Here is a 57318-nt window from a genome sequence, read left to right on the forward strand (position 1 = left end):
GACTGACGTGGAGGGGGTGGACTATGCTGAGATCAGCCCCTCCCCCGCCCCCTCCCGCAAGCGGAAGGGGAGCGCAGGTGGCAATGGCATGCGCATGCGTGGCGTCAGCCTGTCTCGCATGCGGGGCAGGAACGGAAGCCGGGCGATCCTGAATAGTTGCGTCTTGGTGCGCCCGCTCAGGCGGCGGCAGCGCGCGCCGCTCGGCCCGCCGCACGCGGTCGAGCGACCAGTGGGGCAGGAAGAGCGCAGCGACCCGTTGCATCGCAGGCCTCCACCAAGAGTTGGAACGATTCCCCCCCACGCTGCCGCGCCAGCGACAGCTCCCAGCGCGGCCGTCCGACCCCCTCCACCGGCAGCGGTGCCGAAGGCGCGCAGCCGATCCGCCAGCGCGTCACCGCGGCGGACGGCGCGCCCAAGGGATCGCTCCCCTCGCGCGCATGGCGCTTGAGCAGCAAGGCGATCGTGCGGCCCCCCTCGGCCACCAGTTGCAGCCGCCGCGTCGCCGGCATGGCCAGCCGCTTCACTTCGCCGATCACCGCGCCGAGGCCGCGATGGCGCAGCCCCTCTTCCATGATCGCGAGCAGTTCGTCGTCGTCGCGCGCCTCGGCATAGATCACCCGCTTGGGATCGAGCCCGACCTGCGACAGCCCGGGGGCAAACAGGTCGCGCCGCCGCACCACCCACAGCACCGGGCCCCAGCAGCGCGCGGCGACTCCGCCCAGGAACATGGTGGCGGCGCAATCGTCGGTCAGGTCGGGCGTGGCGCCGGCAATCTCGTGCAGCGCATCGAGCCGCAGCCCCCCGTCCGCCAGCTTCGAATCGAGCCGCTCCAGCCCGAACGGCAGCACCGGGCGCCGACGGAATCCGGTGCCGTCGATGGCGCTAAGCATTGCGCGCAACTGGTCGAGAGTGGCAGGATCGGGCACGGCGACTCGCTCGGGGGTTGATGACAGGTCCGACTCGTTCGTTCCTATTTTGTTCCAATCGGTGCGGGAGTCAATCGGACTCGGTGTCCCAAATTTTTAGGCCAGCCCTGCTGCCCCATCTCGACAGGCGCGTTGAAATTTTATAACAGCCTTGCGCAATTCGAGTTCGTGCGTTGTCCGTGGCGACACGGCCGTATCTGATGGAGAGACCATGACGGTGGACGCCCCGCGCGCCAACCTGCCGCCGCTATCGCTGCATGTGCCCGAGCCGCGCTTTCGCCCCGGTGACGAGGCCGATTTCAGCGACCTTGTCGTGCCCCCCGCCGGCGCCGCGCGCCGCCCGGACACCGCCGAGCCGGCCGATCGATTCCACGAACTCGCCTATGGCCTGATCCGCGTCCTCGATGACGCCGGCAACGCCGTGGGCCCCTGGGATCCGCGGCTCGATGCGGAAGCCAAGCGCAAGATGCTGCGCAGCATGGCGCTCACCCGCGCCTTCGACGAACGCATGTTCCGCGCCCAGCGCCAGGGGAAGACCAGCTTCTACATGAAGTCCACCGGCGAGGAGGCGGTGTCGGTCTCCGCCGCGCTGGCGATGGCCGGCGACGACATGTGCTTCCCCAGCTATCGCCAGCAGGGCATCCTGATCACCCGCGGCTATCCGCTGGTCGAGATGATGAACCAGATCTACTCCAACCGAGGCGATCCGCTGCAGGGCCGCCAGCTGCCGATCATGTATTCGTCGAAGGAGACCGGCTTCTTCTCGATCTCCGGCAACCTCGCCACGCAATATCCGCAGGCGGTGGGCTGGGCGATGGCGAGTGCGGCGCGCGGCGATACCCGCATCGCCGCCACCTGGTGCGGCGAGGGCTCTACCGCGGAAGGCGACTTCCACTCGGCGCTGACCTTCGCGACCGTCTACCGCGCCCCGGTGATCTTCAACGTCGTCAACAACCAGTGGGCGATCTCGAGCTTCTCCGGCTTTGCCGGCGCCGAGGCGACCACCTTCGCCGCCCGCGCGATCGGCTATGGTATCGCCGGGCTGCGCGTCGACGGCAATGATGCGCTGGCGGTCTATGCGGCGACGGAGTGGGCGGCCGAGCGCGCGCGGACCAACCAGGGCCCGACGCTGATCGAACATTTCACCTACCGCGCCGAGGGCCATTCCACTTCGGACGATCCCAGCGCCTATCGCTCGGCCGGCGAGCCCAATGCCTGGCCGCTCGGCGATCCGATCCGGCGGCTGAAGGACCATCTGATCGGCCTCGGGGAATGGGACGAGGAACGCCATGCGGCGATGGACCTCGAGCTCGCCGAGACGGTGAAGCGCGCGCAGAAGGAAGCCGAGAAGAACGGCATCCTCGGCCACGGCATGCATCAGCCGTTCGAGACGATGTTCGAGGGCGTCTTCGAGGAGATACCCTGGCATTTGAAGGAACAGAGCGACCAGATGATCGCCGAGCGCAAGGCGGCCGGGATATGAGCGACACTCCCCGGATGAACATGATCCAGGCGATCAATTCCGCCATGGACGTGATGATGGAACGCGATGACCAGGTCGTCGTGATGGGCGAGGATGTCGGCTATTTCGGCGGCGTGTTCCGCGCGACCGCCGGGCTCCAGGCCAAGTACGGCAAGACCCGCGCCTTCGACACGCCGATCACCGAGATCGGCATCATCGGCGTGGCGATCGGCATGGGCGCCTATGGCCTGCGCCCCGTGCCCGAGATCCAGTTCGCCGATTACATCTACCCGGCGCTCGACCAGCTCGTCTCCGAAGCCGCACGCCTCCGCTACCGCTCCAACGGCGACTTCACCGCGCCGATCACGGTGCGCTCGCCCTATGGCGGCGGCATCTTCGGCGGGCAGACGCACAGCCAGTCGCCCGAGGGCATCTTCACCCATGTCTCAGGCATCAAGACGGTGATCCCGTCCACCCCCTATGACGCCAAGGGCCTGCTGATCGCCGCGATCGAGGACAATGATCCCGTCCTCTTCCTCGAGCCCAAGCGCATCTATAACGGCCCGTTCGACGGCCATTATGATCGCCCGGCCAAGAACTGGACCGCGCATCCGGCGAGCGAGGTGCCCGAAGGCTATTACCGCGTCGAACTCGGCAAGGCCGCGACCGTGCGCGAGGGCGAGGCGGTGACGATCCTCTGCTACGGCACGATGGTCCACGTCGTCGCCGCGACGATCGAGGAACTTGGCGTCGATGCCGAGATCCTCGACCTGCGCACCTTGGTGCCGCTCGACATCGAGGCGATCGAAGCCTCGGTCAAGAAGACCGGACGCTGCATGATCGTCCACGAGGCGACGCGCACCTCCGGCTTCGGCGCCGAGCTTTCGGCGCTGGTGCAGGAGCGCTGCTTCTACCATCTCGAAGCGCCGATCGCCCGCGTCACCGGCTTCGACACGCCCTATCCCCACAGCCTCGAATGGGCCTATTTCCCGGGTCCCGTGCGGATCCGCGAGGCGCTCAACAAACTCCTCAAGGACTGACGCCCATGGCTCGTTTTACCTTTCGTCTGCCGGACATCGGCGAAGGCATTGCCGAGGCCGAGATCGTCGCCTGGCACGTGAAGATCGGCGACCGGATCGAAGAGGACCAGCAGGTCGCCGACATGATGACCGACAAGGCCACGGTGGAGATGGAATCGCCCGTCTCCGGCGTGGTGGTCGAGCTCGCCGGCGAAGTGGGCGACCAGGTGCCGATCGGCTCGGCGCTGATGGTGATCGAGGTCGAGGGCGAGGCTGGGGCCGAAACGGAGACGCCGGTCGAGGAGCAGGTCGGGGCCGAGAATCCTGGTGTTGAGGAAGCGACCGAGGCTGAAGCCAGCGCTACCCTCCCGCTTGCGGGAGGGGTCGGGGGTGGGCCCTCGCTCTCCATCAGCGATGCACCCGGGGAGGCCGGGGGCCCACCCCCCAGCCCCCTCCCGCACGCGGGAGGGGGAGCGCAGGAGACCAAGATCCTCGCCTCCCCCGCCGTGCGCGCCCGCGCGGCGGACCTCGGCATCGACCTCGCGCAGGTGAAGCCCGCCGAGGGCGACCGCCTCCGCCACGCCGATCTCGACGCGTTCCTGCGGTATGGCGGCGGCCAGGGCTATCACGCGCCCCACGCCAGCCGCGCCCGCGAGGATCAGCCGGTGAAGGTGATCGGCATGCGCCGCCGCATCGCCGAGAACATGGCCGCATCGAAGCGCGCGATCCCCCACTTCACCTATGTCGACGAGATCGACGTCACCGCGCTGGAGGCGATGCGCGGCGACCTCAACGCCAACCGCGGCCAGCGGCCGAAGCTGACCATGCTGCCGTTCCTGATCGTCGCCTTGTGCCGCACCCTCCCCGACTTCCCGATGCTCAACGCCCGCTATGACGACGAGGCCGGGGTGGTCACTCGCCATGGCCGCGTCCATCTCGGCATGGCGACGCAGACCGATGCCGGGCTGATGGTGCCGGTGATCCGCGACGCGCAGGACCGGAATGTCTGGCAGCTGGCGAGCGAGATCACCCGCCTCGCCGAGGCCGCACGCACCGGCAAGGCGACGTCGCAGGAGCTGAGCGGCTCCACCCTCACCGTCACTTCGCTCGGGCCGCTCGGCGGCATCGCGACGACGCCGGTGATCAACCGGCCGGAAGTGGCGATCATCGGCCCCAACAAGATCGTCGAGCGCCCCGTCTTCCACGGCGACGACATCGTCCGCGCCAAGCTGATGAACCTCTCGATCAGCTGCGACCACCGCGTCGTCGACGGCTGGGATGCGGCAAGCTTCGTCCAGGCAGTGAAGAAGCTGCTGGAGACGCCGGTCCTGCTATTCGCAGACTAGCCGTCGATTCCGATGCTGCGCCCTTGCAGTGCAGCATCGGAATCATTGGACAAACCTCCCTCCGCCGCCATGATGGTAGCGTTAACGAGTCGGGAATCGACAAGCTGGGGAGGTTTGCATGAAACGATTTTACGCGCCCGTCTTCGCCGCAGCACTCGCGGTCGCCGCACCGGGCATGGCGCTGGCCCAGAATGACAAGATGAACGCTATCGCGATCCCGGCACAGCCGGGTGCGATCGAGCTCGGCACCGGCCCGCTGCCGGACGCGAAGGCCAGCGAATCCTGGCACAGCCAATATGGCAGCGTTTTCGCCCGCAATGTCACCGTTGCCACGCTTACCCCGTTCCTGCCCGATCCCGCCAAGGCAAACGGTACGGCTGTTGTCGTAGCGCCCGGCGGCGGCTTCGTGACGCTGTCGATGGAGAATGAAGGCTGGGATGTCGCCAAGGCGCTTGCCGCGCGCGGTGTCGCTGCCTTCGTGCTGAAATATCGGCTGAACCAGTCGCCGCAGGACCTCGCGGCCTATGAAAACTTCATGCGCGATCGATTCTCCGGCGCGCGACCGGCGCGGCCCGATCCCGCGGCGATGATGGCAGGCATCGCCACACAGGTGGCCGATGCCCGCGCCGCCTTTGCGCTGATCCGCCGCCGTGCCGGGGAATGGCATGTGAACCCCGATCGGATCGGCATGATCGGCTTTTCCGCCGGTGCGATGCTCACCATCGCCACGGCGATGACCGGGCAAGACGCCAAGCCGGCCTTTATCGGCAACGTCTATGGTCCGCTCGCCTCCATGCCTGTCCCCGCTGATGCACCACCGATGTTCGTGGCCATTGCTGCGGACGATCCATTTTTCGGCAATGGCGGGTTCGGCCTGATCGAAAGCTGGCGCAACGCCAAGCGGCCGGTGGAATTCCATCTGTTCGAACAGGGCGGCCACGGCTTCGGCATGTATCCGAAGAAGACCACCAGCACCGGGTGGTTCGATGCGTTCGCCCGCTGGATGACGATGCACGACTGGATGAAGCCAGCCGCCTGATGCGAGGGAGCTTGGTCGCAGGCGACGCGTTGATGCGGCGCAAGGGCCTATCGCCCCGAAGGGAGACGAGCATGACCGACGCGACCAACACCACCCCCGTATCGAACCGCAAGACGGCGCTGACCGACGATATCCGCGCCCATTTCTCAGGCAACGGCCCGATCGTCGATAAGGCAAAAGGCTTTGCCAAGGCACGTCCCTGGACCAGCGCAGCCTTTGTCGGCATCGCGGCACTTGCCGTGCTGAACGGCCTGCGCGGCGTCCGCGCCTGACGCACCTGCCCCCGGCCGGCCGCAAAAGCGCGCCGGCCGGGGCATATCCCGCCGAAATGGATGGCACACGCTGCCGCAGGAGTAGGCCAGCGCGCTATTGCACCGGCCCTATTCCCGCTTTCCCGTCGCCTAACTTTTCTTCCTGAACTCCTACTGGAAAGCTCGGTAAACCGCGGGCCGAACCAGGTAAAAAGGGGTTAATCATGCGTACCTTCCGCAACGCGCTGCTGATCGCGGCTTCCGGTGCTGCACTCGCCGCCGGACAGGCTCAGGCCCAGGAGAGCGACGCTGCCGCCGATGCTCCGGACGAAATCGTCGTCACCGGCACGCGCACCGAAGGCCGCTCGCGGCTCGACACCGCATCTCCCGTCGATGTGCTGAGCAACCAGACCCTGACGCGGCAGGGCACGACCGAACTGGGCGCAGCGCTGGCGGCAGTGGCGCCGTCGATCGACTTCCCTCGCCCCTCGGCCACCGACGGCACCGATGCGATCCGCCCCGCAACGCTGCGCGGCCTTTCGCCCGATCAGGTGCTGGTGTTGGTGAACGGCGTGCGCGTGAACAGCTCGGCGCTGCTCAACATCAACGGCTCGGTCGGACGTGGGTCTGCTGCGGTCGATCTCAACACCATCCCGACGGCAGCGCTGGAGCGGATCGAAGTGCTGCGCGACGGCGCGTCGGCGCAATATGGATCGGACGCGATCGCGGGCGTAATCAACCTGCGGCTGCGCGAGGCCCGATCGGGTGGCGGCGCCTCGGCGACCTACGGCATCTATCACACCGATATCGATACGGCGCGCGGCAGCCGCAGCAGCACGGGCGAACCGGTGTTCACCGCCTCCGCCTGGCAGGGGATCGGCTTCGGCAACGATGGCTTCGTCACGGTCACCGGCGAATATGTGAACCGGAAGCCCACCAACCGCGCCGATTTCGATCCGCGCGTCACGCCCAGCCGCGTCACCGGCCGCTTCGGCGATCCGCAGGTGGAGCAATATACCGGCACCGTAAACGCAGGCACCGGCATCGGCGGAGGCTGGAGCCTGTACGGCTGGGGTAGCTACCAGGATCGCGACACCCGCAGCGCGGCCTTCCCGCGGCTGGCGAGCGCGACCACGGCACTGGTCGGCTATCCGGACGGCTTTCTGCCGATCATCAATACGAAGTCGACCAATGCGGTCGGCGCCGTCGGCATCAAGGGCGATGTGGGCGTCTGGGGCGTCGACCTTCATGTCGGCTATGGACGCAACAAGATCGCGTACCGGACGCAGAATTCCGCCAACTACGCCTATGGGGCCGCGAGCCCGAAGAACTTCTATGACGGCGCACTGATCTTCGACCAATGGGTGGCCGGCCTCGACGTGCGGCGCACCTTCGACGTGCTGCAGTCGCTCAACCTTGCCTTCGGTGCGGAAGGACGGCGCGAAGGCTATAAGATCACGCCGGGCGAGCCCGCCTCCTATGATGCGCCGGAGCCGCGCAACGGCCTTGCCGCCGGTGCCCAGGGCTTTGGCGGGTTCGCGCCCGTCAACGCGATCGAGCGATCGCGCCGTAGCGTTTCCGGCTATGTCGACCTGGAGGCACAGGTGACGGAGGCGTTCCTGATCGACGTGGCGGTACGCGGCGAGCATTACTCGGACTTCGGCGATACGGCCAACGGCAAGGTTTCGGCCCGTTATGACGTGGCGCCGTGGTTTGCGCTGCGCGGCACGGTTTCCACGGGTTTCCGCGCACCGAGCCTGCAGCAGCAATATTTCACCTCGGTCGCGCAGGTAATCCAGAACGGCACGCCGATCCTCACCGGCACCTTCCCGTCCACCGCGCCGGTGGCCGCTGCGCTGGGCGGCAAGCCGCTCCAGCCGGAAAAGTCGACCAACTTCTCCGTTGGAACGGTGATCCGCGCCGGCGGCTTCGACCTGAGCGTCGATGCCTATGAGATCCGGCTGCGCGACCAGCTGGGCCTGTCCGAAAACATCCAGTCGACCTTCAGCCCGCAAGTGGCGGCGATCCTGGCGCCGTTCAACGTGCCTTCGGCCCGCTTCTTCATCAACGGCCTGCGTTCTCGCACGCGCGGCATCGACGCCGTGGCGCATTATCGGCTGGGCAACGCGGCCGATGCCGCCGGCGCCTTCGACTTCACGCTGGCCGGCAATGTCAACGAGATCGTCGTAACCCGCGTGCCGACCAACACCGCGACGGTGAACCCGGCGCCGGTGCTGTTCGCCCGTAGCCGCGTTCTAACGATCGAGCAGGGTACGCCGGGCGAGAAGGTAACCGGCACGGTCGACTGGACCAAGGACGCGATCGGCCTCACGCTGCGTGGTACCTATTATGGCGACGTCAACCAGCCGGGCACCACCCCCGCGGCCGACATCCACACCGGCCAGCACCTAATCACCGATCTGGAACTGCGCTATCAGCCGCGCAAGGGCGCACAGATCGCGATCGGCACGAGCAACCTGTTCGACGTATATCCCGATCGGACGATTCCAGCGAACAACTCGACAGGCGTGGTGGGCTTTCCCTACTACTCGCCGTTCGGCTTCAACGGGCGTTATCTGTACGCCCGCCTCGGCGTGAACTGGTGAGCCGGAGGGCGGGGGCCGATCACTCGGCCTCCGTCATCACCGCCTGAGTGAGCCATTCGGCCAGGGAAGCGGCGACGGCCTCCGGCGCCTCCACCGGCATCATGTGCCCCGCGCCCGGCACGATGGTGAGGGCGGCGTGCGGTGCCAGATCGTGCATCGCGGCATGCTGCGCGGGGGGGGACCAGCGATCGTGATCGGCAGACATTAACAGCACCGGCCCGGCATAGCCCGCCAGCACCGATCCGGCATCGGCGCGGCCGAGCAGCGCCTCGATCTGCCCCAAATAGGCGGCAAGCGCATAGCCGGTCACCATCTGCCGCAGTGACGGCATCAGCGCCGCCACCCGATCGGGCGCGGCGCCCATCATCGGCGGCAGCCAGGCTTCGGCCAGCGCCGCCATCCCCTGCGACCGAGCTATATCGATCATGCGCTGGCGCCCGTCACGCTCACCAGGCGCGGGCGGATGCACGCCCGTGTTGGCAAGCACCAGTCCCGCAATTCGCTCCGGCGCCTGGCGCACCGCCTCCAGCGCGACACGTCCGCCCATCGAATGGCCGATCAGCACCAGCGGCCCGTCCGTATCGTGCAAGACTGTCTCCGCCATCGTCGTCAGCGACTCATGGCCCGGGAATGCGAAGATCCGAGTCGGCAGCGCCGCCGGCAGCCGCTCGACCACCGGCTCCCACACGCGCGCGTCGCTCAGCAGCCCGCACAGAAAGGCCAGGGTCGGGGACGATTTGCGTGTCATGCTCTCTCCTGCATCTGATTGGATCCAATCTATGGCAGAAAAGCGTGTCGCACTACCCGCGAATGAACAGGTTGCGCAACCAGGCAGGCCCGCTTTTGGCGGCGGCGCGCCAATCCCCCGCCTCCGGTTCCGCCTCGGCTGGATCGTAGCGGCGCGGATCGAACAGCTTGATCCGCGCGCCGCGATAGGTGGCCAAATCGAACGTCACCAACGTCAGCCCCTGTTCCAGCGCAGTGGCGGCGATCAGGGCAGCGCGGTCGCCCGCAATCGCCACCTGCCCCCGCCGCCGCGCGATGGCACGGTCGATCGCCAGAATATGTCCGTCGAAGGCGGGAACGAGCTGCGCATCGATCCAGCGCCGCAACGCCGCCGCCGCTTCCTTCGACTGCGCCCCCTGCACGACGGCCAGCGCCTCGATTTCGGCGAGCGTCAATGCGGAGACGAACAGTTGCTCGCGCGGAACCCCTGCGGCCCAGGCAGCCAGCCGCGGATCGCCCTGCCCGCCCTTCGCCTTGCGCAGGTCAAGCACCACCGGCGTATCGAGCAGATACATCTACCAGCGTCCGCCGGCCGGATCGACGTCGAACGGATCGGGCGCGGCCAACGCATCGACGATGCTGTCACGCTGGCCGGCGAAGGTGCGAAAGGTGGCGATGCTCATCAGCACATGTGTGGGCCGCCCGCGATCGGTGATGAACACCGGTTCCGTCCGAGCGAATCGCTTGGCCGCGCTGACGTCCTGGTTGAACTCGCGGCTGCTGATCACCTTCATTGCCGCCTCCAGCAGGCATTTTGATAGCGCTAATATGTAGGTACGTACCTAGCTTGTGGAGCCTCGGCAACACTAGGCCGTCGCCGCCGGGAAAAGTGCGGCACCAGTATCGATCGCCCCTTGCCCCCGTCCGCGCGGCAGGCTCCCTAGGGGTTCGCGATGGCGCAGCAGATGCCAGCGCACGAGGGGATCCGACCGAATGAACGAGCTGCTGACCGGCGCCTGGCACGCGCTTACCGACGTCCTCAACCCGCACGGCCCGGCGGTGCACGCCGCCAAAAGCTACGCACCCGGCGACTTCAGCATCCATTTCTTCCTGCAGCTCGCGATCATCCTGCTGGCCTGTCGCGTGGTCGGCTGGCTGGGGCAGAAATTCCTCCGGCAGCCGCAGGTGGTGGGCGAGATGATTGCCGGGGTGGTGCTCGGGCCGTCGCTGTTCGGACTGATCTTCCCCGATCTCCAGCTGGCGATCTTCCCTAAAGAAACGCGTAACATCCTCTATGCCGGCGCACAGCTGGGCGTGGGGCTGTACATGTTCATGGTCGGCCTGACGCTGCGGCTGGATCATTTCCAGTCCAAGGCGAAAAGCGCGGCCGGCGTCTCGGCCGCCGGGATCGCCGCGCCGTTCCTTCTCGCTGCGCTGATCACGCCTAGCCTGCTCACCGTGCCGGGGCTGTTCACGCCCGGGATCAGCCAGGCCAATGCGACGCTGTTCATGGGCGCCTGCATCGCGCTCACCGCCTTCCCGATGCTTGCCCGGATCATCAACGAGCGGGGCCTCGCCAACTCGGCGCTCGGCACGCTTTCGCTTACTGCCGGCGCGTTCGACGATGCCGCGTCGTGGTGCGTGCTGGCCGTGGTGCTGGCGACGTTCGGCGCCGGCGCCGGCGTTGCGGTACTCGCGATCGGCGGGGCACTGCTCTACACCGGCTTCATGCTGCTGCTCGGCCGCCGGCTGCTCGCCCCGCTTGGCCGCATCGTTGAGCAGCGCGGCGAGATGACGACGCCGATCCTGGCCGTCACGATGATGCTGTTCTGCCTCTCCGCCTTCGTGATGGACGCGATCGGCATCCATGCGATCTTCGGCGGCTTTCTGATGGGCGTTTGCATGCCACGCGGCCTGTTCGTCGAGGAGCTGAAGCGCAAGGTGGAGCCGCTGGCGGTGGTGCTGCTGCTGCCGATGTTCTTCACCTATTCGGGGCTGAACACGCGGATGGACATGGTGAACTCGCCGTCGCTGCTGCTGATCGCGCTGGGCATTCTGGCGGTATCGGTGCTCGCCAAGTTCGGAGCCTGCTGGGCCGCGGCACGGATCGCCGGCGAGGACAATCGCACCGCCTTGGGCATCGGCGCCTTGATGAACTCGCGTGGGCTGATGGAACTGATCATCATCAATATCGGGCTGCAAAAGGGCATCATCGGCCCGACGCTGTTCTCGATGCTGGTGCTGATGGCCATCATCACCACGGTGATGGCGACGCCGCTGTTCGAAGCCGTCTATGGCCGCAAGGCGCGCGAAAGCGGTGAGCTCGACGCGCTGGAGAGCGAGCTGGCGACGGCCTGAACCGTCTGCCGCCGCTCAGCCGCGCAGCTGGCCGATCAACTCGCGATGGCCGGGCAGATCGGCAACCGCCTGCTCGCCGAAGCGGCGGATCTGGGCAAAGCGCCGCATCGCCACCGCATCGTTCGGAAAGGCGCCGCGCGCGGGCGAAAGATCGGTGACGAAGTCCATGCCGTAGAGGATGTACTGATAGTTGAAATAGGCGAAGCTTTCGTGGTCGATCACGAAATCGAAGCGGCTGGGCGGGCGATGGCGCCATGCATCGAGCAACCCGGCGAGGCTGGCGGGGATGCTCGCCGGATCGGCGTTGTCGCGCCAGAACGGCTCTTCGCGCCGGCTGAGGCAATAGTGCAGCTTCAGGAAATCCACGATCCGCTCGTACCGTGCGGTCATCCGGGCGTTGAACCGGTGCGCCGCCAAATCCATGGGTCCGGCAAAGGGAAACAGCTCGGCAATCATCGCCACGGCGGTTTCGATCAGCAGGACGCCGGTGGCCTCCAGCGGCTCCAGAAATCCCGCCGAAAGACCCACCGCCACACAATTGCCCGCCCACTGCGCGGGGCGGAAGCCCGGCTCGAACGGAATGAGCCGCGCGGTATAGCGATCATGGCCGATATGCGCGCGCAACACCGCGGCCGCCGCTTCGTCGCTCATGTGCGCAGACGAATAGACGCAACCGATGCCGCGTGTGGCCTGCAGCCCGATATCCCACGTCCATCCCGCGCCATGGGCCGCGGCGATCGTTACCGGCTGTACCGGCCCTTCGGGCGCATCGGCGGCGATTTTGCAGGCCAGGGCGCGATCGGTGAACAGCACGTCGCGCGCTGAACGGAACGGGCTGCCCAGCGCCCTGCCGATCAGCGCCGCATCGAAGCCCGAACAGTCGACATAAAGGTCCGCTTCAAGCGCCCCATGCTCGCGGGTGAGGACGTGCGCGATCCCGCCCTTGCCGTCAGGCTCCACCCCGATCAGCCGACCTTCAAGATGGCCCACGCCCAGTTCGATGGCGCGCGCCTGAAGCAGAACGGCAAGCCGGGTGGCATCGAAATGATAGGCGTAGGGAAGCGGCCCGCCAAACGCATCCTCCTCCGCTCGCTTGGGTGCCCGCCCTTGCTCGACGACTCGGTTCTGGATGGTCATCGCCGCGGCGAAGGCCGGCCGCGTCGCTTCGGGCTGGAGCAGCCAATAGGGTACCAGCCCCGGCCCTTCGGCATCCAGCGGCGCTTCGAACGGGTGGAGGAAGTGATGACGGGTGCCATCGGGTAGCGGCGCATGCAGCCAGTCGTCGAAGCGTATGCCCTGCTTGAACGTGGCGGAAGTGGCGCGGACGAAGTCGCGCTCCTCGATGCCGATGAATGCCAGCGTCGCTCGAAGGGTGGGGAACGCCCCTTCTCCCACGCCGATGATACCAAGTTCCGGTGATTCGAGGACCGTGATCTCGAACGCAGCCTGCTGCGCAAGATCGAGGTACCGGGCCAGATAGGCGGCGGTGAGCCAGCCTGCCGTTCCGCCTCCCACGATCAGAATGCGCCGCTTGCCTTGCATGCTCCTTTGCTACGGCGCGACGCGGGCTACGGCAATGCGCGGCGGCGAGCGATCAGCGCCGACGCGCAACCCAGCGCCACCAGCGCCACGGCGGCCCCCAGGATCAGGTCGATCAGATAATGGGTTCCTTCGACCGGCGTCGCCAGCAGCATCGCACCGGTGATCGCGATCAGAAGCCAGCGCAGGGGTCCGCAGCGCCAAGCAGTAGCGATATACAGCGTGGCGGATGCCGCATGGAAGCTGGGCGCCGACACCAGGCCGCGCAGCTGGCCGAGATCGACCTGGTGCACCTCCCCCCGGCGGAGCGGCGGGATCAGATCCGGCTGCCAAAGCTCGCTGAGGGGCATGTAGGGGATCGGCCCTTTCCACAGTGCGGACAGCGGTCCCACCGCCGGCATCTGGCTGAACAGTGCCAGGGTGAAGATCGCCGCGATCCAGAAGGCCGCGAGGAACCGATGAGCCTCCCGCCGCTGCCCGGTGCAGGCGAACCAGCCGAGCAGCAGCGCCGGCGTCAGATAGATGCACTGATAGGCGGCCATGCCGAGCAACTGCAGCGCGCGATGATCGGCGACGAGGCGATACCAGGCAAGCCAATCGAAGCGCAGCGCCAGATCGATCCGGTGGAGCGTCGCATCGGCGAAGCCTTCGCTCAACGCCGCGATGGGATAGCTGCACACCGCCCCGGTCAGCGCCATCGCGGTGAAGAGCGCGCAATATTCCGTCCAGTCGGCAAGCGCCCGGCTCCAGCGCCGCCCGTCGCGCGCGCAGGCGACGCGGATCAGCGGCACCAGCGCCAGCATGGCATAATAAGGGATGTTGCTACGCGCGAAGGGATTGATCGTTAGCCCTGCGGCCCAGAGCAGCAGGACACAGGCAGCGACGCTGGCGAGCACGGCACCGCGTATCTGCCTCGCGGAAAAGCCGATGGCAGCGTGCGGATCGGCAGAAACGATGGTGATCGGGAACGCGACGGGGGCATTGAAGGCGGCGGCACGGAAAGGATCAGTCAAGTATGAGCTCTTCGATAACGGGGGTCGGGCATCGACCCGCAAAGCCGAGGCTGCACCGCGCGTCGCTGGCGGAACTAGCGCGGGAGCACCCCCGCGGCTAGCCCGCCCGGCCGCCCGGAACCGTTTTGCCCCAGGGCCGCGTAACCATTTGACAGCGAATTGATGATAGCCCCGGGCCATGGTGTTGGGGACGCCCCTTCCAAATCCTGCATGGCCGACTCGCCTCGCGTCCGACCGGCGCGGGACGGTGGCGGTGATCGGCGCGCTGGCGCTGACCACGCTGCTGGGCATCGGCGCGCTTACGGTCGACCTGGGCAGGGGCTATAGCCAGAGAATCGTGAACCAGCGCACCGCCGATGCCGCCGCGATCGGCGCAGCGCTCGCTTATCGCGCCGCGGCGTCTAACGAAGCCGTGCTGCAGCCGACCGCGCAGGATCTCGCCATCGCCAACGGTCTGGCCGACGCCACCGTGACCGCAACCGTGGTGCAGGACGTGCCTGCCAGCGGCAGCCGCGCGGTAAAGGTGACGATTTCCACCCCGGTGCCGATTGCCGTCGCCTCAGCGATCGGCTTCCGTGGCAGCTATGCCGTCTCCGCAACGGCCTATGCGACCCTGGCAGCCGCGCCCAGCATGGCTCCGCCCTGCATTGTCGCGCTCGCCACTTCGGGCGTTGGCATCGCGACCAGCGGTGGCGCGACGATCGACGTGCCCGATTGCACCGTGGCCGCCATTGCCGACATCAACAATCAGGGCACCCGCATCGCCGCCAAGAACATCGTTTCCGGCAGCGGCAACATCATCAACAACTGGGGGACGCTGAGCGCAACGCTGCTCCGCTATGCCGGCAGCTTTTCCAACCCGTCCTGGAACAGCGCCGTTCCGGCCAGCGACAAGATCGTCAACGCAAGCACCGCGATCGTCGATCCGCTGGCGGGCAATGCGAATATCGTGGCCGCGCGCGAGAGCATTGGGAGCAGCGTCGCGCCCAATGGGATCGGAAACCCCACCACGCCGACGGGCGCCGACTGGACGATCGGCTGGTCTCCCTCGGCCAATGTCGCCGCCTTCCGGCGCGGCAACTCGGCCAATTATGTCGTCCCTGCCGGCACCTACACGATCGGGCGCATGACGATCGAGGGCGGCCTGAACGTGCGGTTCGAGAGCGGGTCCAAGATCACGATCGCCAACGGCCTGTCGATCGGCGGCGGTTCAACCGTGGTGTTCGGCGACGTCGACCTCAAGGTGAATGGCGGCTTCGACAGCGGATCGAGCGGCATCACCTTCGGCAAGGGTAGCCTGGCCATCGGCAGCGGCACCGTCGCTTTTTCCGGGACGAGCAGCTTCGGCGACGGCCCGGTGACCATCAACAGCGCGCTGGTGCTGGGCGGCGGCGCGAAACTGACGCTGGGCGCAGGCGCGCACGCCTTCGGATCGCTGCGTATCGACGGCGGCAGTTGGCTGAAGCTGGGCGCCGGCGACCTCGACGTGCGCAGCGGCATTGCCATCGGCGGCGATTCGACGCTCGCCGCCGGCGCCGGCGCCTTCCGACTGGGGCCCGACGGGTCGGGCCGGGCGATCACCCTTTCGGGCAGCGCCGTGCTGCTGATGGGCGACGGCAGCTTCAGCGCGAACGGCGCTATCGTCACCGAAGGCGGCAGCCGGCTGGTCTTTGGCAGGACACGCAATCACCTGATCAACGGCGATTTGGCGATCGCCGGATCGGTGCTGTTCGCCCCGGGCAGATACACCATCGCCGGCAGCCTCACCAACGGCACCGGCGGCACCACCTGGCCCTATAGCTCGCCGGTGACGGGACAGAGCTATGGCACCACGATCGACGGCGTCGACGTGACCGGGTTCGATCTCGCCGGCGTCAATGTCAGCTTCATCCTGAGCGGGACCGTCAACCTGGCGGGCGGCGCCAAGAGCAAACTGCTGGCCGCATCCACCGGGACCGAGGGCGGCGCCATCACCGATCTGCTGATCGACAGCCTGACGACCGGCGCCACCAACTGGGCGGCGGGCGCGCAGAACATCTTCACCGGCGCGGTGCACCTGCCCGCCTCGGACATCACGCTCTCCGGCGGCAGCACCACCCTGTCGAACGGCCAGTGCTTCATGATGATCGCGCGGACGATCAACGCGAGCGGCGGGGCCGCCGCCGGATCCGCCTGCACCAGCATCACCGGCAGCGGCGGAAGCAGCAGCGGTGGCGATATCGGGCTCGTACGATGATCCGCCGCCTGCACGCTCTGCTCCGCGAACAACGCGGCGTGGCGACGATCGAGTTCGCGCTGCTCACCCTGTGCTTCTTCGTCGTGATGCTGCTCGCGCTCGATTTCGGGACCTATTTCGTGCAGCGCAGCCAGATCGGCAGTGCCGTCTCCGCCGCCTCGCTGTCCGCCTTCGGCACCCGGAGCAACATTCCCTTCACCGATCTGCCCGCCTATGTGCAGAAGGCCGCGCGCATGCCCGAACTGCAGGTGTCGGTACGCTGCAACGACAGCACGACCTGTGCGAACAGCAGCCGAAGCTGTGCCTGCCTTACCAAGACCGGCAGCTTCATCGGCGCCAGCTGCGGCGCCAGCTGCGGGAGCGGCACCAGCGCGGGTTCGACCGCGGGCTATTATCTCCGGATCAGCGCGACCACCCCCTATCGGGCGATGGTACTGCCGAAGGGCATGTTGAACGGGACGTCGATCACCCAATCCGTGACGGTGCGGGTGGAATGAAGGCGAAGCGCCTCGCCGGCGATGCGCGCGGCGCCACCGCCGTGGAATTCGCATTGCTCGCGCCGGTATTCCTGCTGCTGCTCTGCGGGATCGTCGAGGTCGGTCGGCTGCTCTGGGCGAAGCAGGTGCTGACGGAGGTGGCCTATAGCGCCGCCCGCTGCGCTGCCATCGGCGCCGGGTGCAAGACGGCCGCCGAGGTCCAGAGCTTCGCCGCCACCCGCGCGATCGGCTGGGGCCTGAAGCTCGACGCACAGCGGGTGAGCTACACCGCCAGCACCACCTGCGACGGCAATGCCGGAAACGCCCAGGTGGCGCTGCGCTATGCCTTCGCCTCGCCGATCACCGGCCTGATCCCGGGGCTGGCCGGCGATCTCGAGGCACGCGGCTGTTTTCCGCGGCTCAACTAGGCGAGTTGGCCCGCAACTCGTCGCAAAATTGAGCCGCGCGGGGTTTTACTGTCACAGATCGTCCCTAGCTGGCGAGCAAAACCGGGAGGAGCGGATGCACTCGATACCGCCGACGATCGCACCGGAAGCGATCGCCTGTATTGCCGAAGGCCGCGAGCCCACCTCTGCGGAGCTGGAGCGCGTAGCCCGCCGCATCCACAGCGAGCTGACCGGCGCGCAGCCGGCCTTCGCCTGGGGTGAGAGCGGCAGCGACAGCTCCGTCGATCTGGTCAGCCGGCGACTTGCCGAAGCGACGCTGCGCGGCAGCCGAACCTGATCGATTTCCCGCCATTGGCAGGACCGACGAAAATTGCTACCGGTGTCAACAAGCCGCCGACCGCTGCGCCGAGGCAGGGTTCGGTGATAAAAGAATGGCTTGGGAGAGCGGTATGCGCGTGTGGGGGATTTCGGCACTGGCTCTGGCGACAGCAACGCCCGCCGTCGCGCAAAGCGCGGGCGAGGACGGGCTGCTCTTCCACCTTTCCGCCGACAAGAGCCTGACCGCGGACGTCGCGCTGGGCGATCCCGTCCCCAATTTCCGTTCGGCAGTGTCGATTGTCCCGGATGGCGCGATCGGCGGCGCGGCGCGCTGGGCGGACGAGGGCTATGTCGCCTGGAACGCACCCGGCAACATGCGCGCCGAACGCGGCACGCTGGCATTTTTCTGGCGCGCCCGCACGCCGCCGGGCGAAGCCCCTTTCGTGATCTTCCGCGCTGGCTTCGCCGATCATTCCAGCTGGGACATGGCGTTCCTGCGGATCGACTGGAACGGCCGTGGCTTCGACGCCTTTGTCACCGACGCCAATCTTTCGCGGCTGCGCGTCTCATTCCGGCTCGAGCGCGTGCCCGCGCCGGAGGAATGGCAGCATCTTGCCTTTGCCTGGGACGAGACGCAGGGCGTGCGGCTGTTCCTGAACGGTCGCGAGGTCGCGCGAAAGGCGCAGCAGGCAGATCTGGACGCGGGGCTGGACCAGTTCGGCATGGCCGGCCGCGTCATCAGCCCGCATCAGGTGCAGAGTCGCTATAACTTCATGCGCGGCAGCGACCTTGACGAGATCCGCGTCTATGATCGGATGCTGGGCACCGCGGACGTGGCGGCACTTGCCGCCCGTACGCTGCCGAGCGCCGCGGCGCCGCGCGACATCGCCGCCGAGCGTGCTGCGTGGCTGCATCGCTATGGCTGGGACAAGGCCTCGCCGCCCCCGCTCACCACCAAGGCGACGCGAGTACGCAAGGTGGAGTTCGCCGATGCGCGCGACCTGAAACAGTGGATGTGGAAGGGCGTCGACGGCATCGCCGAGACGACCTGGCCCGGCGTGTACAACCGATCGCGCCTGCCCGGCCGCACCGACTATTTCGAGCTTCCCGATTGGAACACCTATGTCGAAGGCGGCAAGGCTTATACGCTAACCGTGCCGGCGGGCGAGGCGTTCAATCGCGTCGAGATTCGCGGCGCCGCCTATGGCGATCTCGCCTGGTCGGGCGATGGCGAGCGGTTCACGAAACTGGCGGAGCGCGCGCGCGGCGTGGTCCGGTCGGTGGACGCGCTCGCCCAACGCACGGGCGGCACGCTGCGCTTCACCAACGCGATGCAGGAACAGCCGATCCAAGAGATCTGGGCCTATCAGGTGGAGGACGCCCCCGAGCCGGCAGGCAGCTTCAAGCTCAGCTACCGGGTGAACGCCAAGGCGGCCGCCAACCTCGCCGCGCTGGCAGGCCTGAACCGCTACATCGCCGGCCGCTTCGCTCCCGAGGAACGCAGCACCGTGCTGGCGATGCCCAAATCGGGCGTGCGCGCGGCGGTGGGTGCGGGTGCGGCGGGCGACAGCGGCGCGGCGGTGCGCCCGGCCGGCGCCAAGCCGATCGTCCACTTGCTGATCCCGTCGAACCTCAACCAGGCGCATGCCGATCAGCCGCTGGCGCGCGCCTTCAACTATGGCTGGCGCAACCTGCACGACGGACTGGATGGCATCGCCATCGATCTGCCGGCGCTGAAGGCGACGCCCAACGCCGACGGGCTGATCCCGCTCAACCTCCGTGTGCATGATCCGATCTGGCCGCAGCGCGACCTGATAGACTTCTCCTTCTCGGTCCGGCCGGGCGAGGCGCGAACGTTGTGGCTCGATCTGCGCGACCGCATCCTCAGCGACGACAGCCTGTTCCTGACTCTCGCCTCCGCCGCACCGGACTTCGATGCCGAGGGGCTGGACGGCGCCGAGATCCGCCTCGTCTTCAAGCCACGCGCCGAGGCGCTGGCCGAGCATGTCGCCGATCGCTTCCACCAGGTGAAGGACAATTGGGGCTTCCTGGTCGAAGAACATACGTCGTCCGAGCGGGCCGCGCTCTATCGCCGGGTGCGCACCGATGCGAGCGATCTGCTGCGCGTCGATCCCGAACACAAGGAAATGCGCGCTTATTGGGCGGATATCGATTATCGGCCGGAGAACATGGCAGCGGAGGCATTGCCGCCCATCCCCGCCGGCGTGCCCGCTTGGGCGGCGCGACAGCTGCAGGATCTGCGGCTCACCCGGCGCTTCGTCGAATGGTGGATCGACAATCGCCAGGTACCCTATGGTGACTTCGGGGGGGGGATCAGCGACGATTCCGATCTGCTCCAGCAATGGCCCGGTCTGGCGCTGATGGGCGTCATCCCCGACAAGGTGAATGCGTCGCTGCGCGCGCTCGACGATGCAGCCTATCGCAACGGCATGATCGAAAACGGGCTCGGCACGATCACCACCGATGAACTGCACGCCTATGAGGAAGGGCTGAACGCCGATGCGGCGCGGCTCTACCTCAATTGGGGCGAGCCGAAGACGATCGAGCGGCTGTTCGCCACCACCCGCGCGCTGCGCACCGTGATCCTGCCCAATCCGGCGGGCCATCTCCACTTCGCCAGCAACTGGTATGGCGCCCGGCAGATGTACCGCGAAGGCGCGTTCGAATGGCAGAAGCCCTATAGCTATGTGGTGATGCACGCGCCGATCCTGCTCGGCGTGTTCAATGCCGGGCCGCAGGCACGCGGGCTGGTGACGGGGCTCGCCGATGGCTGGCTGGCGCATGGCAAGCAGGACGCTGACGGCCGCTGGAGCTTCCCCAACGAAATCAACTGGCGCAGCGATGCCACCCGTGTCGGCGACGGCGGCGGCGTCAGCGTGCCGTTGCAGACGGCATGGGCCGCCTGGCGCTTCACCGGCGATACCGCCTATCTGCGCCCGCTGGCCGCCCGGCCGCAGGCAGTCGGCGAGATCAACGAGAATGTCGCGCTGCTGCCCGAAACCCGTGCGCTGGTGAACGCGAAAGGCAGCAGCGATGCCGCCCGCATCGCGGCCTGGACCGTCAGCGGCGATCCGGCCGGACTGGTGCCGCTGCACGAAGCCGCGATCCTTGAAAAGTCGGCCCGGCTGCCGTTGATGACCGAAGGCCATTGGTGGACCGACCGCGTCGAAAGCGAGAACCAGTGGCTGCAGCGCGAGCGGCTGGGCGGGATCGCCTTGCGCCGCAACCAGACCTATCCCGGCAACGCCGTGAGCTGGCGCTTTGCCAAGGCCGATGCGGCCGAGCAGGTGGCACTGCTGGTGCCGGGCGCGACGCCGTCCGCCTTCACCGTAGAAGCGTTCAACACCAGCGCCGTGCCGCAGGACGCGGCGATGACGACCTGGAACGTCACCGCTGGCCGCTGGTCGATGCGCGGCCCCAACGGCACCGTCACCATGCTCGAACTCGGGCGATCCAGCACCGTGCCGATCCGCTTCGCCCCGGGAGCCAGCCGCTATGTCTTCACGCTGGAAGCAGCGGGCGATCCCGTCGAGCGGCGGGCGGATCTGGGCATTGGCCGCGACGATGTGGCGGTGAAGGACCGCACCGTGACCGTCACCGTGCACAGCCTGGGCCATCGCGCCACGACCGGCGGCGTGGTGATCGTAAGCGGGCCCCGGGGTGAACTGGGACGTGCGACGCTGCCGGCGATGGAGGCGCCCGAGGATCTGAAGCCGCGGACCACCCAGGTGCGGATTCCGCTACGCGGTGCCGGCCGGCCCAGCACGGTCCGCATCGCGCTGCCCGGCGACGCGCCGGAGGTGACGCTGCACAACAACCGGGTAACGCTGAACGACTAAAGCGAAACCACTGGAACTTGGGGGACGGCAACCGGGAATGGGTTGCGCGGCGGCAGTGGCTGCCCCAACGGGGGGCCATGTCCACCATCCCCGACCGCGCCGGCCTGATGCTCGGCGTCTCTGCCTATGCCCTATGGGGGGTGCTGCCGCTCTACCTCCACCTGCTGCACGACGTTCCGGCGCTGCAGGTGCTTGCCCACCGGGTAGTCTGGTCGTTGCTGCTGCTCGCTGCGATCGTCATCGCGCTGCGGCGGGTGCGCGCCATCGCCGCGGCGGCGCGCGGCCGTACCTTGCTGTTGCTGGCGGGGGGCGCCGCGCTGATTGCGGGGAACTGGCTGGTCTATATCTGGGCGGTGCAGCACGATCATGTGCTGGACGCGAGCCTTGGCTATTTCATCAACCCGCTGGTCAATGTGGCGCTGGGCATGCTGGTGTTGGGCGAGCGGCTGCGGCGGCTGCAGGGCGTGGCGATCGGCGTTGCCGCTATCGGCGTGCTCCTGCTGACCGTGCAGGGTGGCGATGCGCTATGGGTGCCGCTGGCGCTCGCGCTCAGCTTCGGGGCCTATGGCCTGCTCCGCAAGGTGGCCGCGATCGATGCGTTGGGCGGGCTTACGGTCGAGACCCTGCTGCTCGCGCCCGCTAGCCTGGCGGTGCTGCTCTGGGCCGCGCAGGACGGCACCCAGGCATTCGGTGCGTCCACGCGGATCGATGTGCTGCTGATCGCGGCCGGGGCCGTTACCGCCACGCCCCTGCTGTTGTTCGCCGCTGCCGCCCGCCGACTGCCCTATGCGACGATGGGACTGCTGCAATACATCGCGCCGACGCTGCAGTTCCTGGAGGCGGTGCTGCTCTTCGGCGAGCCGGTGCTGCCGGTGCACTATGTCACCTTCGCGCTGATCTGGTCCGGCTGCGCCATCTATGCATGGGACAGCATCCGGGCCTATCGCGCCGTCGCTACGCGGTGACCGGAGGGGGCGGCACCGGCCACCCCAAAGGCTTCAGGCGAGCGCGATATCCGGCGCGTCTTCGGCCTTCATGCCGATCACGTTGTAGCCGGCGTCGACATGGTGGATCTCGCCGGTGACGCCCGATGCCAGGTCCGACAGCATGTACAGGCCGGCGCCGCCGACATCCTCGATCGTGACGTTGCGGCGAAGCGGCGCGTTCAGCTGGTTCCACTTCAGGATATAGTTGAAGTCGCCGATGCCGCGCGCTGCCAGCGTCTGGATCGGCCCTGCGGAGATCGCGTTGACGCGGATGTTGCGCGGGCCCAGGTCCATGGCGAGATACTTCACCGACGTTTCCAGCGCCGACTTCGCCACGCCCATCACGTTGTAATGGGGTACCACCTTCTCGGCGCCGTAATAGCTGAGCGTCAGCAGGCTGCCCCCATTCGGCATCAGCCGCTGTGCGCGCTGGGCGACGGCGGTGAAGCTGAACACCGAGATGTTCATCGTCATCAGGAAGTTATCGAGCGTGGTGTCGTAATAATGCCCGCGCAGCTGGCTCTTGTCGGAAAAGCCGATCGCGTGGACGATGAAATCGATCGTCGGCCACCGCGCCGCCAGCGTCTCGAACGTACCGTCCAGTGCCGCCATGTCGGACACGTCGCAGTCGATGAGGAAATCGGAGCCAACCTGCTCGGCCAGCGGCTTCACGCGCTTGAGCAGTGCTTCGCCCTGATAGGAAAAGGCCATTTCCGCACCCTGGGCGTGCAGCGCCTTCGCAATTCCCCAGGCCAGCGACTTATCGTTGGCGAGGCCCATGATGAGCCCGCGCTTCCCATGCATCAATCCGGTCACGTCTTCTGAATCTCCTGTCCCTGGTGCTCCTCTAGACCGGGTTCGGGCACTTCCGCCAGAGCGGCGTTGAGTTCCGCCCCTACGACGAGCCCGAGTCCCACCAGGAAGAAGAAGATCAGAGCGACCATTACCCCCGCCAGGCTGCCATAGGTCGCACCATAGCCGCCCATCATGCCCAGCGCCAACGGAAGGCCGCCGGTAACTCCCAGCCACCAAAGCGTAGTCATCAGCGCGCCGGGCCATTTCGGATAGCAATGAGAACGATATTGCGAGGGTGTAAGCGCGTAGAACAGTACGAACAAGGCGCCGAACAGCGCGAAGCCAGGAACGGCGCGGCCCGCCGCGGCAAAGCGCTGCGCCTCGGTCGCCCAGGGCAGAATGCGGTAGAGGAACTGTTCGATGCCCGTCAGGATCACCTGGAAGGTGAAAGCCAGCATCACCATCACCACCGCCCCGACGATCATCCCGATCGAGGCTAGGCGATAGCGCCAGAACGGCGTGCTCGACGTGACGCCATAGGCCTGGTGCAGGATGCCCCGGATCGTCTCGATGAAGCCCGCGGTCGTCCACAGCCCCACCAGCCCGCCGAACCACAACAGACCGCCGGTACGGCCGTTCAGCACTTCGACGACCGGCCCGCGCAGCAGGTCCGCCACATCCGGCGGCACCGTCTGCAGGAACGCCTCCAGCGCATGAATGCCTGTGCCGGTACGCCCGACCAAGCTGGCAACAGCCGTTGCGACGATGAAGAACGGGAACAGGGTGACCAACGACAGATAGGCCAGGTTCCCCGCATAGGTGAACCCTTCGTTGAACGTGCCCAGCGCCACGCGCTTGGTGATTTCCACCATGCGCGCGGTGATGCCAAGGTCTTGCAGACGCTGCGGAATGGCGCCGCCTAAACCACGTCGCCGACCTTCGGGCGAGTGCGGCGAAATCGGATTCAGCGGCTCTTCCACAAGACGTCAGACGCCCATGCGGGCGCGCGGGTTCCCCTGATTTTGCCAGCCCTTAGCAAATTCGGTCAACGCATCGTCCTGCGTCGGCAGGTCGATCATCAGCGTGACGAACAGATCGCCGCGCCCGCTGCCCTTCTTGTGAAAGCCACGGCCCTTCAGGCGCAGCACCTTGCCCGAGCTCGAGCCCTTGGGCACGGTCAGCATCACCGGGCCGTCCGGTGTCGGCACGCGTATCTGTGCCCCCAGCACCGCTTCTGTCAGCGTCACGGGCAGGTCCAGGCGGATATCGTCGCCGTCGCGCGTATAGAAGCGGTGCGACTGGATTTCGATGGTGACGATCGCGTCCCCCGGCCCGCCCGGCCCTTCCTCACCCTTGCCGGCCAGGCGCATCTGGGTGCCTTCTTCCAGGCCCGCGGGCAGCTTCAGGTCGATGGTCTTCCCATCACGCAGCGTGATCCGCTGCGGCGCGAGCTTGGCTGCGTCCTCGAACGACACGGCAAGGCGATAGGCGACGTTCGCGCCCTTGGGCTGCGGGCGCCGACCGAAACCGCCGAACCCGCCGCTGAAGCCGCCGCCGCCACGCTTGCCGCCGCCGAAAAGCCCTTCGAAAATGTCGCCGATATCGGCCTCGCCGCCGCCGAAATCGAACTGGCCGCCGCCGGGGCGGAAGCCGCCTGCGCCGCCACCGCCGCCACCGCCGAAGCCGAACGGCGCGGTGGGGTTGCCGTCGCCATCGATCTCCCCGCGGTCGAAGCGAGCGCGCTTGTCCTTGTCGGTCAGCAGGTCATAGGCCTGGGTGACCTGGCTGAACTTTTCCGAAGCCTTGGGATTGTCCTTGTTGCGATCGGGGTGCAGCTCCTTGGCGAGCTTGCGATAGGCCTTCTTGATCTCGTCCTCGCTCGCGCTGCGCGCCACCCCGAGCGTTACGTATGGATCTGCCACCAAAATCCCCAATGCGTCCAATGCCAATCGCCCGCCCCTTACAGGACAGGTGTTAAAGCCCAAACATCGGCGTGCGGATCGTTTCGCGCAAGGGGTGCGATCAGCCGAGCAGCGCCCATGCGCCACGCAGATCGGCCACGAAGTCCTGGTACGCCTGCGCGGCCGCATCGGCATCGGGCAGGCGGAGCAGGTAGCTCGGGTGCACCGTCACCCAGCCGCTGCCGCCTTCGGGCAGCGCCAGCTTCTGGCCGCGCAGCCGGGAAATGGTCGCCGCCTTGCCGGTGATCTGGCGGGCGGCAGTGGCGCCGAGCGCCACGACCAGCTTGGGGCGGACCAGCGACAGCTCCTGTTCGTACCACCAGCGGCAAGCGGTGATCTCGCCGGCATCGGGCTTGGCGTGGATGCGCCGCTTGCCGCGCGGCTCGAACTTGAAATGCTTGACCGCATTGGTGACGTAGACGCGGGCGCGGTCGATCCCCGCCTCGCCCAGCGCGCGATCGAGCATCTGCCCGGCGGGGCCGACGAACGCGCGGCCGGCGAGATCCTCCTGGTCGCCCGGCTGCTCGCCGACCAGCATCATGTCGGCATCGAGCGGGCCTTCGCCGAACACGGTCTGCGTCGCGGGCTTGTAGAGCGGGCAGCGGGTGCACGCCGCCGCCTCGTCGCGCAACGCTTCCCAGGCGCCTTCGACATTGCCGCCGACCGCGCTTCGCGCCGTCTCCACCATCGCCGTCTCCCGCGCCCGGGCACCGGCCACGAGCTCCTTCACCAACGCGGTTTCGGGCATGTTTTTCCAATATTTGCGCGGCATCTCCTTCAGCATCGCGCCGGTCTTGAGGCGGGCGGGGTTGAAGATGGAGGCATAATAGGTCTTCCACACCGCCTCGACCGGATCGTCGGCGGGCGCGTCGCCGCGCGCGGCGGCGGGGCCTTCGCTGAGCGTGTTCCCGTCCCAGTGGAGCGAGACTTCGGGGGTGAGGATCGACCAGCGCATGGCGGCGAACCGCTCGACGAAGAAGCGGGCATTGGCGCGGACGATATGATGCTCGGGCTCGAACCAGGCGATGAAGCGCGGGCCGGCCTCATCCACCAGTTCACGAAAGCGGACGAAGGCGCGCATCTTGTGGATGTCGCGGCGCACCGCCTTGGCCATCAGCTCCAGCCGGCGGACCAGCGGGTCGGCACGATCCTCGATGCGGTGCGGATCGGTGGCGAGCAGCGTGTAGAGGAGCGAGAATCGCTGCGGGTCCGCGTGGAGGATAACGGTCTGCGCCAACTCCACGAACGCTTTGGGGACTCGCAGCGTAAAACCGGCGGTCGCCGGCGGCGGGGCGGCCTCAGCCGCGAACAGATCGCCGCCGCCCTCGCCTACCCGCCACACGACCTCGGGCGGCGCGACATGCGCCTGGGCCAGCGCCCGCGCCGCATCGCGCCAGCCCTCGAAATCATCCTCGGCGGCAAGCGTTACGGCGCGCAACGCTTACTCGCGCTCGTCGCCCGGCGGGTGGGCTTCGGCGCGCTCCAGCTCCTTGGGCTTGCGCGCCTCGAAGATCTTGCCGAGACGCTCTTCCTCTTCCGAGGAAAGCTCCTTCTCGGCGGTGGGGAACATCTCTTCCTCCTCCTCGTCGATATGGTGGAGGTAGCGATCCTTCATCGCGCGGAACTTCGAGAGCCAGGCCGAGGAGGCCATCTCGATGTCCATCAGCTCGCCGAGCAGGTCGTCGACTTCCTTGTGCTCGGAAACCGAGTGCCGCGCATCCTCGCGCAGCTCGGGGTTGGCGAGCATCGTCGCGTAGAGCGACTCCTCTTCCGCCGCGGCGTGCGACTGAAGCTCGAGGCGAAGCTGCTCGAACAGGTCGCGGCGCTCGGGGCTGTCGCCCGAGGTGGCGTCGATCTGGGCGATCAGGTCGCGCTGGCGGTCATGGTCGGCGATGAGGTCGGCGAAGATGCGGGGCTGGTCAGCCATGTGGGAGTCTCCCTGGTTTCCCAGCCCCAACCGGCGGACCTCCCCTAGGTTGCTCCCGCGAGTCGTTCGCAAGCCCGCCCTCACGCGGCGAACAGCTCTAGCTGCTCCTTCTTGGGCGCGATCCAGGCGCGCAGATCGGCTTTATCGGTCAGCGCGACCGGTCGCCAGTCGGCAGTGACGATAAACGGGCGGATCTTGGCCAGCGACACGGTGAGCCGCGCGACATCCTCCAGCCGCAGCCGCCGCCATTTGCGCGCAGCGAGAATCGAAGCAACCGCCTTGGTGCCCAGCCCCGGCACGCGCAGCAGCGCCTCGCGGGGTGCGCGATTGAGGTCGACCGGAAAGCGATCGCGGAAGCGCAGCGCCCAGGCGAGCTTGGGATCGATGTCGAGCGGCAGCATGCCGGTGCCCGGGTCCACCGCCTGCGCCACCTCGTCGGGTCGATAGTCGTAGAAGCGCATCAGCCAGTCCGACTGATAGAGCCGATGCTCGCGCATCAGCGGCGGGCGCTGGAGCGGCAGCACCGCGCTGGCATCGGGGATCGGGCTGAACGCCGAATAATAGACTCGGCGCAGGCCGAACCGATCGTAAAGGCCCGCCGCCCGGCCGATAATGTCGCCATCGGTGGCAGCATCGGCGCCGACGATCATCTGGGTCGATTGCCCGGCGGGCGCGAACTTGGGCGCCGAGCGATAGCGTTTGCGCGCATCCGCCCCGTCTTCGATCGCACTGCGCATGCCAAGCATCGCGCCTTCGATCTGCGGTGCGGACTTCTCCGGTGCCAGCCGCTTCAGCCCCGCGATGGTCGGCAACTCGACATTGATCGAAAGGCGATCGGCATGAAGCCCGGCCTGGTGGATCAGCTCGGGATCGGCATCGGGAATTGTCTTGAGGTGAATATAGCCGCGGAAATGATGGTCCTCGCGCAACGAGCGCGCCACTTCGACCATCTGCTCCATCGTATAGTTGGACGATCGAATGATGCCGGAGGAGAGGAACAGCCCCTCGATATAATTGCGCCGGTAGAAATTGAGCGTGAGATCGACCACCTCGGCGGGGGTGAACCGCGCGCGGCGTACGTTCGAGCTCTTGCGGTTGATGCAGTAATGGCAGTCGAAGATGCAGCTGTTGGTCAGCAGGATCTTGAGAAGGCTGATGCAGCGCCCGTCCGGCGCATAGGCGTGGCAGATGCCGTTGCCGGTGGTGGAGCCCAACCCCTTGCGATCCGCCGAGGTGCGTTTGCTCGTCCCCGAAGACGCGCACGAAGCATCATATTTCGCAGCATCGGCGAGAATCGCCAGCTTCGCCCGGGTGTCGAGTTGCGCCATCACGTTCGATGTATGTTCTCCGCCGCACGCTGTCCAGATGGACGGTCGGCCATCGGCCCTGTACGAGCGCCCATCGGAGGGTTCGGGCATGATTCAGCGGATCGACGGACGCATGCGGGTGCTGGCGCTCGCCATGGCACTTACCTGCCTGCTCGGCTGGCTGTTCAAGGCGCATTGCATGGCGCATGGCTGGGTGGCAGCCATCCAGTACACCAGCGGCTGCTACAGCGATGCGGTGCCGTTCTGGGGCCAGCGCCATGTGGACCAGGGGCTGATCCCCTATCTGCAGACGCCGATGGAGTATCCGGTGCTCACCGGGCTGCAGATCTGGATCGAGGGTGCCGCCACGCGCGCCCTGTTCGGCATCTCCGCCAACGATGCAGGCTTTCTCGGCATCGTCACGCTGGTCAATGCGATGCTGGCCGGGATGATCCTGTGGATGCTTGCGCGGGCCGGCATGGATCGCACCCGGCTGTGGCTGTGGGCCGCTGCGCCGCCGCTGATCCTGTATCTCGGCCATAACTGGGATCTTGGGGCGGCAACGCTGGCGGTAGCGGCGATGCTCGCGGCACGCCGTCAGCGGCTGGTGCTGGCGGCGACGCTCGCGGCATTGGGCGCGGCCGCCAAGCTGTTCCCGGTGCTGCTGCTGCCGCTGATCGGGCTTTCCGCGTTGGCCGGGCCGGAGCCGCGCTGGCGCGCGCGGGTCACCGCCGCCGCCGCCTGCACGCTGGCCGCGATCGGCGCCTGGACGGCGGTGAACCTGCCGGTGGCGCTCGCGGCATCCGAGAACTGGTCGGAATTCTATCGCTTTTCGCAGGAGCGGTCGGGCACGGCGGCATCGACGTGGGAAATCCTTTCGACGCAGCAAATCTGGGTAACGGGTATCGCGGAGCGCAACCTCTATGCCACGCTCGCCTTTCTGGGCGGCGCCGCGGCGATCGTGGCGCTCGGGTGGCGGCAGCACCAGGCAAGGCTATGGGTACTGTTCACCCCGGTGCTGGCCTGGTTCATGCTGACCAACAAGGTCTGGTCGCCGCAGTTCGACCTTTGGCTATACCCGCTGCTGGTGATGACCGCGCCGCGCTTCAAGCCGTTGGCGCTGTTCGTGATCGGCGATGTCGCCGCCTATTTCGCGGAATTCTGGTGGTTCGCCGGCATGTCCGGCGCATGGCCCTATGCCACGCCACACGACATCCTGCTCGCAGCGAGCATCCGGGGCGTCGCGATGCTGTGGGTGATCGCCGATACTGTTCGGCTGCCGGCGCCCGCGTGGATCACCCGCGCGAGCGCCTGATCGATCAGGGCAGCGGCAGGTCCGTCTCGGCCTTCTTCTGCGCGCGGCGCTCGGCACGCGCCGCGGTGGCGCGCTGGACGAAGCAGCCGGTGCCGCCGCCGGCGCCCACCGTCGAACAGCTGCCGGTGCCGAAATTGCCGGTGGTCAGCGCGTCCTGCGAGCGCACCGCCCAGCTCTCGGTCTTTTGCGGGGAGCCTGGGGTCGTGTCGCGGATCGTCTTCGGAATGCGGAAGCGCTCGCCCTCGTCCAGGCGCTGGCATACGACGATTTCCTGGCCATCCTTGTTGGTCGGGCACTTGTCGTTGCCGTAGATGATCAGCACGCCGTTCTGCGCGGCATTCTGCGCCTGGGCGGCGGCGGGCAGCAGCAGCGGTGCCGCCACGGCCGCGGTGATGAAAGCGATCGTCTTGAGCACCCTGTTTCTCCTCTGCCCTAACTTCAAGCCACTATCGGCGCGCAGGCCTTAACCCGCGCTTTCAGATTCGCTTGGAAACCGCGATCGCGAATCGACAGCCCGCGCGGATCACGCCCGACAACAACGGATAAGCCGGCACATTCTCCGCACCGGAAGCAATCGCCGTGTCGCGATGTTCGATTTCTTCGTCGCGAAACCGGGCGACGGCATCGCGCAGCTCGGGATCCTCCTCGCCCAACTGGGCCAGCTGCTGCTCGTAATGCAGATCGATTTCGGTTTCGATCGCCGCAGTGCAGGCCATTGCCGCCTGCGGCCCGAGTGCGGCCGTCACCACGCCCAGGCCGAACCCCGCCACGTCCCAGAACGGCTGCAGCACGGTCGGCCGCACGCCGCGCCGCGCGATCAGCGCGTCGAAAAAGGCGCGATGATGCTCTTCCTGATTGGCCATGCCGCTGATCGTGCGCGCCGTCGGGGTGCGATCGCCCATCACCGCCAGCTGCCCCGCATAGATGCGCGTCGCGCCATATTCGCCCGCCTGGTCGACGCGAACCATCGCCTCGCGGCTTTCGCGCCGATCGCCCGGTTTCCAGCTCATCGCACCGGCCTCCTTGTTGCCAGGAGCGCGATAAGTGCCGCGCCGCCCAGCGAGAAGATGGCATTATAGCCAGCCAGGCTAATGCCGAACATCTCCCACTGCGCCACGTCGCACCGCACGATCGGCCGGCGCAGCGCTTCGGTCAGCATGTCCATCGCCGAGCCCTGCGTCGGCGCGGCGGTGCAGGCGGTGATGCCCTGCCACCAGTGATACTCGGTTCCGGCATGATAGATGCCGATCACGCCGCTTGCGGCGATCAGCAGGGCGGCGAGCAGCACCAGCGCGGTGACGGCACCGCGGCCCCGCACGAAAAAGGCGAGCAGCGCGACGAGGATCGCGCCCAGATGCGGCCAGCGCTGCCAAACGCACATCTCGCACGGCACCAGGCCGCCGAGGAACTGCGATCCGATCGCGCCGCCGAGCAGGGCGAGCGGCAGCAGCAGCGCGATCCAGCGGGCGAGAACGGGGGCGGTGCGCGGCATCACGCTCATTTGCCCTTGCCTGCCGCCGCCGTTTGCGAAAGCCGGCCGATCGTCTGCAGCGCATAGGCGAGCTGGAAGTCCTCGATCCCCTTCTTCTTCAGTTCCTCTGCCGTGGCGGCGAAGCGCGGATCGGTGGCGGTATCTTCCTCCAGCACGCCGTCATCCACTTTCTGCTGGTTGATCAGGTGGCGGCGCAGATCGGCCTCGCGCAGGATCGGGCGCGACTTGTAATCGGGATCGGAAAGCTGCGGCACCAGGATATCGGGCTTGATCCCGCCTTCCTGCACCGAATGGCCCGACGGGGTGTAGTAGCGGGCGGTCGTGAGCCGCAGCGCCGCACGCTGCCCCATCGGCAGGATGGTCTGCACCGATCCCTTGCCGAAGCTGCGCACGCCCATCACCAGCCCGCGATGATGATCCTGCAGCGCGCCCGCCACGATCTCCGATGCGGAGGCGGTGCCGGAATCGACCAGCACGATCACCGGCAGCCCCTTGGCAAGATCGCCCGGGAACACGCTTTCGGCATAATAGCGCTCGATATCGCCCTTCTCGCGGCCGCGCTGCGACACGATCTCGCCATGGCTGAGGAACACGTCCGATACCGCGATCGCCTCGGTCAGCAGGCCGCCGCCATTTTCGCGAAGATCGACGATATAGCCCAGCGGCTTGTGCCCGAGCTTCTTGTCGATTTCCTGGATCGCCAGCGCAGTGTCGCCGCCGGTGCGAGCGGTGAAGGTATTGATGTTGATGATGCCGATGCCGTCCTTCACCTCCCATTTCACCGGCTTCTGGGTGATGATTTCGCGGGTAAGGGTGAATTGCAGCGGCTTGTCGGTGCCGGGGCGCACCACAGTGAGCGCGATCTTGGTGCCCGGCGCCCCGCGCATCTGGGTGATCGCCTCGTCCAGGCTGCCGCCGACGATGAACTTGCCGTCCAGATGGGTGATGAAGTCGCCGGACTTGATGCCGGCCTTGGCCGCAGGGCCGTCTTCGGTCGGCGCGATCACCTTCACCGCACCGTCCTGCTGCGTCACGGTGAGGCCGAGGCCGCCATAATTGCCCTCGGTCTGGATCTTCAGATTATCGAAATCGAGGCCGTCGGCATAGCTGCTGTGCGGGTCCAGCGCAGCCAGCATGCCCTGGATCGCGCCCTTCACCAGCGTCTTGTCGTCCACCTTGTCGACATAGTTGGCCTTCACGGTGTTGTAGACTTCCATGAAGGTATCGAGTTCGCGATAGCTGCTGGTGTCGACCCCCGCCATGGCGCCGGATGTGATGGGAATGATCGCGAGTGCGCCGACGGCGGCGGTAACCTGAAGAAACGAACGCAGCATCAAGAGACTTTCCGGAAGGGCGACCTAGCTGATGTAGGCGACGATAACGGCTTTTGCACGGCGTGTCAGTCGAGCAATTGGGTCAGGTCCAGCGGCCGACCCCGGCGGCGCAGTTCGACCGTGATACGGGCGCCATCGTTCGCCGGCGCGCTGCCGATACGCCCCCCTTGCGCCACACGTGCGCCAGCACGCACGCTCAACGTGCCGAGCCCCGAAATCAGGCTGGTCCAGCCCTTGCCGTGATCGATGATGACGACGCCGCCATAGCCTGAAAAGGGTGCAGCATAGGCGATCGTGCCGGCGCTTGGGGCACCCACGGCCGCGCGCGGTGCGGCTGCAACGGTCAGCCCGCGCGCGCGGACCCCAGCGGGCGAAATCTCGCCGAACCCGGTGACGATCCGCCCCGCGACGGGAAGCCGATAGGGTGCCGCTCCGCCGTGCCGCACCGCCGCGCTTTCCGGCCGCGGCAAGGGGCCGGGAAGCGCCTGCAGCCGGGCCTGCACCTGCGCGTCGCCCTCGCTCTGCTGGAAATAGGCGGCAAGCTCGCGGGCGGCTTCGCCCAGTGCCAACGCGCGGTCCTCCTCGGCCAGTGCGCTGCGGCCCAGCGTTTCGGCGCGGAGCCGGTGTACGGCCTCCAACTGCACCGCCGCCAGCCGTTCGCGCTCCAGCGCGGCGGTACGGCGTGCCAATTCCTCGGTGGCGGCGGCGGCGGCGGTGCGCAGCGTGCGCGAACGAACGATATCGGCACGTACGCCGGCGCTGCGCGCTTCGATCGCAGGCAGCAGGCTCGCCAGCGTGGCGCGGACATGGACCATATCCTGCGCCGAGCCCGGCTGGGCAAGCGCCAACACCGCCGGGCGGCGCGCCATCGCCTGCAAGGCAGCGACGAGTTCCAGCGCCGGCCGCTGGCGCTCGCCCAACGCGGCGCGTTGGCGATCGAGCAGTCCGTCGAGCAAAGCGACACGGGCTTGCGCCGCAGAGAGCGCCGCCTCCGCCGCCTTCACCCGTTCCGCTGCCGCTGCCTGTTCTGCGCGCGCACGAACAGCCTGGTCCTGCTCGGCCGCCGCCGCCCGATCGAGTGCCGCGGCGCGTGCGATCGCCGCCTTCGCCGCTTCGCCAGCGTCCAGCAATCGGCGTGCCTGGGTACGGGTAGCGTCCGGACGCGGCTGTCCCAAAGCGCCGACAGCACCGATCGCGACCAGCGTTGCGGCCAGGATCAGGCTCCGGCGCGGCCCCATGGGTCAGCCCTCGCGGTGATAGGGGTGGTTGGCGAGGATCGATGCCGCCCGCCATAGTTGTTCGGCGAGCATCGCGCGGGCCAGCATGTGCGGCCAGGTCGCTTTGCCGAAGCTGAGCAGCATGTCCGCCGCCTTGCGATCGGCATCGTCGAATCCGTCCGCCGCGCCGATCAGGAAACGCGTTTCGCGGACGCCGTCGTCGCGCCAGGCACCTAGCCGTGTCGCCAGCGTCTTGGAGGGCAGGTTCTCGCCCAGTTCGTCGAGCATCACGATCCGCGTGCCGGGGGCGATGACGGGCATCTTGCCCCCGGTATCGGGCAGTTCAGTGACGCGCACCGGCCACGTCACGCGCTTCAGATAGCGGTCGACTAGCTCGGCTTCCGGACTGCGCCCGATCCGGCCGCGCGCGACGATGTGCAGCAACATTGCGCGCGTGCCGGAATCAGATCAGGCCTGGCCCTCGAACGACCACATCCGCTCGAGATTGTAGAAGCTGCGCACTTCCGGGCGGAACAGATGGACGATCACGTCGCCCGCGTCGATCAGCACCCAGTCGGCAGCCGGCAGGCCTTCGACGCGCGGGGTGCGGCCCTGCTCTGCCTTCAGCTTCTCGGCCAGCTTCATCGCCATCGAGGCGACCTGGCGGGTCGAGCGGCCCGATGCGATCACCATGTAATCGGCGATGCTGCTTTTCCCGGCGAGCGGGATCGAGACGGTTTCCACCGCCTGATCGTCTTCCAGCGAAGCGAGCACGAGCCTATGCAGCGCTTCGACGCTGTCGGCGTCGTTCGAACGCTGCATATTGGGGGATGTGGCCAAGGTTGCTCCTAGTCTAGCGACTGTCTGTGCTGATGGATGGATACGGCGCCGGACTCTCCTTTTCCATAGTCGGAGAAGTGCCGAGGAATCGCCGGTGCCAGGCTGGATCGGCAGCCCGAAGGCGCGTTGCCGACGTCGGATCGGGGCGGAAGCGCAACAGCACAAGTGCCGGCAATCTCCATCGCGTCCAATGTTTCGCCTGGCCTGCGGGCCGCACAGCGCGCCGCAGCCAACCCATTGCAGGACTTGCATGGGCACCGCGATCATACCCTGGACGCGCGACAACCGCAATCGGAACCTGACGGGCGATGTGCCGCCATCGTTCCCAGCGATGGAACTGCGCAAGATTGTCCGCCCCCATCAGCCAGATAAAGCGATGATTGGGATAGAGCCGGGGCAGCTTGGTCAGCGTATCGGCGGTATAGCGAGTCTTCAGCTTCTTCTCGATGGCGGTCGGCCGGATCGGCGCATGCCGCGCCATTGCCCGCGCCGAAGCAAGCCGCGCCTGGAACGGCGCCATGCCGGCCTTCTCCTTCAGCGGGTTGCCGGGCGAGACCATCCACCAGACTTCGTCGAGATCGAGCGCGCGCAAGGCATGAAGCGACAATCGCCGATGCCCACGATGCGCCGGATTGAACGAGCCCCCGAGAAGTCCGATGCGCTTCAAGAGTGGGTCGGGCGCTTCAAGGCCGGGTCTGGCCAGTGCCGAGCACCAGCCATTTGTAGGTGGTCAGCCCCTCCAGCGCCACCGGCCCGCGTGCGTGCAGGCGGCCGGTGGAGATGCCGATTTCGGCGCCCAGCCCGAACTCGCCACCATCGGCGAACTGGGTCGAGGCGTTCCACATCACGATCGCGCTGTCCACGGTGTTGAGGAAGCGCGCCGCCGTCTCTGCGTCCTCGGTGATGATCGCGTCGGTATGGTGCGAGCTGTGCGCGGCGATATGCGCCACGGCGCCGTCCACGCCGTCGACCAGCTTCACCGACAGGATCGCCTCGAGATACTCGGTGTCCCAATCTTCGTCGGTAGCGAGCTGCACGCGCGGGTCGAGCGCCTGCACTTCGGAATCGCCGCGCAATTCGCACCCCGCTTCGGCCAGTGCGGCAAGGATCGGCTTCGGATCGCCAAAGCCGCGGTCGATCAGCAGCGTCTCGGTCGCGCCGCAAATGCCCGTGCGGCGCATCTTCGCGTTGACCACCAGCGCGACCGCCATCGTCGGATCGGCAGCGCGATCGACATAGGCGTGGTTGATGCCGTCGAGATGCGCGAGCACCGGCACCCGCGCCTCGGCCTGGACGCGCGCGACAAGGCTCTTGCCGCCGCGCGGTACGACCATGTCGATCAGCCCTTCCGCCGTGAGCATCGCCCCCACCGCGGCGCGATCGGTCACCGGCACCAGCTGGATCGCATCGGCGGGCAGGCCCGCCTGCGTCAGCCCATGGACCAGCGCGGTATGGATCGCGCGGTTGCTGCGGATCGCTTCCGAGCCGCCGCGCAAGATCGCGGCATTGCCGGACATCAGGCACAGCGCGCCGGCATCGGCGGTGACGTTCGGGCGGCTTTCGTAAATGATGCCGATGACGCCGATCGGCACGCGCACCCGCTTGAGCACGAGGCCATTGGGACGGGCACGCTCGTCGAGCACGCTGCCCACCGGATCCTCAAGCCCGGCGACCGCCTCGACACCGGACGCCATGCCCTCGATTCGCTTCGCGTCGAGCAGCAGCCGGTCGAGCATCGCGTCGGACAGGCCGTTCGCCTTGCCGGCGGCCATGTCCTCGGCATTGGCGGCAAGAATCGCGTCCTGCGAGGCGCGGATCGCGGCGGCGGCCGCACGCAGCGCCTGCGCCTTGGAAGGGCTCGGCAGCGCCGCCAGCACCGTGGCGGCCGCACGGGCGCGGCGGCCCATATCGGTGATCAGCATCTGCGTGTCGGGCGTGTCGATGTCGGCCATGCTGCAGTCGCTAGCACGAAGCGCGCGAAGCTGATAGCCTTGGGGCCCATGGGGGAATTTGACGCAGCCGGCGAACTGGTTACGGGGGGCCTGCTCGGTCGTGCGGTGGAGCCGCGCGCGGGCGAAGGCCATGGACATGGGCATGGCACGATCTGCCTGAACTGCGGCACGGCGCTGATCGGCCCGCACTGCCACGAATGCGGCCAGTCGGGGCATGTCCATCGCTCGCTTGGCGCCATCGGGCACGAGTTGCTGCACGGCGTCGCCCATTTCGAAGGGAAGATGTGGCGGACGCTGCCGCTGCTCGCTTGGCGGCCGGGCGACCTGACTCGCCGCTACATCGCCGGCGAGCGCGCCCGCTTCGTCTCGCCGATGGCGATGTTCCTCTTCTCGATCTTCACCATGTTCGCGATCTTCCAGATCTTAGGCATCTCGGCGCCTACCGATCTGGAGACCGCAACTGCGCGTCCCGCGGCGGCTATCCAGCACTCGATCGAAAAGGCCGAATCAGGCCGCGCCCGCAAGGCCGCCAAACTTGCCAAGCTTGACGCCAATGACTCGGATCGCGCCGAACTGCAGGAGGATATCGCCAAGGCAGATCGGTATATCGCCAAATATAAGGCCTCAGCTGCGCAGCTGCCGCAAGACGAGAGCGAGATACCAGAGGGCTTTCAAACCAATACTGGCTGGCATACGCTGGATTACGGCATTGAGAAGTGGCAGAAGAATCCGGCACTGATGCTGTACAAGTTGCAAGCAAGCATCTATAAGTTCTCGTGGCTACTGATCCCGCTGTCGGTGCCGTTTGTTTGGCTGCTGTTTTTCTGGAAGCGACAGTACAAGCTCTACGATCACGCCGTTTTCGTCACCTATTCGATCGCGGCGATGTCGTTGCTGTTCATCGTCGTCACACTGCTCAGCGCGGTGCGGGTGCCCGACGATGCATTGATGACGATCGCGATGGTCGTGCCGCCGGTGCATTTGTGCGTGCAGCTCAAACAGGCCTATGGCCTGCGCTGGCGCTCCGCGATCCTGCGCACCATCGTGCTGCTATGGTTCATCGGCATCATCGCCTTGCTGTTCCTCGCGATTCTCGCGCTGCTCGGGATCATGGGCTGACGCGTCAGCGGCACGGATAGCGGCGGTGCATCATCGCCGCGAAGGCCGATGTAACGCTGATGCCGCGGCGGGCAGGCGGTATCTTTTCGAATTCGGCAATCAGTTCGTCGCTGCCGAGCTTCACCTGCCCCTTGGGCGGCGGGCAGCTACGCGGGCGCTTGCCGGCGGCCGCCGCCGCGGCGAGGTCGGCACGATAGGCGGCGGAGGCTGAATCCACCTCCCGCTTGAGCAATCCGATGTCCGGCGACAGCAGCGCCATCGGCCCCTTCGCCTTGAGTGCCTGCACCTTGGCGAGGAAGTCGGCCACGGTCATCGCCTGGGCGGGTGCCGCCCCCATCGAAAGCGCCAATGCCCCTGCCATTATCGCCCTGCGCATAGAAAAACTGCTCCCGGATCATGAACCCGGGAGCAGCTTCTAGAACAGCGGCGCGCGCGCCGACAATCGCGGATCAGGCACCTTGCGGAGCAGGATTGCCGAACGGCCCCTTCAGCCGGCGCGTCTTCGGGATCGACGTGCCGCCCGCAACGGGCATACCGTGCACGCCGGTGGGGTCGCCCCGGTCCAGCGTATCGCCGGCGATCAGCTTCTTGATCTCTTCGCCGGTCAGCGTCTCATATTCGAGCAGCGCCTGCGCAATGGTGTGCAGCTGGTCGATATGGTCGCCCAAGATCTGGCGTGCCCGGTTCAGGCCCTTCTCGACGAAGCTCTTGACCTCGGCATCGATCAGCCGCGCCGTTTCGTCGGACATCGGCTTGGCGCGCTGCACCGAATAGCCGGTGAAGCTGTCCTCGCTCTCCGAGAAATCCAGCGGGCCGAGATTGTCCGACAGACCCCATTTGGTGACCATCGCGCGGGCGAGGCGAGTCGCCTGCATGATGTCGTTCGAGGCGCCCGAGCTGACCTTGTCATAGCCGAAGATCAGTTCCTCGGCGACGCGGCCGCCAAATGCCACGGCGATATCAGCGTGCATCTTGTCGCGGTGATAGCTGTACGAATCACGCTCCGGCAGCGGCTGCACCATGCCGAGAGCAAAACCGCGCGGGATGATCGTCGCCTTATGGATCGGATCCGCCGTCGGCTCGTGCGCGAACACCAGGGCGTGGCCGGCTTCGTGATAGGCGGTCATCCGCTTCTCGTCGTCGGTCATCACCATCGAACGGCGCTCGGCACCCATCAGCACCTTGTCGCGCGCGTCGTCGAACTCCTGCGCCGCCACCAGCCGCTTGCTGCGACGGGCGGCGAGCAGTGCCGCCTCGTTGACGAGGTTGGCGAGATCGGCACCCGAAAAGCCCGGCGTACCGCGCGCGATCACGCGGGCATCGACGTCGGGTGCGATCGGCACCTTCTTCATATGCACCTGCAGGATCTTCACACGACCCTCGATATCGGGGCGCGGCACCTGCACCTGGCGGTCGAAACGGCCCGGACGCAGCAGCGCAGGATCGAGCACGTCCGGCCGGTTGGTCGCGGCAATGATGATGATGCCTTCGTTCGCTTCGAAGCCGTCCATTTCGACGAGAAGCTGGTTCAGCGTCTGCTCGCGCTCGTCATTCTGGTTGCCCAGACCGGCACCGCGCGAGCGGCCGACCGCGTCGATTTCGTCGATGAAGACGATGCACGGCGCCGACTTCTTGGCCTGTTCGAACATGTCGCGCACGCGGCTGGCGCCGACGCCGACGAACATCTCGACGAAATCCGAGCCCGAGATGGTGAAGAAGGGCACGCCCGCCTCGCCTGCAATGGCGCGCGCGAGCAGCGTCTTGCCGGTACCGGGCGAGCCAACCAGCAGCGCGCCCTTGGGGATCTTGCCGCCCAGGCGGGCGAACTTCGACGGGTCCTTCAGGAACTCGACGATTTCCTCGAGTTCCTCGCGCGCCTCGTCGATGCCCGCAACGTCGTCGAACGTGACCTTGCCTTCCTTCTGCGTCAGCAGGCGGGCGCGGCTCTTGCCGAAGCCCATCGCGCCCGAGCCCGAATTCTTCTGCATCTGGCGCAGCACGAAGAAGGCGATGCCGAGGAAGAGCAGGAAGGGCAGCGACTGGACGAGAATATACTGCCAGATCGACGGCGAGTCTTCCGGACGCGCGTTGATCACCACGCCCTTGGCGCGCAGCGTCTCGACCAGCTTGGGATCGCCGGGGTTGTTCGTGCGGAACTTGCCCTCGCTCGCATTGCCGGTGATGACGCCGCTACCTACGGCGATGTTCACGTCCTTGATGTCGCCGGAATCGACTTTGTCGAGGAACGTCGAATACGGGATCGCATTGCCGGCCGGCTGCGTCGGTCCACCCTGGAACAGGGTGACGAACAGCGCCAGCGCCGCGAGGATGCCTACCCAGATGAGCAGGCTCTTCATCCAGGGATTGTTGCCCCCGTTCTCCGGACCTTGCTGCTTGCCGTTCTCGCTCATCGTGTACCCAGTACCTTTCCAGCCTCTAAGATAGGCATGGGGGCGTTAATGACAATGGAACAACGTCGATCACCGTGATCGATGCGGCGGTGCGGGCGCGAAGCGCCAGCGCTGCCCCGGACGGACCACGACTCCGGACAATGTCGCCACCTTCCCGGCATCCACTGCCGCGATCAGGCGGTCAAGTCCGGAACCGCGCAAGGGGGCGGCACTGCCCAGCGCCGCAATGGCGCGGCCGGCGAGCCGGCGGACGAGTTCGCGGGGCAATCCAGCCGTATCGAGCAGAATGCCGCCCTCGCCGCACTCGGCACGGGCTTGCCATTCGCGGTCCGCGATCCAGCTCAGCGCGGCCTCGGCATCGCGCAGATTGCCGGCCGCACGGGCAAGCCGCGCCGGCGACAGCTCCCGCGTCGCCGCCAGCAACGCGCGCATCCGGCTGCGATCGAAGCGCGGATGGACGTTGGAGGGATCCTCCACCGGCACGATCCCCGCCGCGGCGACACATGCGGCAAGTTCCCCCCGCGACCAGCCGAGCAAGGGCCGCACCAGCAACGGGGTGCCGGCGCCAGGCTCCAGCGGACGTAGCGGCTGCATCGCCGCCAGCCCGGTGAGCCCCGCACCCCGCCGCGCGCGCATCAGGAACGTTTCGGCGAGATCATCCTGCTGGTGGGCGATGCCGACCCAGCGCAAGCCCGCGCTTGCCGCCCATGCCGCAAGACAGCGATAGCGGACCGCCCGCGCCCGATCCTGCACATTCCCGCGCGCAAAGCTTCCCGGCGGCGGCCGCAGCACCATGTGGGCAACGCCGAGCCGAGCACAAAGCGCGCCGACACCCCGCGCCTCCTCCGCCGCTTCGGGCCGCAGCCCGTGATCGACGGTGGCAGCGCGCACCTGGCCTGGGAAGGCGGCGCAGGCAAGCAACAGCAGCGCCACGCTGTCCGTACCACCGGAAACGGCGATGCCTGCCCTGTTTGTATCGCTTGGAGCCCCACCGGCAGCCCCGATCCAGTCGGCCTCGAACCGGGCGATATCCGCGCCGGTAATCGCGCCGGTCAGCGGCGCATCACTTGCAGCGCTGATCGGCACGGCCCTTGGTCACGCCTGCCTTCATTTCGGCCGAGAGCTGATCGCCATAGACTTTGGTCAACTCGTCATAGACCTTGCAGACCTCGCCGGCAGGCTTGTTCAGCTTCACCAGCGCTTGCGCCAGATAATAAAGGCTGTCGGGCGCCCGCTCGCCATTGGGGTCCTTCTTGTAATTGTCGTAGAAGGCGACCGCGGCCAGGCTCGGCGCATTGTCGTCCAGGTAGGCGCGGCCGAGCAGGTTGCGGGCATAGCTGGCGCGCTTGCTGCTGGCATATTTGGTGGCGACCTGCTCCAGGGCCTTGCGCGCCTCTGGGTAGAGCTTCGCCTGCCACAGGCGGAAGCCATAGAGATACAGATCTTCGGCCGCATCGCCGCTGTTCGGCCTTTCGACCGCCGCCACCCGGGCCGCGCGCTCGCCCGTCGACTTCGTCGCCGATCCCGCAGCGGCAGGGCCGCCGCTTCGCGCCGCATCGCCGCTCGCGGCCACATCGGCATCGCTGGGCGCAACATCGGCCGGCACTGGCGGGGTTTCGATCGCCTTGAGCCGGCCATCCGTCGCCGCCTTATAGGCGTTAAAGGCCTCTTCCAGCTGACGGACGCGATACTGGCTCTGCTCGATCTGGCCGGTCAGCGACTGGAGCTGCCCTTCCAGCGCCGCGACGCGCTGGGTAAGGTCCGCGAGCGGATTGGTCGCGGGTACGCCCGGCGCCGTCGTGTCGACCTGCTGGGTGATCTGCGGCTCCACCGTCTGCCCCGCGCCGCCCGGAAAGACCTTGCGCTGCACGGCGCGCATCTCGCGCTCCAGCCGATCGACCCGCTGGTCGACGCCGGTCTGGGCCTGTGCCTGGGCCGTGCCGTTGCAGCCTAAAGCCGTGAGGGCCAGTGCCGCTGCCAGTGCGATACGCATGTCGTCATAATCCCTGGAACCATCGCCCGGCGACGGGCGCGCCGCCGCTATAGCCAAGCGACGGCCCTAAACACCAGCCCCTCAGGGGTTGGTGGTATCACTCGGTGGCGAGGCTTCGCCCGCGGGCGGAGTGGCAGGTGCCGACGAATAGTCCACGCTGTCGGATACGCGCGGGCCAAGCCTGCGCTGCGATCCCGGCGCAGCGCCCGCACCCGATACTGCCGGTGCTGCCGGTGCCGCCGCGGCAGGCGCCTGTCCGCGCGCACGCAGGGCAGCCGAGCTGATTTCGACCTCGACCGTCTCCACCGTGGTGCCGAGCGGTGCCACTTCGGCGCCGTTGATCAGCACCTGTATCTGGTCCGGCCGGCCGGTGCGGACGCGCGGACGTGCCGCATCATCGGGTACTTCATAGCGCTCCCCTGCGGCCAGTTCCTTCTCCACGAGCCGTGTGCCGTTCGCATCGGTCACGCGGATCCAGGCCGGTCCCCGCGCGACGAGCGTCACATGCTCCACCGCCGGGACGCTCGGCTGCGGCGTCGGCGCAGCAGCAACCGCCGCTGTCGGAGCCGGCGTGGGCGCCAGCTCCTGCGCCAGACCGTCTCCTGCTGCCGATGCGCCGCCGCGGAACAGGTTGGTCCCATACCAGATGCCGATGGCCGCCACGAGCAGCACGGCGACGATCACGCCAAACCAGGCGAGCCCGCTCGAGGCAACGCGCGTCGGATCTTCCAACGGATATTCGGGCATGGGCGCGGGGCGCTCCTGCTGACCCAGTTCATCGCGGACCTGACGCGCAATCGCAACTTCGTCCGCGCCCACCGCGCGGGCATAGGCTTTGGCGAAGCCGGTCGCATAGGTGATGGAAGGCAGGCCGCTATAGGTGCCCTGCTCGATTGCCTCCAGATGTCGTTGCGGAATGCGGGTGCGTGCGGCGACTTCGGCAAGGTCCAGTCCCTGCGCCTCGCGCGCTGCCCGAAGCTGATCACCCGGCCGTGCGGGGTTTGGCGTGAATTCGTCGGGCATGTCGCCTTGCATTATGTCCTCCGGCGAACGTGTTAGACCCCTGGTGCCGCTCGCCTTATCTGGTTTGGGGGGATGCCTTCTCGATGCGGGGGCTGTCAACGCCGCCGCGACATCAATCCGCCGATCCCTTAAGCCAATTCAACGCCGTTCGCATCGGCCCAGGCCCCCAGCATGGTCCGCACGGAGCGTTCGGGCTGATCGAGCATCGCCTGCACCGCCGCAAGCGCCGCTTCGCGATCGAGCGATCGCACCATCGCCTTGATCGGCCCGACCGCGGCAGGCGTGATCGACAGTCGATCGATGCCGAGCCCGATCAGCGCCAGCGCCTCCAGCGGTCGCCCGCCCATTTCACCGCACACCGCCACCGGCACATTCGCAGCCCGTGCCTGATCGATCACGCGGCGGAGAAAGCGCAGGATGGCCGGGCTGAGCCAGTCATAGCGCAGCGCCAGCTTGGGATGGGCCCTGTCGGCCGCGAACAGGAACTGCGTCAGATCGTTGGTGCCGATCGACAGGAAATCCAGCCTGGGCAGCAGCAGGTCGAGCACTTCGGCCAGCGCCGGCACTTCCAGCATCGCACCATAGCGGATCGCGTTGGGCAGCTTGCGCCCGCGCGCCGCCAGCCAGGTCCGCTGCGCCTCGAACAGCGCGCGCGCCTCGTCGAACTCCCAGGGCTCGGAAACCATGGGGAACATCACGTTCAGCGTGCGCCCCGCCGCCGCTTCGATCAGCGCCCGCGCCTGCGCCTTCATCAGCCCGTCGCGGTCGAGCGCGAGGCGCAACGCCCGCCACCCCATCGCCGGGTTCTCCTCCTCCCCATCCTCGTCATGGTTCAGATAGGGCAGTGCCTTGTCCCCGCCGATATCCACCGTCCGGAAAATGACGGGCCGATCGCCGGCGATATCGAGCACGTCGCGATACAGCCGACGCTGTTCCTCGCGCTGCGGCAGGGTGGCGGAAACCAGGAACTGGAATTCGGTACGGAACAGGCCGATGCCGTCGGCCCCGGCGAGATCGAGCGCCGCCACATCGTCGCGCAGGCCGGCATTGACCATCACCGTCACGCGGTGGCCGTCACGGGTCACCGGTGCCTCGTTCCGCAGCTTGGCGAAAACGGCGCGACGCTTCTGGCTGAGCGCGAGCTTGGCCTCGAATGCCTCCTCGATCGCCAGCGTCGGTCGCACGAACAGGCTCTGCTCGCCCACGTCGAGCAGCAGAAGATCGCCCTCGGCCACTTCGCGCCGCACGTCGCGCACGCGGCCCAGCACCGGCACGCCCATCGCCCGCGCGACGATGGTGACGTGCGCGGTCAGCGAGCCTTCTTCCAGCACCACGCCCTTCAGGCGGCGGCGATCATATTCCAGCAGTTCGGCCGGCCCCAGATTGCGCGCGATCAGGATCGAATCCTGCCGCAGGCCCAGCTGCGCCGCCGTCCCGAGCTGGCCGGAGACGATGCGCAGCAACCGATTGGAAAGATCCTCCAGATCGTGCATCCGATCGCTGAGCAGCGGATCGTCGATCTCGCGCATGCGCATCCGGGTGCGCTGCTGCACCCGCTCGATCGCCGCCTCTGCCGTAAGGCCGGAATCGATCGCCTCGTTGATCCGGCGGCTCCAGCCTTCGTCATAGGCGAACATCTTGTAGGTGGCGAGGATCTCCTCATGCTCCCCGCCGCTGCCGAATTCGGCCTGGCTGGTCATGCGTTCGATCTGATCGCGCATCTTGTCGAACGCCGCATAGACGCGATGGCGTTCGGCCTCGATATCGTCGGCTACGGTGTGCTCGATCACGATGCGCGGCTGGTGGAACACCGCGACGCCGCGGGCCATGCCGTCCACCAGCGCAAAGCCGCGGACGCTGCTGGCACTGGTCGGCTGCAGCCGCGTGGACGTGCCGCCGGCCAAGTCGATCAGCTCGGCGTTGGCGATCAGCTCGGAAAGCACCATCGCCACCGTCTGCAGCGCTTCGATCTCGATATCGGCATAGCGGCGCGGATCGACATGCTGCACGGCGAGCACGCCCACCGCGCGTTCGCGCCGGATGATCGGCACGCCGGCAAAGCTGTGGAACCGCTCTTCGCCCGTCTCGGGATTGTGCACGAAATTGGGGTGGCTGGTCGCCTCGTCGAGGTTCAGCGTCTCGACATTGGCCGCGATGGTGCCGACCAGGCCCTCGCCCAGGCCCAGCTTGGTGACGTGCACGGCCTCCTGCTTCAGCCCGCGCGTGGCGAACAGTTCCAGCACGCCTTCGCGCAGCAGGTAGATCGAGCAGACCTCGCTGTGCAGCGCCTCGCCGATGATGTTGACCACGGCGTTGAGCTTGGATTGCGCCGGCAGCCGCTTCGCCATCAGATCGTGAAGGCGGGTCAGGATTTCCCGGGCGGAGGCGGCTGCGGTCAAGGCCATGGTGCAGCGCTATCAGATTGTGCAACGCTGCGCCAACCGGGTGTGCAGCAAAAGGCACGCAGCATTGCTTTGACGCACTCAGGTCGTGCGCTTCTCCAGCGCATGGGCGGCTTCAGCCATCAGCGTGGCGATGATGTCGGCCACCGGCTCTTCCTTGGTGACCATGCCGACCGACTGGCCCGCCATCAGGCTGCCATGCTCGACATCACCATCGATCACCGCGCGGCGCAGCGCGCCCGCCCAGTAATGCTCGATCTGCAGCTGCGCCTCGGCCATTGCGATCACGCCTTCGTCCAGCGCCTGCGCCACTTCGCGCTGCTTGGCGGTGAAGGCATCGCTGCCGGCATTCTTCAGGGCACGCACGGGGATGACCGGTAGGCGCGGATCGATCTGAACGCTGGCGATCGCGTCGCGGGCGGAGGCGCGGATGAACGCCTTCTTGAAATTGGCGTGGGCGATGCTTTCGCTGGAAGCCGCGAAGCGCGTGCCGAGCTGCACGCCCGCTGCCCCCATGTCGAGATAGCCGGCGATGGCCTCGCCGCGCCCGATGCCGCCGGCGACGAACACGGGCACCTGCTCCGCCACTTCGGGCAGGATTTCCTGCGCCAGCACGCTGGTGGAGACCGGTCCGATATGGCCGCCCGCCTCCATGCCTTCCACCACCAGCGCATCGACGCCCGATCGGATCAGCTTCTTCGCCAGGCTGAGCGCCGGAGCGAAGCAGATCAGCTTGGCGCCGTTGCCCTTGATCGCGTCCAGCGAGCCGGCCGGCGGCAATCCGCCCGCGAGCACGACATGGCCGACACCGTGCTTGGCGCACACCGCGATCAGGTCAAACAGCTGCGGGTGCATGGTGATCAGGTTCACGCCGAACGGCTTGTCGGTCAGCGCCTTGGTCGCGGCGATTTCGGCATCGAGCAGCTCGGGGCTCATCGCGCCGCACGCGATCACGCCGAAGCCGCCGGCATTCGAAATCGCCGATACCAGGCTCCGCTCCGACACCCATGACATCGCGCCGGCGAGGATCGCCACCTCGCTGCCCAGGAAGTCGCAACCGCGCGCCATGCGGCGTGCCAGGCGCTCGGCGCCGATCGAGGAGGTGGTAGTCATGGCGCGCGCCTAGCGCTGTCCGGGCGCCTTCTGCAAGGGGGCGCAATCACGCAACCAGACCGGTTTGGCGCTTGCTCCCGCGGGTTACGATCGGCATGGTAACGCTATCAACGACAAGAAATCGCAGGAGTTGTGATGTCCGGGCCCGCAAAAGTCCCCGCAAATGTCGATCGTCGTACGCTGCTGCAGGCATCCGCCGCCGCCACGTTGATCGCCGGCGCCCCCCGTGCGGGCGCAGCGCCGGAGCCGCTCGGCCAGGTGCAGTCCGGCGGCCGCGGCTTTCCGCTGATCCGCGGCGGCGTGCCCGCCGCGCTGGTGGTGGACGCCGGCGCCAACGCCGCCCTCGCCCATGTCGCCGATGCCTTTGCGCAGGATCTTGCCCGGGTCGGCGGCACCGCACCGCAACGCCTGGCCCGGCTTACGGACGCGCGTGGCCCCGTGGTGCTGATCGGCGAGCTCGGCCGCTGCCCGATGATCGACGCCCTTGTGCGGGAAGGCAGGATCGACCTGCGCGACCTGCAGGGTGAATGGGAAGCCTATCGCCAGATCGTGCTCGACAACCCCGCCCCCGGCATCCCCCAGGCGCTGGTGATCGTCGGCGCGGATCGTCGCGGCGCGGTCTATGGCACCTATGACGTGTCGCAGCGGATCGGCGTGTCGCCCTGGCACTGGTTCGCCGACGTGCCGGTGCGCCGTCGCGCCGACGTGACGCTCGCCCCCGGCAGCCGCCGCGACCAGCCGCGCGTGCGCTATCGCGGCTTCTTCATCAACGACGAGGATCCGGCCTTCAGCAGCTGGGCGAAGCAGCATTTCGGCGGGATCAACGCCGCGATGTACGCTCATGTCTTCGAGCTGCTGCTGCGGCTCAGGGGCAATTATCTGTGGCCGCCGATGTGGGGCAAGGCGTTCAACGACGACGATCCGCAGAACATGGTCCTGGCCGACGCGATGGGCGTGGTGATGGGCACCTCCCATCACGAACCGATGACCCGCGCGCAGGAGGAATGGCACCGCAATACCGACAAGGGCGTCACCGGCGGCAAATGGGATTATGCGACCAATGCCGAGAATCTCCGCCGCTTCTGGCGCGGCGGCATCGAGCGGATGATGTCGAAGGGCGACGGCAAGGGCTATGAATGCCTGGTCACCGTCGGCATGCGCGGCGACGGCGACGAGGCGATGGCGGAGGGCACCGCCACCGAACTGCTAGAAAAGATCGTCACCGACCAGCGCAGCATCCTGGCGGACGTAACCGCCCGCCCGGCCGAGGCGACGCCGCAAATGTGGGCGCTCTACAAGGAAGTGCAGGACTATTACGACCACGGCATGCGCGTGCCGGACGATGTGACGCTGCTCTTCGCCGACGACAACTGGGGCCAGATCCGCCGGCTCGCCACCGTCGATCTCAACCGCAAGGGCGGGTATGGGGTCTATTACCATTTCGATTATGTCGGCGCGCCGCGCAACTACAAGTGGCTGAACACCAACCAGATCGAGAAGACCTGGCAGCAGATGGACCTCGCCTGGCAGCGCGGCGCGCGCACCATCTGGATCGTCAATGTCGGCGATCTAAAGCCGATGGAATTCCCCTTGAGCTTCTTCCTCGACCAGGCCTGGAACCCCGAGGCGATGACGCTCGAGGCGATGACCGCCTACCCGGCGCGCTGGGCCGGTGCAGCGTTCGGGCAGGCACACGCCGAGAAGGTGGGTGCGCTGCTCACCCGCTATGGCCAGCTCGCCGCGCGGCGCAAGCCCGAGCTGCTCGACGCCGACAGCTTCGCGCTGGGGCCGGTCCGCAGCGACGGCAAGCTGGACGGCGGCGACTTCGGCCGCGTGGTCGCCGAATGGGAGGCGCTGGAGCGCGACATGGCGGCGGTGAAGCCGCGCATTGCCGCCGACGCGCGCGACGCCTGGTTTCAGCTGGTCGAGCATCCGATCCTCGCCGTCGCGAACGTCTACCGGCTCTACTACGCCGTGGCGTGGAACCGCCGCCTCGCCGCCGCCGGCGATGCCCGCGCCAACCGCTTTGCCGAGCAGGCCGAGCGCGCCTTCGCCCGCGACGCGGAGATCACCGCTGCCTATCACGCGCTGAACGGCGGCAAATGGGACGGGATGATGGCCCAGACCCATATCGGCTATACCAGCTGGCAGGAACCCAGGCAGCAGGTGATGCCGGCGGTGCGCCGGGTCGACGGCAAGGCCGCGCCGATCGTCTTCGTCGCGCCTGCCCTGCCCATCGATCAGATCGTGATCGAGGCGCCGGACTTCGCAGCGGCCAGCGGCGGCAAGGGGCTAAGCTGGCGCCGGGTGCCGCATCTCGGTCGCACGCTGGGCGCCGTGACGACCTTTCCGCAGGGGCGCCCTGCCACCGCCGCTGCCGACGGGGTCCATGTCGATTATGCGGTAACGCTACCCAAGGGCGGCCCGCTGGAGGTGGCGCTGGAACTGGTGCCGACGCTCGACACCACCGGCCGCAACCAGCAGCGGATCGGCGTGTCGGTGAACGACGGGCCGGTGCAAATCCTCACCGACAGCCTCGTCCCCGCCCCCAATGCGACGACCACCCAGGCCCAGCGTGATTGGAACAAGGCGGTGGAAGAAAATGGGCGCACGATCACCGCCCGCTTTCCCGCGGTGGCCGCCGGCCGGCACGTCGTGAAGGTATGGCGCATCGACGACAATGTCGTCCTGCAGCGCCTCGTCGTGACGACGGAGGCGTAGCCGCTTCGGCCACGCCTCCGGTACAAGGTCAGGCGGCGACGTCGTCGGCGTCGAGGCCATAGGCGGTGTGCAGCACGCGCACCGCCAACTCGGTATAGTCTTCCTCGATCAGCACCGAGACCTTGATCTCGGAGGTGGTGATCGCCTGGATGTTGATGCCGCGCGCGCCCAGCGTCTGGAACATCGTCGCGGCGACACCGGCATGGCTGCGCATGCCCACGCCTACCACCGACACCTTCGCCACGCGGGTATCATGCGTGATGTCGCTGAAGCCGATCGTCGCGCGCGACTGGTTGAGGATCTCGATCGAGCGCGCCAGATCCGCCGCCGGCACCGTGAACGTCACGTCGGTAGCGCTGGCGCTGCCGGCGCTCTGGTGCGCGATGTTCTGGATGATCATGTCCACGTTGATGCTGGCATCGGCGAGCGGGGTGAAGATCGATGCCACCGCACCGGGCTTGTCCGGCACGGCGGTCAGCGTGATCTTGGCCTCGTTCTTGTCGTGCGCGATGCCGGTGATGAGCTGGCGTTCCACGTCCTGAATCTCCTCTTCGCCCACGATCATCGTCCCGGGCAATGTATCTGCCATCGGCGCGTCGTCGCCCGTGAAGGACGAGAGCACCTGCACGCGAACCCCTTCCTTCATCGCCAGGCCGACCGAACGGGTCTGGAGCACCTTGGCGCCGACGCTGGCGAGTTCGAGCATTTCCTCATAGGTCACGCGCTTCAGCTTGCGCGCGCGGGGCACGATGCGCGGGTCCGTCGTGTAGACCCCGTCGACATCGGTGTAGATGTCGCAGCGATCCGCCTTCACCGCCGCCGCCACCGCCACCGCCGAAGTGTCCGATCCGCCACGGCCGAGCGTGGTGATGCGGCCTTCGTGCACGCCCTGGAATCCCGGCACCACCGCGACTTCGCCGCCTTCCATGCTGGCGAGCAGCGCGTCGGTGCCGATGTCCTCGATGCGCGCCTTGGCGAAGGCGTCCGAGGTCTGCACCGGCAGCTGCCAGCCGAGCCACGAACGCGCCGGCACGCCGATCGCCTGCAGCGCGATCGCCAGCAGGCCGCTGGTGATCTGCTCGCCGGCGGAGACGACGACGTCATATTCCTTGGGGTCGTACAGCGACGAGGCCTCGCGGCAGAAGCCGACCAGCCGATCGGTCTCGCCTGCCATGGCCGAGACGACAACGGCGACCTGGTTGCCCGCCTCCCACTCGCGTTTGACGCGGGCGGCAACGCTGCGGATACGCTCGATCCCGGCCATCGATGTGCCGCCGAACTTCATTACGATACGCGCCATGGCTGGTTGCTTGTTTCCTGCCCTTGGGAGAGATGGGCGTGCCTGATAGGAGCCAGCGATGCCGAACGCAACAATAGCTACGATTGACCCCCGTGAAGCGGAACATTTCGGTCGTCTGGCGGCCGATTGGTGGAATCCAAAAGGCTCCTCCGCCATGCTGCACAGACTGAATCCTGCGCGGCTCGGCTATATCCGCCGCGCGATCGACACGCATTGGCCCGGCGACTCGGCGGGCTTCACGCCCCTTGGCGGTAAGACGGCGATCGATGTGGGTTGCGGCGCCGGGTTGCTCTGCGAACCGTTGGCCCGGTTGGGCGCGCAGGTCACCGGCGTGGACGCGGCGGGTGAGAATATCGGTGCGGCGCGCGCGCACGCCGAGCTGTCGGGACTGCCCATCGATTATATCCATGGAGGCATCGAAGATCTGGCGGGCCGCAGCTTCGATCTCGTCACCTCGATGGAAGTGATCGAACATGTCAGCGACCCCGCCGGCTTCGTCCGCGGTCTGGCGGGCGCGCTGGCCGAGGACGGGCTGATGGTGCTCTCCACGCCCAACCGCACGCCGCTGTCGCGGCTGGCGATGATCACTCTGGCCGAGGGCACCGGCGCGATTCCCAAGGGCACGCACGACTGGCGGCGCTTCCTCAAGCCCGAGGAGCTGGAGGCGCTGCTTGCCGACGCCGGCATGCGCGTGATCGATCGCCAGGGGCTGAGCTTTTCGCCGGCTCGCGGGTTTGTGGTGAGCGAGAACGACGCGCTCAACTATCTGGTGACCGCGATCCGCGCCTGACGAGGAGACCGCCATGGGCCCGCTCGACCGCTTCGTCGCCGCACAGGCGGGTGACTATGCGGCCGCGCTGGCCGAACTCCGGCATGGCCGCAAGACCAGCCACTGGATCTGGTACGTGTTCCCGCAGATTGCCGGGCTGGGCACCAGCGCGATGTCGCAGCGCTACGCCATCGCCGATCTCACGGAGGCGAAGGCCTATCTCCAGCACCCGCTGCTTGGTGCGCGGCTGCGGGAGGCGTCGGCCGCGATGCTCGACCATGCCGGCAAGCGCTCGGCAGAGGCGGTGCTTGGCGGAATCGACGCCGTGAAGTTCCGCTCGTCGATGACGCTGTTCGAAGCCGCGGACACGGAGACAGGCAGCATATTCGCCGCCTGTCTCGATGCATTCTACGACGGCGTCCGCGATCGCGAGACGCTGCGCCGGATCACTTGTTAAGGTCGAGCAACAGAATGGGTCCGATGTCTAGCACCTGCTTCGCCGTCGCCAGATGCAGCGAAACGGAAATGTCGCCGGGAGCATAATCGCGGTCGACGGTTCCCGCGACGTGCACCATCTTCCATTCCGTGCCGACTTCGGCTTCCCCCTTGAAGACGGTGGTATAAGGCTCCTTGGCGAGCCCTACCTGGATCGTGGCGATCTTTGCGGTGGTGGCACCCTCCGGCAGCTTTTCGGCGCGCGCCCAGACCGCGACCACCAGCTTGTCACCCTTCTTCACGGGCTGGTTGATGGCGGAGATCAGGCCCACGCTCCACGGCTGATCCGAACCGCCGGCGATCGGCACGCGTATTGCCCGGCCGCCTTGCACATTCTTGTCCTTTACCACCGCCGGCTTGGCGCTGAGACCATAGACGGTGAACGTCTCCGGCGTGGGCGAATTGATGATTTGCTGTGATATATCGCTTTGCTGCTGTGCCTGCGCCCGTGCAGGTGACGCATCGATGAAAGGCAGACAGCACGCTGCCGCAATCAGCCATGATTTCATGACACCCCTCCTCTTGTTTTCGTTGAGATCAGGCTATCGCGAGCGTCAACGCTGTCAATAGCTGCTGATTGACACACCCGCTCCGGCACCGGACAGACGGTTTCCATGTCGACGATCAAGCTGCATCCGAGTTGGCTAGCACCCCTCCAACAGGAATTCGCGCAACCCTATATGGCTGCCCTGCGCAGCTATCTGCAGGCCGAAAAGGCGGCGGGAAAGCGCATCTTCCCGGCCGGGAGCGAATGGTTTCGCGCGCTTGACCTGACGCCGCTGGAGGCGGTGCGCGTCGTGATTCTCGGCCAGGATCCCTATCATGGCGAAGGTCAGGCCCATGGTCTGTGCTTCTCCGTCCGCCCCGGCGTGCGCACGCCGCCGAGTCTGGTGAACATCTACAAGGAGATGGAGACCGATCTCGGCATCCCGCGCGCGCAGCACGGTTTCCTGGAGCATTGGGCGCGCCAGGGCGTGCTGCTGCTTAATGCGGTGCTGACGGTGGAGATGGGCCGCGCCGCGGCGCATCAGGGCCAGGGCTGGGAGCGCTTTACCGACGCGGTGATCCGGCTGGTCAACGCCCGGCCGGAGCCGGTGGTGTTTCTGCTCTGGGGCAGCCATGCGCAGAAAAAGGCCGCGTTCGTCGATTCGATCGACAAGGGCGGCCGGCACCTGGTGTTGAAGGCACCCCATCCTTCGCCGCTATCCGCGCATTCGGGCTTTTTCGGGTGCCGGCATTTCAGCAAGGCCAATGCTTTTTTGGAAAGCATTGGCCAGAAGCCGATCGATTGGGCGCTGCCGCCGGTTGCTTGAACGCTCTCAGGCGGCGAACGACACGGTCACCGAAGGGCGGCGTTGGCGGCGCAACGCCGCGCCGGCCAGCGCGAAGCCGCCGATCAGCATCGCCCAGGCCGCGGGCTCCGGCACGGGGCCTGCGCCGCCCGTGCCGGTAGTGGTGAAACTGAGGCTCCATCCGCGATCGACCGAGCCGATATCCCCCGCCGCCGTGTCTGCCGCCAACAGGGTCCACCGGCCATTGGGATCGTAGCCGGCGAAGTCGGCGAAGGACAAGACATCGCCAACGCCGTTGATGCCATAGGCGTACCAGTTCGACGGCAGATAGCTGCCGGTCGTGACCGGGCCCATGTCGAACAGCGGATAGGGCAGGAAGCCGGCGGCGGCATCGTTGAACGTGACGGTCGCGTTGCTGACGGCGTTGTTCCCGCCCGCACCGCTCCAGAAGATCAAGCCGAGCTGGAGATCCTCCGCCACGAGCCCGAAAACCAGGTCGTCCGAATAGCTGTGGTTCACCCCGTTGAGGGTAAGGGACAGGCTGGAGATCGTGCCCTGGAGACCGGAAACATCGATGGAGCTCAGCGCCTGGCCGGTATCGGGAATGTTGATCCGGTTGCTGTTCGTCAGCGTCTGCGCAGCGGCGGGCGCAGCGGCGACCGCCAGTGCCAGAGCGAAGGAGACGATCCTCTTGTGCATTTTCTTTCCCCTCTTGCCACCCAACCCTCGCGACACCGCGCGCGGACTAAGGCGTATCAACCATCCACCCTCGTCGTACGCATGTTTCTGCGTCTCATTTGGTAAATATGTCGTTAACCGTAAGGATTCAGAATCGTGCGGAGCGAAGGATGGTTCCGTGCATAGGCACGACTATTACTGTCCTCCTTCCGCCGGCCGGCGTGATGGAGGGCGGCGGAAGAAAAACGTTGTGGGAAACCGACCCTGGGGTCGATGGGATCAATCGTGCTCGCGGCCGCCGGCGCCCATGTAAAGCTCGCTGCCGGTCTCGCGGAACACCTTGCTCATCTCGGCCATGCCCGTCTCGGCATCCACCGTCGCCGGCGTCGCTGCGAGGAAGGTATCGGCCGAGGCGTTCTGCTTCGCCGCGAAGTCGCGCACTTCCTGGGTGATCTTCATCGAGCAGAATTTCGGCCCGCACATCGAGCAGAAATGCGCGGTCTTGGCGCCCTCGGCCGGCAGCGTCTGGTCGTGATACTGCTCCGCCGTGTCCGGATCGAGCGACAGGTTGAACTGGTCGCGCCAGCGGAACTCGAAGCGCGCGCGGCTCAGCGCGTCGTCGCGCACCTTCGCCGCCGGATGGCCCTTGGCGAGGTCCGCCGCGTGCGCCGCCAGCTTGTAGGTGACCACGCCCACCTTCACGTCGTCGCGATCTGGGAGCCCCAGATGCTCCTTGGGCGTGACGTAGCAGAGCATCGCCGTGCCGTACCAGCCGATCATCGCCGCGCCGATTCCGCTGGTGATGTGGTCATAGCCCGGCGCGATGTCGGTGGTCAGCGGCCCGAGCGTGTAGAAGGGCGCCTCGCCGCACGCCTCGAGCTGCTTTTCCATGTTCTGCTTGATCTTGTGCATCGGCACATGGCCGGGGCCCTCGATCATTACCTGTACGTCCTGTTCCCAGGCGCGCTTGGTCAGCTCGCCCAGCGTGTAGAGCTCGGCGAACTGCGCCTCGTCATTGGCGTCGGCGATCGAGCCGGGGCGCAGGCCGTCGCCCAGCGAATAGGCGATGTCATAGGCCTTCATGATCTCGGTGATCTCGTCGAACCGCTCGTACAGGAACGATTCGCGGTGATGCGCGAGGCACCACTTGGCCATGATCGAGCCGCCGCGGCTGACGATGCCGGTGACGCGCTTGGCGGTCATCGGGATGTACGGCAGCCGCACGCCGGCATGGATGGTGAAATAGTCGACGCCCTGCTCGGCCTGCTCGATCAGCGTGTCGCGGAAGATTTCCCAGGTGAGATCCTCGGCGATGCCGCCCACCTTTTCCAGCGCCTGGTAGATCGGCACCGTGCCGATCGGCACCGGCGAGTTGCGCAGGATCCATTCGCGGGTGTCGTGGATGTTGCGGCCGGTGGAGAGGTCCATCACCGTGTCCGCGCCCCAGCGGATCGACCAGACCATCTTGTCGACCTCGCTCGCCACGTCGCTGGCGACCGCCGAGTTGCCAATATTGGCGTTGATCTTCACCAGGAAGTTGCGACCGATCGCCATCGGCTCGCTTTCCGGGTGGTTGATGTTGTTCGGGATGATCGCCCGGCCGCGCGCGACTTCGTCGCGGACGAACTCCGGGGTCACGTAATCGGGGATCGAGGCGCCCCAGTCCTGCCCGTCGCGGACATATTCGGCCAGCCGCTCGCGGCCGAGATTCTCGCGCTCGGCGACATATTCCATCTCGGGCGTGATGATGCCGCGCTTGGCATAGTGCATCTGGGACACGTTCATGCCCGGCTTGGCGCGCAACGGGCGCTTCACGACATTCGGGAACTGCGGCACGCCGGCCGAGCGGTCCGGCCCCTTCAGGCCATTGTCCTCGGGCTTCACCTGGCGCGCGTCATAGGCCTCGACGTCGCCGCGGCCGAGGATCCAGTCGCGGCGCAGCGCCGGCAGGCCGGCCATGATGTCGATACGGGCATCGGGATCGGTGTAGGGGCCCGACGTATCGTACACGCGCACCGGCGGCTCGCCGCTGCCCGGCTCCAGGTGGATCTCGCGCATCGCGACGCGATGCTTGCCGACATGGATCTTGCGGCTGCCGCGGATCGGGCCGGTGGTGACGCCGATTTCAGTCTTTGCGGGAATGTCGGCCATGCTCGTCTCTCCTTCGGGCGGACGCAAGGAGAGCAGATGGACCTCGGGGAACAAGACCCTCCCTCCCTACGCCGGTGTCAACCGGATCAGGTTCAGCGGGTCGAAGGCTGCAGCCTTCCTCTCAACCGCTGCGCCAGCGGTCCCCCGGGGAATGAGCACCCGTCTACGCGCAAGCGGCGCGCCGAGCAATCCCGACGCGCCGCCCATCTATCAGAAGTGGCAAGATCAGACGAGAGCTTCGACGCGCGCTCCCCGGCGACGGCCACGCAGCATGCCGCCGGTGAGGCCGAAGCCGCCAATCAGCAAGGCCCAGGCGGCCGGCTCGGGAACGCCGGACGTCGCACCGGCGCTGAATTCTGCCCGGAACTGCACGTCGCCAAGCGCACCGGCGCTTGCATCCCAATCCCGCGCCAGCAGGCTCGCAGCGCTGTCACCCGCATTGGCATAGACGAAGTCGCCGCCGCCATAGGGATTGCTGCCGAACGTGCCCGCGGTCGGCATCCAAGCGCCTGCACCCGACGGCTGGGTCAGCCCCGCCGTGGTCAGAAACGCCACATAGCGACCTCCGGACACCAGATCGATTGCGCCGACATCAAAGCGGAGCGCATCGAAAGCCGTGCCCGTCGTGCCGCCAAAGCTGCGCGCATCGCTGGCGTAATAGGCACCGCCCACCGCGCGGTTGCCGTTCCAGGCATAGACATAGGCGCGCACATTGACCGCGCCGCCGCCCAGGAAGAAGGTGAAGCTGTTGAGCGCGTTATCGCTGCCTACCGTAAAGGTCTGCCCGTACACCGGCGTGGAACGCGCGCCGAAGCTGTCGATCTTCGCGACATAGGCGCCGCTGGTGTCGATCGTTGCCGCCGATGCCGGCACCGCCAGCATCGCGGCGGCCAAACCAAGGGCCTTGAATGCGGAATACAATGTCATGCCTCCCCCTGTTCGGTCCACTTGCTCGTCGCCCAATCGCGTCGAATGGCACCAAGCAGAACCCTAGCATTGATGCGTAACGCTTGGAAGTTGTAGGATCAATTTGGAAGCGCACGTCAAATAAGCGGTTCGCCGCATTACCGTCCCGCTTTGGGCAGGCCCCGTTTCGCCGCGCGTCCTTCCCGCCCCCGACTTGCCTTCAGAAAGTATAAGCGA

At 67.1% G+C, this 57318-nt stretch carries 53 protein-coding genes and 1 riboswitch (1 of these 54 only partly in view); of the genes, 19 read left to right on the forward strand and 34 right to left on the reverse strand.

Annotated elements, in window-relative coordinates; translation table 11 throughout:
- Positions 1-176: 176 nt before the first annotated feature.
- On the reverse strand, positions 177-890 hold the full coding sequence (locus tag B215_RS0117235) for an ImuA family protein (protein ID WP_019370886.1): 714 nt from the start codon (positions 888-890) through the stop codon (positions 177-179).
- A 247-nt stretch (positions 891-1137) separates the two neighbouring features.
- On the opposite strand from B215_RS0117235, the gene B215_RS0117240 reads away from it, so the two are divergent.
- The 6 genes from B215_RS0117240 (at position 1138) to B215_RS0117265 (ending at position 8649) form a co-directional block, all read left to right on the forward strand.
- Positions 1138-2409, forward strand: a complete 1272-nt coding sequence (locus B215_RS0117240) for a 3-methyl-2-oxobutanoate dehydrogenase (2-methylpropanoyl-transferring) subunit alpha (RefSeq protein ID WP_019370887.1) — start codon at positions 1138-1140, stop codon at positions 2407-2409.
- A 14-nt stretch (positions 2410-2423) separates the two neighbouring features.
- Positions 2424-3428, forward strand: coding sequence for an alpha-ketoacid dehydrogenase subunit beta (locus B215_RS0117245; RefSeq protein ID WP_019370888.1), 1005 nt, complete (start codon positions 2424-2426; stop codon positions 3426-3428).
- Positions 3429-3433: 5 nt separating this feature from the next.
- Positions 3434-4753, forward strand: a complete 1320-nt coding sequence (locus B215_RS0117250) for a dihydrolipoamide acetyltransferase family protein (protein ID WP_019370889.1) — start codon at positions 3434-3436, stop codon at positions 4751-4753.
- Between the two features lie 118 nt (positions 4754-4871).
- The gene (locus B215_RS0117255; protein ID WP_019370890.1) at positions 4872-5792 is read left to right on the forward strand and encodes an alpha/beta hydrolase; all 921 of its coding nucleotides are present in this window, start codon (positions 4872-4874) and stop codon (positions 5790-5792) included.
- A gap of 71 nt (positions 5793-5863) precedes the next feature.
- Positions 5864-6064 (forward strand): hypothetical protein, encoded by a 201-nt coding sequence (locus B215_RS0117260; protein ID WP_019370891.1) that lies wholly within the window; start codon positions 5864-5866, stop codon positions 6062-6064.
- A 203-nt stretch (positions 6065-6267) separates the two neighbouring features.
- Positions 6268-8649 (forward strand): TonB-dependent receptor plug domain-containing protein, encoded by a 2382-nt coding sequence (locus B215_RS0117265; RefSeq protein WP_019370892.1) that lies wholly within the window; start codon positions 6268-6270, stop codon positions 8647-8649.
- A gap of 19 nt (positions 8650-8668) precedes the next feature.
- Here B215_RS0117265 and B215_RS0117270 read toward each other — a convergent pair whose 3' ends face one another.
- Genes B215_RS0117270 through B215_RS0117280 form a run of 3 tightly spaced genes read right to left on the reverse strand, consistent with a single transcriptional unit; the run spans position 8669 to position 10169 of the window.
- A complete protein-coding gene (locus tag B215_RS0117270) occupies positions 8669-9397 on the reverse strand; it encodes an alpha/beta fold hydrolase (RefSeq protein ID WP_019370893.1) in 729 nt (242 codons plus the stop codon).
- A gap of 52 nt (positions 9398-9449) precedes the next feature.
- Positions 9450-9950 carry a PIN domain-containing protein gene (locus B215_RS0117275; RefSeq protein ID WP_019370894.1) on the reverse strand — a complete coding sequence of 167 codons (501 nt, stop codon included), beginning with the start codon at positions 9948-9950 and terminating at the stop codon, positions 9450-9452.
- A complete protein-coding gene (locus tag B215_RS0117280) occupies positions 9951-10169 on the reverse strand; it encodes a type II toxin-antitoxin system Phd/YefM family antitoxin (protein ID WP_019370895.1) in 219 nt (72 codons plus the stop codon).
- A 199-nt stretch (positions 10170-10368) separates the two neighbouring features.
- Here B215_RS0117280 and B215_RS0117285 point away from each other — a divergent pair, with 199 nt between their 5' ends.
- Positions 10369-11733: a cation:proton antiporter gene (locus B215_RS0117285; protein WP_019370896.1), complete on the forward strand. Its 1365-nt coding sequence runs from the start codon at positions 10369-10371 to the stop codon at positions 11731-11733.
- A 15-nt stretch (positions 11734-11748) separates the two neighbouring features.
- On the opposite strand, the gene B215_RS0117290 is transcribed toward B215_RS0117285, so the two are convergent.
- Together B215_RS0117290 and B215_RS0117295 are read right to left on the reverse strand one after the other, a co-directional pair.
- On the reverse strand, positions 11749-13275 hold the full coding sequence (locus B215_RS0117290) for a tryptophan halogenase family protein (RefSeq protein WP_019370897.1): 1527 nt from the start codon (positions 13273-13275) through the stop codon (positions 11749-11751).
- 26 nt (positions 13276-13301) lie between these two features.
- Positions 13302-14285 carry a phosphatase PAP2 family protein gene (locus tag B215_RS0117295; RefSeq protein WP_019370898.1) on the reverse strand — a complete coding sequence of 328 codons (984 nt, stop codon included), beginning with the start codon at positions 14283-14285 and terminating at the stop codon, positions 13302-13304.
- Between the two features lie 247 nt (positions 14286-14532).
- Here B215_RS0117295 and B215_RS0117300 point away from each other — a divergent pair, with 247 nt between their 5' ends.
- The 6 genes from B215_RS0117300 (at position 14533) to rarD (ending at position 22547) form a co-directional block, all read left to right on the forward strand.
- The gene (locus B215_RS0117300; protein ID WP_019370899.1) at positions 14533-16521 is read left to right on the forward strand and encodes a hypothetical protein; all 1989 of its coding nucleotides are present in this window, start codon (positions 14533-14535) and stop codon (positions 16519-16521) included.
- Positions 16518-17018: a TadE/TadG family type IV pilus assembly protein gene (locus B215_RS0117305; protein ID WP_019370900.1), complete on the forward strand. Its 501-nt coding sequence runs from the start codon at positions 16518-16520 to the stop codon at positions 17016-17018. The genes B215_RS0117300 and B215_RS0117305 overlap by 4 nt, the downstream gene beginning before the upstream one ends.
- On the forward strand, positions 17015-17425 hold the full coding sequence (locus B215_RS0117310; RefSeq protein ID WP_019370901.1) for a TadE/TadG family type IV pilus assembly protein: 411 nt from the start codon (positions 17015-17017) through the stop codon (positions 17423-17425). Before B215_RS0117305 ends, B215_RS0117310 begins: the two co-directional genes overlap by 4 nt.
- A 94-nt stretch (positions 17426-17519) precedes the next feature.
- Complete coding sequence (locus B215_RS0117315) at positions 17520-17741, forward strand: hypothetical protein (protein ID WP_019370902.1); 222 nt, start codon at positions 17520-17522, stop codon at positions 17739-17741.
- Between the two features lie 112 nt (positions 17742-17853).
- Positions 17854-21582 carry a LamG-like jellyroll fold domain-containing protein gene (locus tag B215_RS0117320; protein WP_019370903.1) on the forward strand — a complete coding sequence of 1243 codons (3729 nt, stop codon included), beginning with the start codon at positions 17854-17856 and terminating at the stop codon, positions 21580-21582.
- Between the two features lie 77 nt (positions 21583-21659).
- Positions 21660-22547: an EamA family transporter RarD gene (gene rarD / locus B215_RS0117325; protein WP_019370904.1), complete on the forward strand. Its 888-nt coding sequence runs from the start codon at positions 21660-21662 to the stop codon at positions 22545-22547.
- Positions 22548-22580: 33 nt separating this feature from the next.
- Here the strand turns inward: rarD and fabI are convergent, their stop codons facing one another.
- The 6 genes from fabI to B215_RS0117355 form a co-directional block, all read right to left on the reverse strand.
- A complete protein-coding gene (fabI, locus tag B215_RS0117330; RefSeq protein ID WP_026009367.1) occupies positions 22581-23384 on the reverse strand; it encodes an enoyl-ACP reductase FabI in 804 nt (267 codons plus the stop codon).
- Positions 23381-24343, reverse strand: coding sequence for a YihY/virulence factor BrkB family protein (locus tag B215_RS0117335; RefSeq protein ID WP_019370906.1), 963 nt, complete (start codon positions 24341-24343; stop codon positions 23381-23383). The genes fabI and B215_RS0117335 overlap by 4 nt, the downstream gene beginning before the upstream one ends.
- A 6-nt stretch (positions 24344-24349) precedes the next feature.
- Positions 24350-25285, reverse strand: coding sequence for a DnaJ C-terminal domain-containing protein (locus tag B215_RS0117340; protein WP_026009368.1), 936 nt, complete (start codon positions 25283-25285; stop codon positions 24350-24352).
- A 100-nt stretch (positions 25286-25385) separates the two neighbouring features.
- A complete protein-coding gene (locus tag B215_RS0117345; protein ID WP_019370908.1) occupies positions 25386-26762 on the reverse strand; it encodes a UdgX family uracil-DNA binding protein in 1377 nt (458 codons plus the stop codon).
- A gap of 3 nt (positions 26763-26765) precedes the next feature.
- On the reverse strand, positions 26766-27251 hold the full coding sequence (locus tag B215_RS0117350) for a hemerythrin domain-containing protein (RefSeq protein WP_019370909.1): 486 nt from the start codon (positions 27249-27251) through the stop codon (positions 26766-26768).
- A gap of 80 nt (positions 27252-27331) precedes the next feature.
- Positions 27332-28579 carry a putative DNA modification/repair radical SAM protein gene (locus B215_RS0117355; RefSeq protein WP_019370910.1) on the reverse strand — a complete coding sequence of 416 codons (1248 nt, stop codon included), beginning with the start codon at positions 28577-28579 and terminating at the stop codon, positions 27332-27334.
- Positions 28580-28667: 88 nt separating this feature from the next.
- Between B215_RS0117355 and B215_RS0117360 the strand changes: the two genes are divergently transcribed.
- Positions 28668-29873: a glycosyltransferase 87 family protein gene (locus B215_RS0117360; RefSeq protein WP_019370911.1), complete on the forward strand. Its 1206-nt coding sequence runs from the start codon at positions 28668-28670 to the stop codon at positions 29871-29873.
- A gap of 4 nt (positions 29874-29877) precedes the next feature.
- Here B215_RS0117360 and B215_RS0117365 read toward each other — a convergent pair whose 3' ends face one another.
- The 9 genes from B215_RS0117365 to B215_RS0117405 all read right to left on the reverse strand — a co-directional run bounded on the left by B215_RS0117365 (position 29878) and on the right by B215_RS0117405 (position 36708).
- Entirely contained in the window at positions 29878-30288 is a 411-nt protein-coding gene (locus B215_RS0117365) for a hypothetical protein (protein ID WP_019370912.1), read from the reverse strand.
- Between the two features lie 61 nt (positions 30289-30349).
- Positions 30350-30883 carry a demethoxyubiquinone hydroxylase family protein gene (locus tag B215_RS0117370; RefSeq protein WP_019370913.1) on the reverse strand — a complete coding sequence of 178 codons (534 nt, stop codon included), beginning with the start codon at positions 30881-30883 and terminating at the stop codon, positions 30350-30352.
- Positions 30880-31374 carry a disulfide bond formation protein B gene (locus tag B215_RS0117375; RefSeq protein ID WP_019370914.1) on the reverse strand — a complete coding sequence of 165 codons (495 nt, stop codon included), beginning with the start codon at positions 31372-31374 and terminating at the stop codon, positions 30880-30882. Before B215_RS0117375 ends, B215_RS0117370 begins: the two co-directional genes overlap by 4 nt.
- Positions 31371-32699, reverse strand: coding sequence for a S41 family peptidase (locus B215_RS0117380; protein ID WP_019370915.1), 1329 nt, complete (start codon positions 32697-32699; stop codon positions 31371-31373). The genes B215_RS0117375 and B215_RS0117380 overlap by 4 nt, the downstream gene beginning before the upstream one ends.
- 65 nt (positions 32700-32764) lie before the next feature.
- Positions 32765-33937 (reverse strand): murein hydrolase activator EnvC family protein, encoded by a 1173-nt coding sequence (locus B215_RS0117385; protein WP_019370916.1) that lies wholly within the window; start codon positions 33935-33937, stop codon positions 32765-32767.
- Positions 33938-33940: 3 nt separating this feature from the next.
- Complete coding sequence (locus B215_RS0117390; protein ID WP_019370917.1) at positions 33941-34363, reverse strand: 23S rRNA (pseudouridine(1915)-N(3))-methyltransferase RlmH; 423 nt, start codon at positions 34361-34363, stop codon at positions 33941-33943.
- Positions 34364-34384: 21 nt separating this feature from the next.
- Positions 34385-34738, reverse strand: coding sequence for a ribosome silencing factor (rsfS, locus tag B215_RS0117395; protein ID WP_019370918.1), 354 nt, complete (start codon positions 34736-34738; stop codon positions 34385-34387).
- 31 nt (positions 34739-34769) lie between these two features.
- On the reverse strand, positions 34770-35423 hold the full coding sequence (locus B215_RS0117400; protein WP_037514127.1) for a nicotinate-nucleotide adenylyltransferase: 654 nt from the start codon (positions 35421-35423) through the stop codon (positions 34770-34772).
- 16 nt (positions 35424-35439) lie between these two features.
- Positions 35440-36708 (reverse strand): glutamate-5-semialdehyde dehydrogenase, encoded by a 1269-nt coding sequence (locus B215_RS0117405; RefSeq protein WP_026009369.1) that lies wholly within the window; start codon positions 36706-36708, stop codon positions 35440-35442.
- Positions 36709-36756: 48 nt separating this feature from the next.
- Here B215_RS0117405 and B215_RS0117410 point away from each other — a divergent pair, with 48 nt between their 5' ends.
- A complete protein-coding gene (locus B215_RS0117410) occupies positions 36757-37827 on the forward strand; it encodes a DUF3667 domain-containing protein (protein ID WP_019370921.1) in 1071 nt (356 codons plus the stop codon).
- A 4-nt stretch (positions 37828-37831) separates the two neighbouring features.
- Here the strand turns inward: B215_RS0117410 and B215_RS0117415 are convergent, their stop codons facing one another.
- The 7 genes from B215_RS0117415 to B215_RS0117445 all read right to left on the reverse strand — a co-directional run bounded on the left by B215_RS0117415 (position 37832) and on the right by B215_RS0117445 (position 46769).
- Positions 37832-38203, reverse strand: coding sequence for a hypothetical protein (locus B215_RS0117415; protein WP_082664392.1), 372 nt, complete (start codon positions 38201-38203; stop codon positions 37832-37834).
- A gap of 73 nt (positions 38204-38276) precedes the next feature.
- Positions 38277-40238 carry an ATP-dependent zinc metalloprotease FtsH gene (ftsH, locus tag B215_RS0117420; RefSeq protein ID WP_019370923.1) on the reverse strand — a complete coding sequence of 654 codons (1962 nt, stop codon included), beginning with the start codon at positions 40236-40238 and terminating at the stop codon, positions 38277-38279.
- 69 nt (positions 40239-40307) lie between these two features.
- Positions 40308-41324 (reverse strand): tRNA lysidine(34) synthetase TilS, encoded by a 1017-nt coding sequence (gene tilS / locus B215_RS0117425; RefSeq protein WP_019370924.1) that lies wholly within the window; start codon positions 41322-41324, stop codon positions 40308-40310.
- Complete coding sequence (locus tag B215_RS0117430) at positions 41302-42231, reverse strand: YbgF trimerization domain-containing protein (protein ID WP_019370925.1); 930 nt, start codon at positions 42229-42231, stop codon at positions 41302-41304. The genes tilS and B215_RS0117430 overlap by 23 nt, the downstream gene beginning before the upstream one ends.
- Positions 42232-42312: 81 nt before the next feature.
- A complete protein-coding gene (locus tag B215_RS0117435) occupies positions 42313-43254 on the reverse strand; it encodes a helix-turn-helix domain-containing protein (protein WP_037514140.1) in 942 nt (313 codons plus the stop codon).
- A gap of 128 nt (positions 43255-43382) precedes the next feature.
- On the reverse strand, positions 43383-45659 hold the full coding sequence (gene ptsP / locus B215_RS0117440; RefSeq protein WP_019370927.1) for a phosphoenolpyruvate--protein phosphotransferase: 2277 nt from the start codon (positions 45657-45659) through the stop codon (positions 43383-43385).
- Positions 45660-45737: 78 nt separating this feature from the next.
- Positions 45738-46769, reverse strand: a complete 1032-nt coding sequence (locus tag B215_RS0117445; protein ID WP_019370928.1) for an NAD(P)H-dependent flavin oxidoreductase — start codon at positions 46767-46769, stop codon at positions 45738-45740.
- 135 nt (positions 46770-46904) lie between these two features.
- On the opposite strand from B215_RS0117445, the gene B215_RS0117450 reads away from it, so the two are divergent.
- Positions 46905-49490, forward strand: a complete 2586-nt coding sequence (locus B215_RS0117450; RefSeq protein WP_019370929.1) for a glycosyl hydrolase 115 family protein — start codon at positions 46905-46907, stop codon at positions 49488-49490.
- A 28-nt stretch (positions 49491-49518) separates the two neighbouring features.
- Here B215_RS0117450 and B215_RS0117455 read toward each other — a convergent pair whose 3' ends face one another.
- On the reverse strand, positions 49519-50790 hold the full coding sequence (locus B215_RS0117455) for an aspartate kinase (protein ID WP_019370930.1): 1272 nt from the start codon (positions 50788-50790) through the stop codon (positions 49519-49521).
- A gap of 58 nt (positions 50791-50848) precedes the next feature.
- Here B215_RS0117455 and ubiG point away from each other — a divergent pair, with 58 nt between their 5' ends.
- Together ubiG and B215_RS0117465 are read left to right on the forward strand one after the other, a co-directional pair.
- The gene (gene ubiG / locus B215_RS0117460; RefSeq protein ID WP_026009370.1) at positions 50849-51580 is read left to right on the forward strand and encodes a bifunctional 2-polyprenyl-6-hydroxyphenol methylase/3-demethylubiquinol 3-O-methyltransferase UbiG; all 732 of its coding nucleotides are present in this window, start codon (positions 50849-50851) and stop codon (positions 51578-51580) included.
- Between the two features lie 13 nt (positions 51581-51593).
- Complete coding sequence (locus B215_RS0117465) at positions 51594-52016, forward strand: DUF1810 domain-containing protein (protein ID WP_019370932.1); 423 nt, start codon at positions 51594-51596, stop codon at positions 52014-52016.
- Here the strand turns inward: B215_RS0117465 and B215_RS0117470 are convergent.
- Positions 52006-52563, reverse strand: coding sequence for a hypothetical protein (locus B215_RS0117470; protein WP_019370933.1), 558 nt, complete (start codon positions 52561-52563; stop codon positions 52006-52008). The two genes, B215_RS0117465 and B215_RS0117470, sit on opposite strands and share 11 nt — an antisense overlap.
- Before the next feature lie 105 nt (positions 52564-52668).
- On the opposite strand from B215_RS0117470, the gene ung reads away from it, so the two are divergent.
- A complete protein-coding gene (gene ung / locus B215_RS0117475; protein ID WP_019370934.1) occupies positions 52669-53367 on the forward strand; it encodes a uracil-DNA glycosylase in 699 nt (232 codons plus the stop codon).
- A 6-nt stretch (positions 53368-53373) separates the two neighbouring features.
- Here ung and B215_RS21905 read toward each other — a convergent pair whose 3' ends face one another.
- From B215_RS21905 to B215_RS0117495, 4 genes are all read right to left on the reverse strand, one after another.
- Positions 53374-54045, reverse strand: coding sequence for a PEPxxWA-CTERM sorting domain-containing protein (locus B215_RS21905; protein WP_019370935.1), 672 nt, complete (start codon positions 54043-54045; stop codon positions 53374-53376).
- Between the two features lie 258 nt (positions 54046-54303).
- The gene (thiC, locus tag B215_RS0117485) at positions 54304-56175 is read right to left on the reverse strand and encodes a phosphomethylpyrimidine synthase ThiC (RefSeq protein ID WP_019370936.1); all 1872 of its coding nucleotides are present in this window, start codon (positions 56173-56175) and stop codon (positions 54304-54306) included.
- Positions 56176-56221: 46 nt separating this feature from the next.
- Positions 56222-56332: riboswitch (TPP riboswitch) on the reverse strand.
- 68 nt (positions 56333-56400) lie between these two features.
- A complete protein-coding gene (locus B215_RS21910) occupies positions 56401-57102 on the reverse strand; it encodes a PEPxxWA-CTERM sorting domain-containing protein (RefSeq protein ID WP_019370937.1) in 702 nt (233 codons plus the stop codon).
- Positions 57103-57301: 199 nt separating this feature from the next.
- Positions 57302-57318 carry the 3' end of a MipA/OmpV family protein gene (locus tag B215_RS0117495; RefSeq protein WP_019370938.1) on the reverse strand. It continues 838 nt past the right edge of the window, so the window shows 17 of its 855 coding nt (coding positions 839-855); its start codon lies beyond the right edge, outside the window; it ends in the stop codon at positions 57302-57304.

The sequence above is a fragment of the Sphingomonas sp. ATCC 31555 genome (assembly GCF_000282895.1).
Lineage (GTDB): Bacteria > Pseudomonadota > Alphaproteobacteria > Sphingomonadales > Sphingomonadaceae > Sphingomonas.

Coding starts and splice junctions, on each gene's coding strand:
- B215_RS0117265 (WP_019370892.1), top strand. CDS start 6,268: ATGCGTACCTTCCGCAACGCGCTGCTGATCGCGGCTTCCGGTGCTGCA.
- B215_RS0117385 (WP_019370916.1), bottom strand. CDS start 33,937: ATGGGGCCGCGCCGGAGCCTGATCCTGGCCGCAACGCTGGTCGCGATC.
- B215_RS0117305 (WP_019370900.1), top strand. CDS start 16,518: ATGATCCGCCGCCTGCACGCTCTGCTCCGCGAACAACGCGGCGTGGCG.
- B215_RS0117315 (WP_019370902.1), top strand. CDS start 17,520: ATGCACTCGATACCGCCGACGATCGCACCGGAAGCGATCGCCTGTATT.
- B215_RS0117360 (WP_019370911.1), top strand. CDS start 28,668: ATGATTCAGCGGATCGACGGACGCATGCGGGTGCTGGCGCTCGCCATG.
- B215_RS0117320 (WP_019370903.1), top strand. CDS start 17,854: ATGCGCGTGTGGGGGATTTCGGCACTGGCTCTGGCGACAGCAACGCCC.
- B215_RS21905 (WP_019370935.1), bottom strand. CDS start 54,045: ATGCACAAGAGGATCGTCTCCTTCGCTCTGGCACTGGCGGTCGCCGCT.
- ptsP (WP_019370927.1), bottom strand. CDS start 45,659: ATGGCCTTGACCGCAGCCGCCTCCGCCCGGGAAATCCTGACCCGCCTT.
- thiC (WP_019370936.1), bottom strand. CDS start 56,175: ATGGCCGACATTCCCGCAAAGACTGAAATCGGCGTCACCACCGGCCCG.
- B215_RS0117290 (WP_019370897.1), bottom strand. CDS start 13,275: ATGCAAGGCAAGCGGCGCATTCTGATCGTGGGAGGCGGAACGGCAGGC.
- B215_RS0117275 (WP_019370894.1), bottom strand. CDS start 9,950: ATGTATCTGCTCGATACGCCGGTGGTGCTTGACCTGCGCAAGGCGAAG.
- B215_RS0117250 (WP_019370889.1), top strand. CDS start 3,434: ATGGCTCGTTTTACCTTTCGTCTGCCGGACATCGGCGAAGGCATTGCC.
- B215_RS0117235 (WP_019370886.1), bottom strand. CDS start 890: ATGCTTAGCGCCATCGACGGCACCGGATTCCGTCGGCGCCCGGTGCTG.
- B215_RS0117245 (WP_019370888.1), top strand. CDS start 2,424: ATGAACATGATCCAGGCGATCAATTCCGCCATGGACGTGATGATGGAA.
- rarD (WP_019370904.1), top strand. CDS start 21,660: ATGTCCACCATCCCCGACCGCGCCGGCCTGATGCTCGGCGTCTCTGCC.
- B215_RS0117415 (WP_082664392.1), bottom strand. CDS start 38,203: ATGCGCAGGGCGATAATGGCAGGGGCATTGGCGCTTTCGATGGGGGCG.
- B215_RS0117455 (WP_019370930.1), bottom strand. CDS start 50,790: ATGGCGCGTATCGTAATGAAGTTCGGCGGCACATCGATGGCCGGGATC.
- B215_RS0117355 (WP_019370910.1), bottom strand. CDS start 28,579: ATGGCGCAACTCGACACCCGGGCGAAGCTGGCGATTCTCGCCGATGCT.
- ftsH (WP_019370923.1), bottom strand. CDS start 40,238: ATGAGCGAGAACGGCAAGCAGCAAGGTCCGGAGAACGGGGGCAACAAT.
- B215_RS0117390 (WP_019370917.1), bottom strand. CDS start 34,363: ATGTTGCTGCACATCGTCGCGCGCGGCCGGATCGGGCGCAGTCCGGAA.
- B215_RS0117285 (WP_019370896.1), top strand. CDS start 10,369: ATGAACGAGCTGCTGACCGGCGCCTGGCACGCGCTTACCGACGTCCTC.
- B215_RS0117240 (WP_019370887.1), top strand. CDS start 1,138: ATGACGGTGGACGCCCCGCGCGCCAACCTGCCGCCGCTATCGCTGCAT.
- B215_RS0117255 (WP_019370890.1), top strand. CDS start 4,872: ATGAAACGATTTTACGCGCCCGTCTTCGCCGCAGCACTCGCGGTCGCC.
- B215_RS0117435 (WP_037514140.1), bottom strand. CDS start 43,254: ATGCCCGACGAATTCACGCCAAACCCCGCACGGCCGGGTGATCAGCTT.
- ung (WP_019370934.1), top strand. CDS start 52,669: ATGTCGACGATCAAGCTGCATCCGAGTTGGCTAGCACCCCTCCAACAG.
- B215_RS0117410 (WP_019370921.1), top strand. CDS start 36,757: ATGGGGGAATTTGACGCAGCCGGCGAACTGGTTACGGGGGGCCTGCTC.
- B215_RS0117465 (WP_019370932.1), top strand. CDS start 51,594: ATGGGCCCGCTCGACCGCTTCGTCGCCGCACAGGCGGGTGACTATGCG.
- ubiG (WP_026009370.1), top strand. CDS start 50,849: ATGCCGAACGCAACAATAGCTACGATTGACCCCCGTGAAGCGGAACAT.
- B215_RS0117350 (WP_019370909.1), bottom strand. CDS start 27,251: ATGGCTGACCAGCCCCGCATCTTCGCCGACCTCATCGCCGACCATGAC.
- B215_RS0117450 (WP_019370929.1), top strand. CDS start 46,905: ATGTCCGGGCCCGCAAAAGTCCCCGCAAATGTCGATCGTCGTACGCTG.
- B215_RS0117270 (WP_019370893.1), bottom strand. CDS start 9,397: ATGACACGCAAATCGTCCCCGACCCTGGCCTTTCTGTGCGGGCTGCTG.
- B215_RS0117405 (WP_026009369.1), bottom strand. CDS start 36,708: ATGGCCGACATCGACACGCCCGACACGCAGATGCTGATCACCGATATG.
- B215_RS0117430 (WP_019370925.1), bottom strand. CDS start 42,231: ATGCGTATCGCACTGGCAGCGGCACTGGCCCTCACGGCTTTAGGCTGC.
- B215_RS0117370 (WP_019370913.1), bottom strand. CDS start 30,883: ATGAGCTGGAAACCGGGCGATCGGCGCGAAAGCCGCGAGGCGATGGTT.
- B215_RS21910 (WP_019370937.1), bottom strand. CDS start 57,102: ATGACATTGTATTCCGCATTCAAGGCCCTTGGTTTGGCCGCCGCGATG.
- B215_RS0117470 (WP_019370933.1), bottom strand. CDS start 52,563: ATGAAATCATGGCTGATTGCGGCAGCGTGCTGTCTGCCTTTCATCGAT.
- B215_RS0117310 (WP_019370901.1), top strand. CDS start 17,015: ATGAAGGCGAAGCGCCTCGCCGGCGATGCGCGCGGCGCCACCGCCGTG.
- B215_RS0117380 (WP_019370915.1), bottom strand. CDS start 32,699: ATGCTGCGTTCGTTTCTTCAGGTTACCGCCGCCGTCGGCGCACTCGCG.
- B215_RS0117445 (WP_019370928.1), bottom strand. CDS start 46,769: ATGACTACCACCTCCTCGATCGGCGCCGAGCGCCTGGCACGCCGCATG.
- B215_RS0117375 (WP_019370914.1), bottom strand. CDS start 31,374: ATGAGCGTGATGCCGCGCACCGCCCCCGTTCTCGCCCGCTGGATCGCG.
- B215_RS0117260 (WP_019370891.1), top strand. CDS start 5,864: ATGACCGACGCGACCAACACCACCCCCGTATCGAACCGCAAGACGGCG.
- B215_RS0117280 (WP_019370895.1), bottom strand. CDS start 10,169: ATGAAGGTGATCAGCAGCCGCGAGTTCAACCAGGACGTCAGCGCGGCC.
- rsfS (WP_019370918.1), bottom strand. CDS start 34,738: ATGCAGCGTTCGAACGACGCCGACAGCGTCGAAGCGCTGCATAGGCTC.